Origin of the sequence: Kineosporia sp. A_224 (genome assembly GCF_002198655.1) — a bacterium.
In the GTDB taxonomy this organism is placed as follows: Bacteria; Actinomycetota; Actinomycetes; order Actinomycetales; family Kineosporiaceae; genus R-H-3.
The window spans coordinates 169,301-224,752 of the sequence record NZ_MWLN01000191.1 but is presented as its reverse complement, the minus strand read 5'-3'; the positions used below and the strand labels follow the sequence as shown (position 1 = coordinate 224,752).

Annotated in this window: 53 protein-coding genes, 1 tRNA gene and 1 pseudogene (2 of these 55 only partly in view); 22 read left to right on the top strand and 33 right to left on the bottom strand. The window is 73.0% G+C overall.

All coding sequences use genetic code 11. The annotated features are described in order from the left end of the window. Positions 1-251, top strand: partial view of a carbohydrate ABC transporter permease gene (locus EDJALFJO_RS21370; RefSeq protein ID WP_088288324.1) — the final stretch only. Its footprint begins 583 nt before the window's first position; only the last 251 of its 834 coding nucleotides appear in the window; the start codon falls outside the window, past its left edge; it ends in the stop codon at positions 249-251. Between the two features lie 58 nt (positions 252-309). Further along, on the top strand, positions 310-1,071 hold the full coding sequence (locus tag EDJALFJO_RS21365) for an SDR family oxidoreductase (RefSeq protein WP_088288409.1): 762 nt from the start codon (positions 310-312) through the stop codon (positions 1,069-1,071). An 87-nt stretch (positions 1,072-1,158) separates the two neighbouring features. On the opposite strand, the gene EDJALFJO_RS21360 is transcribed toward EDJALFJO_RS21365, so the two are convergent. The 6 genes from EDJALFJO_RS21360 to EDJALFJO_RS21335 all read right to left on the bottom strand — a co-directional run bounded on the left by EDJALFJO_RS21360 (position 1,159) and on the right by EDJALFJO_RS21335 (position 8,395). Further along, the gene (locus tag EDJALFJO_RS21360; protein ID WP_088288323.1) at positions 1,159-2,163 is read right to left on the bottom strand and encodes a sugar phosphate isomerase/epimerase; all 1,005 of its coding nucleotides are present in this window, start codon (positions 2,161-2,163) and stop codon (positions 1,159-1,161) included. Position 2,164: 1 nt separating this feature from the next. Beyond that, positions 2,165-3,385 (bottom strand): Gfo/Idh/MocA family protein, encoded by a 1,221-nt coding sequence (locus EDJALFJO_RS21355; RefSeq protein WP_088288322.1) that lies wholly within the window; start codon positions 3,383-3,385, stop codon positions 2,165-2,167. Next, positions 3,382-4,449: a substrate-binding domain-containing protein gene (locus EDJALFJO_RS21350; protein ID WP_088288321.1), complete on the bottom strand. Its 1,068-nt coding sequence runs from the start codon at positions 4,447-4,449 to the stop codon at positions 3,382-3,384. The genes EDJALFJO_RS21355 and EDJALFJO_RS21350 overlap by 4 nt, the downstream gene beginning before the upstream one ends. Positions 4,450-4,545: 96 nt before the next feature. After that, positions 4,546-5,520 (bottom strand): ABC transporter permease, encoded by a 975-nt coding sequence (locus EDJALFJO_RS21345; protein ID WP_233149963.1) that lies wholly within the window; start codon positions 5,518-5,520, stop codon positions 4,546-4,548. A 95-nt stretch (positions 5,521-5,615) separates the two neighbouring features. Beyond that, positions 5,616-7,127, bottom strand: coding sequence for a sugar ABC transporter ATP-binding protein (locus tag EDJALFJO_RS21340; RefSeq protein ID WP_088288408.1), 1,512 nt, complete (start codon positions 7,125-7,127; stop codon positions 5,616-5,618). Between the two features lie 35 nt (positions 7,128-7,162). Further along, positions 7,163-8,395: an ROK family transcriptional regulator gene (locus EDJALFJO_RS21335; RefSeq protein WP_088288319.1), complete on the bottom strand. Its 1,233-nt coding sequence runs from the start codon at positions 8,393-8,395 to the stop codon at positions 7,163-7,165. 186 nt (positions 8,396-8,581) lie between these two features. Here EDJALFJO_RS21335 and EDJALFJO_RS21330 point away from each other — a divergent pair, with 186 nt between their 5' ends. Then, positions 8,582-9,358 (top strand): ThuA domain-containing protein, encoded by a 777-nt coding sequence (locus EDJALFJO_RS21330; RefSeq protein ID WP_198950536.1) that lies wholly within the window; start codon positions 8,582-8,584, stop codon positions 9,356-9,358. Further along, positions 9,355-10,536, top strand: a complete 1,182-nt coding sequence (locus EDJALFJO_RS21325) for a Gfo/Idh/MocA family protein (protein ID WP_088288317.1) — start codon at positions 9,355-9,357, stop codon at positions 10,534-10,536. Before EDJALFJO_RS21330 ends, EDJALFJO_RS21325 begins: the two co-directional genes overlap by 4 nt. 218 nt (positions 10,537-10,754) lie before the next feature. Here EDJALFJO_RS21325 and EDJALFJO_RS21320 read toward each other — a convergent pair whose 3' ends face one another. The 3 genes from EDJALFJO_RS21320 to EDJALFJO_RS21310 are packed head-to-tail and all read right to left on the bottom strand — an operon-like array spanning position 10,755 to position 13,932. Then, positions 10,755-11,579, bottom strand: coding sequence for a carbohydrate ABC transporter permease (locus EDJALFJO_RS21320; protein WP_088288316.1), 825 nt, complete (start codon positions 11,577-11,579; stop codon positions 10,755-10,757). After that, positions 11,576-12,544 carry a carbohydrate ABC transporter permease gene (locus EDJALFJO_RS21315; RefSeq protein ID WP_088288315.1) on the bottom strand — a complete coding sequence of 323 codons (969 nt, stop codon included), beginning with the start codon at positions 12,542-12,544 and terminating at the stop codon, positions 11,576-11,578. The genes EDJALFJO_RS21320 and EDJALFJO_RS21315 overlap by 4 nt, the downstream gene beginning before the upstream one ends. A 5-nt stretch (positions 12,545-12,549) precedes the next feature. After that, positions 12,550-13,932 carry an ABC transporter substrate-binding protein gene (locus tag EDJALFJO_RS21310; RefSeq protein ID WP_088288314.1) on the bottom strand — a complete coding sequence of 461 codons (1,383 nt, stop codon included), beginning with the start codon at positions 13,930-13,932 and terminating at the stop codon, positions 12,550-12,552. A gap of 179 nt (positions 13,933-14,111) precedes the next feature. Here EDJALFJO_RS21310 and EDJALFJO_RS21305 point away from each other — a divergent pair, with 179 nt between their 5' ends. Together EDJALFJO_RS21305 and EDJALFJO_RS21300 are read left to right on the top strand one after the other, a co-directional pair. Then, the gene (locus EDJALFJO_RS21305) at positions 14,112-15,101 is read left to right on the top strand and encodes an alpha/beta hydrolase (protein WP_088288313.1); all 990 of its coding nucleotides are present in this window, start codon (positions 14,112-14,114) and stop codon (positions 15,099-15,101) included. Between the two features lie 72 nt (positions 15,102-15,173). Next, positions 15,174-16,202 (top strand): helix-turn-helix domain-containing protein, encoded by a 1,029-nt coding sequence (locus EDJALFJO_RS21300; protein ID WP_088288312.1) that lies wholly within the window; start codon positions 15,174-15,176, stop codon positions 16,200-16,202. Between the two features lie 32 nt (positions 16,203-16,234). Here EDJALFJO_RS21300 and EDJALFJO_RS21295 read toward each other — a convergent pair whose 3' ends face one another. Genes EDJALFJO_RS21295 through EDJALFJO_RS21270 form a run of 6 tightly spaced genes read right to left on the bottom strand, consistent with a single transcriptional unit; the run spans position 16,235 to position 22,974 of the window. Further along, positions 16,235-16,714: a DUF3237 family protein gene (locus EDJALFJO_RS21295; RefSeq protein ID WP_158220517.1), complete on the bottom strand. Its 480-nt coding sequence runs from the start codon at positions 16,712-16,714 to the stop codon at positions 16,235-16,237. A 16-nt stretch (positions 16,715-16,730) separates the two neighbouring features. Then, positions 16,731-17,780, bottom strand: a complete 1,050-nt coding sequence (locus tag EDJALFJO_RS21290; protein ID WP_088288310.1) for a helix-turn-helix domain-containing protein — start codon at positions 17,778-17,780, stop codon at positions 16,731-16,733. Positions 17,781-17,791: 11 nt separating this feature from the next. Then, on the bottom strand, positions 17,792-18,790 hold the full coding sequence (locus EDJALFJO_RS21285) for an ABC transporter permease (RefSeq protein ID WP_158220516.1): 999 nt from the start codon (positions 18,788-18,790) through the stop codon (positions 17,792-17,794). Next, positions 18,787-20,283, bottom strand: a complete 1,497-nt coding sequence (locus tag EDJALFJO_RS21280; RefSeq protein ID WP_158220515.1) for a sugar ABC transporter ATP-binding protein — start codon at positions 20,281-20,283, stop codon at positions 18,787-18,789. Before EDJALFJO_RS21280 ends, EDJALFJO_RS21285 begins: the two co-directional genes overlap by 4 nt. Before the next feature lie 49 nt (positions 20,284-20,332). Next, positions 20,333-21,532: a substrate-binding domain-containing protein gene (locus EDJALFJO_RS21275; RefSeq protein WP_233149962.1), complete on the bottom strand. Its 1,200-nt coding sequence runs from the start codon at positions 21,530-21,532 to the stop codon at positions 20,333-20,335. Positions 21,533-21,537: 5 nt separating this feature from the next. Next, positions 21,538-22,974 carry an amidase gene (locus EDJALFJO_RS21270; RefSeq protein ID WP_088288306.1) on the bottom strand — a complete coding sequence of 479 codons (1,437 nt, stop codon included), beginning with the start codon at positions 22,972-22,974 and terminating at the stop codon, positions 21,538-21,540. A 301-nt stretch (positions 22,975-23,275) separates the two neighbouring features. On the opposite strand from EDJALFJO_RS21270, the gene EDJALFJO_RS21265 reads away from it, so the two are divergent. Continuing rightward, entirely contained in the window at positions 23,276-23,464 is a 189-nt protein-coding gene (locus EDJALFJO_RS21265) for a hypothetical protein (RefSeq protein WP_088288305.1), read from the top strand. A gap of 97 nt (positions 23,465-23,561) precedes the next feature. Beyond that, positions 23,562-24,743 carry a SagB family peptide dehydrogenase gene (locus EDJALFJO_RS21260; RefSeq protein ID WP_088288304.1) on the top strand — a complete coding sequence of 394 codons (1,182 nt, stop codon included), beginning with the start codon at positions 23,562-23,564 and terminating at the stop codon, positions 24,741-24,743. Positions 24,744-24,764: 21 nt separating this feature from the next. On the opposite strand, the gene EDJALFJO_RS21255 is transcribed toward EDJALFJO_RS21260, so the two are convergent. Beyond that, complete coding sequence (locus tag EDJALFJO_RS21255; RefSeq protein WP_088288303.1) at positions 24,765-25,424, bottom strand: anti-sigma factor; 660 nt, start codon at positions 25,422-25,424, stop codon at positions 24,765-24,767. A gap of 1 nt (position 25,425) precedes the next feature. Continuing rightward, the gene (locus tag EDJALFJO_RS21250) at positions 25,426-25,974 is read right to left on the bottom strand and encodes an RNA polymerase sigma factor (RefSeq protein ID WP_088288302.1); all 549 of its coding nucleotides are present in this window, start codon (positions 25,972-25,974) and stop codon (positions 25,426-25,428) included. Positions 25,975-26,113: 139 nt separating this feature from the next. Here EDJALFJO_RS21250 and EDJALFJO_RS21245 point away from each other — a divergent pair, with 139 nt between their 5' ends. Further along, complete coding sequence (locus EDJALFJO_RS21245) at positions 26,114-26,581, top strand: hypothetical protein (RefSeq protein WP_088288301.1); 468 nt, start codon at positions 26,114-26,116, stop codon at positions 26,579-26,581. Between the two features lie 32 nt (positions 26,582-26,613). Here EDJALFJO_RS21245 and EDJALFJO_RS21240 read toward each other — a convergent pair whose 3' ends face one another. The 8 genes from EDJALFJO_RS21240 to EDJALFJO_RS21210 all read right to left on the bottom strand — a co-directional run bounded on the left by EDJALFJO_RS21240 (position 26,614) and on the right by EDJALFJO_RS21210 (position 33,193). Then, complete coding sequence (locus tag EDJALFJO_RS21240; protein WP_088288300.1) at positions 26,614-27,312, bottom strand: cyclopropane-fatty-acyl-phospholipid synthase family protein; 699 nt, start codon at positions 27,310-27,312, stop codon at positions 26,614-26,616. Between the two features lie 148 nt (positions 27,313-27,460). Then, positions 27,461-28,021 carry a hypothetical protein gene (locus EDJALFJO_RS21235; RefSeq protein ID WP_088288299.1) on the bottom strand — a complete coding sequence of 187 codons (561 nt, stop codon included), beginning with the start codon at positions 28,019-28,021 and terminating at the stop codon, positions 27,461-27,463. 62 nt (positions 28,022-28,083) lie between these two features. Beyond that, entirely contained in the window at positions 28,084-28,584 is a 501-nt protein-coding gene (locus tag EDJALFJO_RS21230) for a hemerythrin domain-containing protein (protein WP_088288298.1), read from the bottom strand. 154 nt (positions 28,585-28,738) lie between these two features. Beyond that, positions 28,739-30,898 (bottom strand): TerD family protein, encoded by a 2,160-nt coding sequence (locus EDJALFJO_RS21225; protein WP_088288297.1) that lies wholly within the window; start codon positions 30,896-30,898, stop codon positions 28,739-28,741. Between the two features lie 21 nt (positions 30,899-30,919). After that, positions 30,920-31,049 (bottom strand) — tRNA-OTHER (locus EDJALFJO_RS34490). An 83-nt stretch (positions 31,050-31,132) separates the two neighbouring features. After that, positions 31,133-31,837, bottom strand: a complete 705-nt coding sequence (locus tag EDJALFJO_RS21220; RefSeq protein ID WP_088288296.1) for a 4a-hydroxytetrahydrobiopterin dehydratase — start codon at positions 31,835-31,837, stop codon at positions 31,133-31,135. Positions 31,838-31,884: 47 nt separating this feature from the next. Continuing rightward, on the bottom strand, positions 31,885-32,490 hold the full coding sequence (locus tag EDJALFJO_RS21215) for a hypothetical protein (protein ID WP_198950516.1): 606 nt from the start codon (positions 32,488-32,490) through the stop codon (positions 31,885-31,887). An 88-nt stretch (positions 32,491-32,578) separates the two neighbouring features. Continuing rightward, the gene (locus EDJALFJO_RS21210; RefSeq protein ID WP_088288295.1) at positions 32,579-33,193 is read right to left on the bottom strand and encodes a TetR/AcrR family transcriptional regulator; all 615 of its coding nucleotides are present in this window, start codon (positions 33,191-33,193) and stop codon (positions 32,579-32,581) included. Between the two features lie 91 nt (positions 33,194-33,284). On the opposite strand from EDJALFJO_RS21210, the gene EDJALFJO_RS21205 reads away from it, so the two are divergent. Next, the gene (locus EDJALFJO_RS21205) at positions 33,285-34,736 is read left to right on the top strand and encodes an FAD-dependent monooxygenase (protein ID WP_158220514.1); all 1,452 of its coding nucleotides are present in this window, start codon (positions 33,285-33,287) and stop codon (positions 34,734-34,736) included. Positions 34,737-34,798: 62 nt separating this feature from the next. Beyond that, the gene (locus EDJALFJO_RS21200; RefSeq protein ID WP_088288293.1) at positions 34,799-35,413 is read left to right on the top strand and encodes a cupin domain-containing protein; all 615 of its coding nucleotides are present in this window, start codon (positions 34,799-34,801) and stop codon (positions 35,411-35,413) included. Between the two features lie 63 nt (positions 35,414-35,476). Here the strand turns inward: EDJALFJO_RS21200 and EDJALFJO_RS21195 are convergent, their stop codons facing one another. The 4 genes from EDJALFJO_RS21195 to EDJALFJO_RS21180 form a co-directional block, all read right to left on the bottom strand. Continuing rightward, positions 35,477-37,198, bottom strand: coding sequence for an aconitase X (locus tag EDJALFJO_RS21195; protein WP_198950515.1), 1,722 nt, complete (start codon positions 37,196-37,198; stop codon positions 35,477-35,479). A 138-nt stretch (positions 37,199-37,336) separates the two neighbouring features. Beyond that, a complete protein-coding gene (locus tag EDJALFJO_RS21190; RefSeq protein WP_088288292.1) occupies positions 37,337-39,865 on the bottom strand; it encodes an ABC transporter permease in 2,529 nt (842 codons plus the stop codon). A 1-nt stretch (position 39,866) separates the two neighbouring features. Continuing rightward, positions 39,867-40,685, bottom strand: a complete 819-nt coding sequence (locus EDJALFJO_RS21185; protein WP_088288291.1) for an ABC transporter ATP-binding protein — start codon at positions 40,683-40,685, stop codon at positions 39,867-39,869. 23 nt (positions 40,686-40,708) lie between these two features. Next, on the bottom strand, positions 40,709-41,968 hold the full coding sequence (locus EDJALFJO_RS21180; RefSeq protein WP_143448686.1) for a DUF6544 family protein: 1,260 nt from the start codon (positions 41,966-41,968) through the stop codon (positions 40,709-40,711). Between the two features lie 226 nt (positions 41,969-42,194). On the opposite strand from EDJALFJO_RS21180, the gene EDJALFJO_RS21175 reads away from it, so the two are divergent. The 4 genes from EDJALFJO_RS21175 (at position 42,195) to EDJALFJO_RS21160 (ending at position 46,237) form a co-directional block, all read left to right on the top strand. After that, positions 42,195-42,728, top strand: coding sequence for a hypothetical protein (locus EDJALFJO_RS21175; protein WP_198950514.1), 534 nt, complete (start codon positions 42,195-42,197; stop codon positions 42,726-42,728). Positions 42,729-42,950: 222 nt separating this feature from the next. Further along, a complete protein-coding gene (locus EDJALFJO_RS21170; RefSeq protein ID WP_158220512.1) occupies positions 42,951-44,444 on the top strand; it encodes an alpha/beta fold hydrolase in 1,494 nt (497 codons plus the stop codon). 66 nt (positions 44,445-44,510) lie between these two features. Continuing rightward, a complete protein-coding gene (locus EDJALFJO_RS21165; RefSeq protein WP_088288287.1) occupies positions 44,511-45,497 on the top strand; it encodes an ABC transporter ATP-binding protein in 987 nt (328 codons plus the stop codon). Next, positions 45,494-46,237 (top strand): hypothetical protein, encoded by a 744-nt coding sequence (locus tag EDJALFJO_RS21160; RefSeq protein WP_088288286.1) that lies wholly within the window; start codon positions 45,494-45,496, stop codon positions 46,235-46,237. Before EDJALFJO_RS21165 ends, EDJALFJO_RS21160 begins: the two co-directional genes overlap by 4 nt. 16 nt (positions 46,238-46,253) lie before the next feature. Here EDJALFJO_RS21160 and EDJALFJO_RS21155 read toward each other — a convergent pair whose 3' ends face one another. Then, the gene (locus tag EDJALFJO_RS21155; RefSeq protein ID WP_088288285.1) at positions 46,254-46,757 is read right to left on the bottom strand and encodes an SgcJ/EcaC family oxidoreductase; all 504 of its coding nucleotides are present in this window, start codon (positions 46,755-46,757) and stop codon (positions 46,254-46,256) included. Further along, positions 46,754-47,626 carry an oxidoreductase gene (locus EDJALFJO_RS21150; RefSeq protein ID WP_088288284.1) on the bottom strand — a complete coding sequence of 291 codons (873 nt, stop codon included), beginning with the start codon at positions 47,624-47,626 and terminating at the stop codon, positions 46,754-46,756. Before EDJALFJO_RS21150 ends, EDJALFJO_RS21155 begins: the two co-directional genes overlap by 4 nt. On the opposite strand from EDJALFJO_RS21150, the gene EDJALFJO_RS21145 reads away from it, so the two are divergent. After that, the gene (locus EDJALFJO_RS21145) at positions 47,625-48,335 is read left to right on the top strand and encodes a TetR family transcriptional regulator (protein WP_143448685.1); all 711 of its coding nucleotides are present in this window, start codon (positions 47,625-47,627) and stop codon (positions 48,333-48,335) included. The genes EDJALFJO_RS21150 and EDJALFJO_RS21145 overlap by 2 nt on opposite strands. Before the next feature lie 58 nt (positions 48,336-48,393). On the opposite strand, the gene EDJALFJO_RS36520 is transcribed toward EDJALFJO_RS21145, so the two are convergent. Beyond that, a complete protein-coding gene (locus tag EDJALFJO_RS36520; protein WP_088288282.1) occupies positions 48,394-49,350 on the bottom strand; it encodes a cold shock domain-containing protein in 957 nt (318 codons plus the stop codon). Between the two features lie 105 nt (positions 49,351-49,455). Here EDJALFJO_RS36520 and EDJALFJO_RS36005 point away from each other — a divergent pair. Continuing rightward, positions 49,456-49,713, top strand: a pseudogene (locus tag EDJALFJO_RS36005) (VOC family protein); the annotation flags it as partial. A gap of 27 nt (positions 49,714-49,740) precedes the next feature. On the opposite strand, the gene EDJALFJO_RS21130 reads toward EDJALFJO_RS36005, so the two are convergent. Beyond that, positions 49,741-50,418 (bottom strand): TetR/AcrR family transcriptional regulator, encoded by a 678-nt coding sequence (locus EDJALFJO_RS21130; protein WP_088288281.1) that lies wholly within the window; start codon positions 50,416-50,418, stop codon positions 49,741-49,743. 99 nt (positions 50,419-50,517) lie between these two features. Here EDJALFJO_RS21130 and EDJALFJO_RS21125 point away from each other — a divergent pair, with 99 nt between their 5' ends. The 5 genes in view from EDJALFJO_RS21125 to EDJALFJO_RS21105 are tightly spaced (at most 50 nt apart) and all read left to right on the top strand, a layout consistent with a single transcriptional unit that may run on beyond the window. Further along, positions 50,518-50,961 (top strand): DUF3237 domain-containing protein, encoded by a 444-nt coding sequence (locus tag EDJALFJO_RS21125; RefSeq protein ID WP_088288280.1) that lies wholly within the window; start codon positions 50,518-50,520, stop codon positions 50,959-50,961. Between the two features lie 50 nt (positions 50,962-51,011). After that, positions 51,012-52,592, top strand: coding sequence for an ABC transporter substrate-binding protein (locus tag EDJALFJO_RS21120; protein WP_088288279.1), 1,581 nt, complete (start codon positions 51,012-51,014; stop codon positions 52,590-52,592). A gap of 10 nt (positions 52,593-52,602) precedes the next feature. Further along, positions 52,603-54,036, top strand: a complete 1,434-nt coding sequence (locus EDJALFJO_RS21115; protein WP_088288278.1) for an amidase — start codon at positions 52,603-52,605, stop codon at positions 54,034-54,036. Next, the gene (locus tag EDJALFJO_RS21110) at positions 54,033-55,073 is read left to right on the top strand and encodes an ABC transporter permease (protein ID WP_088288277.1); all 1,041 of its coding nucleotides are present in this window, start codon (positions 54,033-54,035) and stop codon (positions 55,071-55,073) included. Before EDJALFJO_RS21115 ends, EDJALFJO_RS21110 begins: the two co-directional genes overlap by 4 nt. After that, on the top strand, positions 55,063-55,452 hold the 5' portion of the coding sequence (locus EDJALFJO_RS21105; RefSeq protein WP_088288276.1) for an ATP-binding cassette domain-containing protein. It continues 1,347 nt past the right edge of the window; 390 of the gene's 1,737 nt are visible here — the first part of the coding sequence; the start codon lies at positions 55,063-55,065; the stop codon falls past the right edge of the window. The genes EDJALFJO_RS21110 and EDJALFJO_RS21105 overlap by 11 nt, the downstream gene beginning before the upstream one ends.

Genomic DNA, 55,452 nt, shown 5'->3' with positions numbered 1-55,452 from the left:
ACGCGCTCGTCACGGCAGGGCTGTTCACGTTCCTCTTCACGTGGAGCGACTTCCTCTTCGCCCTGACGCTCACCACGACGGACGACGTCCGGCCCGTCACCCTGGGGCTCTACCAGTACATCGGGTCGTACGTGCAGGACTGGAGCGCGGTCATGGCGACCGCCGTCCTCGCGTCCCTGCCTGCCGTCGTCCTGCTCCTCGTCGCGCAGAAGTACGTCGCCGCCGGCGCGACGGCAGGGGCGCTCAAGTAGCCCGACGCTCCGGCGCGCGGTGCGCCGGGGTCACGTTCCCGACCGGAGGATGACGACGATGTCCCAGCCAGGTGCTCCTGCCCCCTACCCGAACGGCACGTACCCGGCCGAGGACCTCACCGGGAGGTCCGCGGTGATCAGCGGGGCGAGCTCGGGCATCGGGGAGGCCCTCGCGCACGCGCTGGCCGCCCGGGGTGCCCGGGTCGCCCTGCTCAGTCGCAGCGGGCGCGGCCCGCAGCTGCCCGGTGCGCTCTCCCTGGCCGTCGACGTCACGGACGCCGAGGCGGTGGACGCTGCCGTGGGCGCCGCCGTCGCCGAGTTCGGTGGTCTCGACATCGCGGTGGCGAACGCGGGGGTCGGCTCGTACGGCGGCTTCCTCGACGTCCCGCGTCGTCACGACGCGGAGATGGTCGCCACGAACGTGACAGGCACGATCAACCTCTACCGGGCAGCGGTCCCGTACCTGCTGGAGCGCGGCCGCGGCGACCTCGTCACCGTGACGAGCGAGGCGGGACGGCGAGGCTTCCCGGGCGAGGCGGTGTACTGCGCCACGAAGTTCGCCCAGGTGGGGCTGACCCGGGCGCTCGACGGGGAGCTGCGCGAGCACGGGATCCGCGCGACGAACATCTGCCCGGGCGGCGTCTGGACGAACTTCGCCATGGGGGACGGGCGGGGTCGTCAGCACGGCAGCGCCCAGGTCGAGGACATGATGCGCGCGGACGACGTCGCCGAGCTCATCGTCTTCGTGCTGACGCGCCCCCGGCACATGCGCATCCTCGAGACAGCGCTGCGGCCGATGTCGGAGCAGCAGTGGGGATGACCCCACGGGGGTAAGGGCTGACGACGGCCGGGGGTCGCCGCACGGCGACCCCCGGCCCCGGCCCTGCGAGGAGCCGCTGGGAGGCGGCTACTCGGAGGAGAACGCGGCGTCGAACGCGGTGGCCGGCGGGTCGAACGCGAGCCGGCGGACGAACTCCAGCGCCTCGGGCGCGCCGACGAGCCGGTCCATCCCGGCGTCCTCCCACTCGACCGAGATCGGGCCCGCGTAGCCGATCGTGTTGAGCATCCGGAAGCACGCCTCCCACGGCACGTCGCCGTGACCGGTGGACACGAAGTCCCAGCCGCGGCGCGGGTCCGCCCAGGCGAGGTGCGACCCCATGCGGCCGTTGCGCCCGTTCCCGACCTGGCGCTTCGCGTCCTTGCAGTCCACGTGGTAGATCCGGTCCCGGAAGTCCCACAGGAAGCCCACCGGGTCGAGGTCCTGCCAGACGAAGTGGCTCGGGTCCCAGTTGAGCCCGAACGCCGGGCGGTGCCCGATCGCCTCCAGCGTCCGCACCGTCGTCCAGTAGTCGTAGGCGATCTCCGACGGGTGAACCTCGTGGGCGAACCGGACCCCGACCGCGTCGAACACGTCCAGGACCGGGTTCCACCGGTCCGCGAAGTCGGCGTACCCCCGGTCGACGAACTCCTGGGTCGCGGGCGGGAACATCGCGACGGCCTTCCAGATGCTCGAGCCGGTGAAGCCCACGACGACGTCGACGCCGAGCGCCTTCGCCGCGTGGGCCGTGGCCTCCATCTCCCGGGCGGCGCGCCGGCGCACGCCCTCGGGGTCGCCGTCGCCCCAGATCCGGGCGGAGACGATGCCCCGGTGCCGTTCGTCGATCGGGTCGTCGCAGACGAGCTGGCCGGCGAGATGGTTGGAGATCGCCCACGTCTGCAGCCCGTGACGCTCGAGCACGTCCCGGCGGCTGCGGGCGTAGGCGTCGTCCTCGGTGGCCCGGACGACGTCCAGATGGTCGCCCCAGCAGGCGATCTCGAGTCCGTCGTAGCCCCAGCCGGAGGCGAGCCGGGCCACCTCCTCGAAGGGCAGGTCCGCCCACTGGCCGGTGAAGAGCGTGACAGGTCGAGCCATCTCACAACCTCCCGTTCGTCGCTGCGGTGTCCGGCGCGGGGTCGTTGCCGCACCCGGTCCACCGCCCCTCGTTCGCCGCGGACTCCTCGACCGCGGCGAGCACGCGCTGCACCTGGAGCCCGTCGGCGAACGACGGGCTCGGGTCACGCCCGGCGGCGATGTCGCCCAACAGGTCGACGACCTCGTGCGTGAACGTGTGCTCGTAGCCGATCAGGTGACCGGGCGGCCACCAGGCCGCCATGTACGGATGCGTCGGCTCGGTGACCTGGATCCGGGTGAACCCTGCCCCGTCGGCGGGTGCGGTCCCGTCGTACACCTGCAGCTCGTTCATGGCGTCGAAGTCGAAGGCCAGCGAACCCTTGCTGCCGTTGACCTCCAGCCGCAGGGCGTTCTTGCGGCCGGTGGCGAAACGCGTGGCCTCGAACGCGCCGAGCGCACCGCCGTCGAAGCGCGCGAGGAACAGTGCGGCGTCGTCGACCGTGACCGCGCCGGTGTCGTCGGACCCGGCGGACGCCGACAGCCCGGCGGAGGCGGTGGGCAGCGGCCGCCGGCGGACGAACGTCTCCGTCATCGCGTTGACACCCCGGATCCGTTGCCCGGTGACGAACTGGGCGGCGTCGACGATGTGCGCGCCGATGTCGCCGAGCGCGCCCGAGCCGGCCCGCTCCTTCTGGAGCCGCCACACGAGAGGGAACGCGGGGTCGACGATCCAGTCCTGCAGGTACTGCGCGCGCACGTGCCGGATCTCGCCGAGCCGACCGGCCGCGACCAGCTGCCGGGCGAGAGCCAGCGCCGGGACCCGGCGGTAGTTGAACCCCACCATGGACCGCACCCCGCGGGCGGCGGCCCTGGCCGCTGCCGCGGCCATCTGCTCGGCCTCGGCGACGGTGTTCGCGAGCGGCTTCTCGCAGAGCACGTGCTTGCCTGCCTCGAGCGCGGCCACGGCGATCTCGGCGTGACTGTCCCCCGGGGTGCAGACGTCGACGAGGTGGACGTCGTCCCGGTCGAGCACCTGGCGCCAGTCGGTGGTGACCTCCGCCCAGCCGAGCCGGGAGGCCGCCGTGGTGACGGCCTCCCGGTCGCGACCGCACAGCACGCGCCGGTCGACCTCGTACGGCAGGTCGAAGAACCGGCCCGCGGTGCGCCAGGCCTGGGAGTGCGCGGCCCCCATGAAGGCGTAGCCGACGAGCGCCACCCCGAGCCGGGAGGGTGGCGCACTCACGACGCGAAGCCGAGCGGGAGGTACTTGTCCACGTTCTCCTTCGTCACGGTGGCGCTCGCGAGCGTGATGGAGGCAGGGATCTCGTTCTCGACGAGGTCGCCCATCCCGTTGCCCTGGGCCACGAGACGGGCCAGGTTGATCGCGGACGAGGCCATCGTCGGCGGGTACGTCACGGTGCACTTCAGCACGCCGGAGTCGGCCTTGATGAGGTCCATGGCGTTGCGCGAGCCGGCACCACCGACCATGAAGAACTCCTTGCGGCCGGCCTGGTCGATCGCGGCGAGCACACCGATGCCCTGGTCGTCGTCGTGGTTCCACACGGCGTCCAGCTTCGGGGCCGCCTGCAGCAGGTCGGCGGTCACCTTCTGCCCGGACTCGACGGTGAACTCGGCCGACACCTGGCGCGACACCTTGAACCCGAACGTTGCCAGCGCGTCCGCGAAGCCCTTGGAACGCTCCTGGGTGAGCTGGAGGTTGGCGATGCCCTGGACCTCCCCGATCACCGGGGCGCTGACGCCCTTGGCCTTGAGCTGCTCGCCGATGTAGCGGCCGGCAGCCACCCCCATGCCGTAGTTGTCGCCGCCGATCCACGTCCGGGAGCCGCGCGGCGAGGCGAAGATCCGGTCCAGGTTGATGACCGGGATCCCGGCCTCCATCGCCGTGATGCCGATCTCGGTGAGGGCGTTGCCGTCGAACGGCAGGATCACCAGCGCGTCGACCTTCTTGTCGATGAGGGTCTGCACCTGGCTGATCTGCTGGTTGACGTCGTTGCTGCCCTCGACCGCCTCGAGCGTCACGTCGCTGAAGGTGGCGGCCTGGCTCTTCGCGTTGGTCGTGATCGCGGCGATCCAGCCGTGGTCGGCGGCCGGCGCCGAGAAGCCGATCGTCACGGGGGTTCCGGCCGCCGCGGCCGCGGCCGTGGTGGCGGCCGTCGCGGCGGTCGTCGCGCTCTCGGCAGGGCTGTTGCTCGTGCAGGCCGCGAGGGCGGCACCGGCACCGAGCGCTCCGGCACCGAACAGGAGGCGGCGTCGGTCGAGCATGGGCTGGGCGGGGTTCTCGGACATGGCGGGACACACCTTTCGCGTGGATGGGGACACGGGGAACAGGCAGTGCCGTGCAGAACGGACAGGACGGGACACGACGCGTGATGGCGTCGGGACTCAGGTGGGTGCTGGGCTCGACCGGGTCCCCGTGCGGCGCTGGATCAGCACGGCGGCGACGATGATCGCTCCCTTGGCGATGTTCTGGACGTCGGTCGAGAGGTTGTTGAGGATGAAGATGTTGGTGATCGTGGTGAACACGAGCACGCCGAGGAGGGCGCCGACGATGGTGCCGCGACCGCCGGTCAGCAGGGTGCCGCCGATGATGGCCGCCGCGATGGCGTCGAGCTCGTAGAGCGAGCCGTGGGTGCTGGAGCCGGTGGTGGTGCGCGCCATGATCATCACGGCGGCGATGCCGCAGCAGACGCCCGAGATGACGTACAGGCTCGCCGTGACGCGCCGCACGTCGATCCCGGCCAGCCGGGCGGCCTCGCTGTTGCCGCCCACCGCGACGAGCCGGCGCCCGAAGGTCGTGCGCTCGAGAAGGAACCAGCCGACGAGGCCGGTGGCGAGCAGCACCAGGACCAGGGCGGGGACGCCGAGCACGTCGGTCGTGGCGATCCGCTTGATCGCGTCCTGGGTCACGAGCTGGGTGCGGTTCTCGGCCATCCGCGCGGCCAGCCCCCGGGCCGCGACGAGCATCGCCAGGGTGGCGATGAACGGAACCAGACGGCCGTAGGAGATGAGAAGCCCGTTGACGAGACCGGCACCGGCACCGACCAGGACAGCGCAGAGGACCATCACCACCGGCCCGTACGACTGCGTCTGGAGGGTCGTCGCCCAGACGGAGGCCAACGCCACGATCGCACCGACGGACAGGTCGATCCCGCCGCCGATGATGACGAGGGTCGCGCCGACCGTGACGACGCCGATGACCGAGGAGCTCACCAGGATGTTGCGCAGGTTGCTCCCGGTGAGGAACGCGTCGCTCGTCACCGAGCCTGCGACGACGAGCAGGACGAGGACGACGACCAGGCCGGCGTCGGCGAACCTCAGGCCCCGGGCGAGGCCGCTGCGTGCGGGATGCGCCGCCACCACCTCGTGCACGGGACCGGGCGGGGGCTCGGCGGCCCCTGTGCCCTCTGCGACTGTGCCCTCTGCGACGGTCGGTCCCGTCACGCCTGCGTCGCTCACACCGGGCTCCCTTCCATGAGGAGGTTGAGGACCGCGTCCTCGTCGAGGTCGGCGGCGAGCGCCTCGTGCACGATGTGCCCGTCCCGCATGACGAGGACCCGGTCGGACAGGCCGAGCACCTCGGTGACGTCGCTCGACACGAGCAGGACGCCCATGCCGTCGCCGGCGAGCCGACGGATGAGCTCGTAGAGCTCGAGCCGGGCGCCGACGTCCACGCCGCGCGTGGGTTCGTCGAGAAGGAGCAACCGCGTGGACCCCAGCAGCCAGCGGGCGAGAACCACCTTCTGCTGGTTGCCGCCGGACAGGTTCCGCGCGGGCCGCGTCACCGCCGTCGGGCGGATCTCCAGCTCCTGCACGGACCGCGCCGCCTGCAGCCGCTCGGCGCGACGGTCGAACCACCCCGCACGGGCGAAGCGGGACAGCGACGCGAGCGTGATGTTGCGGGAGACGGGCTGGTCGAGCAGCAGGGCCTGCGCCTTCCGTTCCTCGGGGGCCAGTCCGAGGCCGGCCCGGACGGCTGCTGTCACGGCTCCGGGGCGCAGCGGGCGGCCGTCGACGAGCACCTGCCCTCCGGTGCGCCGTCGCGCGCCGTAGATGGTCTCGAGCAGCTCGGAGCGTCCGGAGCCGACGAGCCCGGCGATGCCGACGACCTCGCCGGCGGCGACGGTCAGGTCGACGTCGCGGAGCACGCCGTCCAGGGCGAGGCCGTGCACCTCCAGCAGCGCCGCGCCGGGCGTCGCCGCGGCGTCCGGCCGGTCGTCGCCGGCCGGCGTGCGCCGCTGCGGGAAGGCCCGCTCCATCGCGCGGCCCGTCATGAGGCCGACGATCTTCTGCGTCGGGGTGGTGCGGGCGGGCAGGTCCGTCGCGACGGTGCGGCCGTCCTTGAGGACCGTCACGACGTCCCCGATCCGGCGGATCTCCTCGAGCCGGTGGGAGATGTACACGACCGCGACGCCGGCCGCGGTGAGCTCGCCGATGACCCGGAACAGGTTGTCGACCTCGGCCTGCGCCAGGGCGGCCGTGGGCTCGTCCATGACGATCAGGCGTGCGTCGTGGACGAGTGCGCGCGCGATGCTGACGATCTGCCGGCTCGCGGGGGACAGGTCGACGACCTCGCTGTCGGGGTCGATGTCCTGGTGCCCCAGCCGGCGCAGGGCCTCGCCGGTCGCCCGCCGTTGCGGACGGCGGTCGAGCATGCCACCGCGGGACCGCTCCTGGCCCAGGTAGACGTTGTCGGCGATCGTCAGGCCGTCGACGAGGTCGAGCTCCTGGTAGATCGTGGCGATCCCCTGCCGCAGGGCGTCGCTCGGCCGGGCCAGGACGAGCTCCGAGCCGCGCCACAGGATCTCTCCCGCGTCGGGCCGCTGCGCGCCGGAGAGGATCTTGATGAGGGTCGACTTGCCGGCGCCGTTCTGCCCGAGCAGGCAGTGCACCTCGCCGGGGTGCACCGTCAGGTCGATCCCGTCGAGCGCCCGGACGCCCGGGAACTGCTTGACGATCCCTCGCATCTGCAGGAGGGGGACCTGTGCGACGTCGCCCGGCGTCACGGGACGGACCCGGGCGTTCGGCGCGGTCGCGGGTCCGCTTCGGCCAGGGTGCTGAACGCGGACTCGGAGACGAACCGGGCCGCGCCGACGACACCCGCCGTTCCGCCCAGCTCGGAGAGCACGATCGGCAGGTTCCCGGTGGCCAGCGGCAGGGACCTGCGGTAGACGACGCTGCGGATCTCGGCGAGCAGCCGGTGCCCGAGCCCGGCGACGCCCCCGCCGATGACGACCATGGCCGGGTTGAAGAAGCTGACCAGCGTGGCGAGGGCCGCACCCAGCCTGGCGCCGCCGTCCCGGATCAGGGCGACAGCGGCCGGGTCGCCGGCCGCCGCGGCCTCCCCGACGTCGCGGGCCGTCAGCCGGCCGGTGGCGCGCAGGCGTTCGGCGAGCACGTCCGAGCGCCCGGACCGGGCGGCCGCTTCGGCGTCCCGTGCGAGCGCCGCACCTCCGAAGTAGGCCTCGAGGCACCCGGTGTTGCCGCAGGTGCACGTGGGGCCCGACTCGTCGACCGCGATGTGGCCGATGTCCCCGGCGCAGCCGCCGACACCCCGGTAGACCTCTCCGTGGACGACGATGCCGCAGCCGATCCCCGTGCCCACCTTGACGAACAGGAAGTCCCGGACGCTGCGGGCCGTGCCGGCATGGAGCTCCCCGAGAGCCATGATGTTGACGTCGTTGTCGACGAGGACCGGTGCTCCGAGCCGCGCCGACAACGTGTCGCGGACGGGGAAGTGGTTCCAGCCCGGCATGATCGGCGGGAACACCGGTGCGCCCTCGCGCTGGCTCACGGGACCGGGCACGCCGACGCCGATGCCGTGCAGCTGCGGGGCGGACCCGTCCGCCCGGAGCTTCTCGACGAGGCTGACCGCGTGCTGCAGGACGGCGACGGGACCCTGCCGGATGTCGATCTCGTCCGCCGTGTGCGCCAGGATCCGCAGCTCGCCGTCGGTGATCGCGACGTCGACCGACGTCGCCCCGATGTCGATGCCCACGAACCGCAGGCCGGAGCCCAGGGACACCAGATGGGACCGGCGCCCGCCGCGCGATCTCGCCAGCCCCGGCATCTCGACCAGCCCGAGGTCGGTGAGCCGGTCCAGCTCCAGGGCCACCTTCGAGCGGGACAGGCCCACGCGGTCACCGAGCTCGGCGCGGGACAGGCGCCCGTTGTCGCGCAGCAGGCCCAGCAGGGCCGCCTGGTGCCGGTTCTCGGGGCGGGGCAGGAGTTCCATGTCGACCCCTCCGGGCTGGGAGCGATTCCAGCGTCACGCTAGTGACTTTGTACGTCCATGGGAAGACTTTGTTCTGCAAATGGAAGAAGAAGTGCCCCGCTTGTGGTTGTCCGTACCGTTGATGCGGGCGCAAGGAGCGGTCACGCTAGCATAGTCATCATTCGTCATACGTCTGGGAGGTGCGTCATCACTGGACCGATCCGCGTCGTCGTCTGGGGCGAGAACCGGCACGAGAAGCTCGACGAGCGCGTACGAAGCCACTACCCGGACGGCATGCACACGACGATCGGCGCCGGCATCGCCGAGAACCTCGCCGACCGGTGCGAGGTGACGACGGTGACCCTCGACGACCCCGAGCACGGCCTCACCGAGGACGTGCTCGCACGGACCGACGTCCTCGTCTGGTGGGGGCACGCCGCGCACGCGGAGGTCGCCGACGAGGTCGTCGAGCGGGTCCACCGGCACGTCCTGTCCGGCCTGGGCCTCGTCGTCCTGCACTCGGGGCACTGGTCGAAGCTGTTCGTGCGCCTCATGGGGACGACGTGCACGCTGCGCTGGCGCAGCGAGCACGACCGGGAGCTGATCTGGACGGTCGACCCCACGCACCCGATCGCCCGCGGGGTGCCGCACCCGATCGTCATCGACGAGGACGAGATGTACGGCGAGTTCTTCGACATCCCTGTCCCGGACGAGCTCGTCTTCATCAGCACGTTCAGCGGCGGGGAGGCGTTCCGGTCCGGCTGCACCTTCCGCCGGGGCCACGGCAAGATCTTCTACTTCCGGCCCGGGGACCAGGACTACCCGACCTACCACCACCGCGACGTCCGCCGGGTCATCGCGAACGCGGTCGAGTGGGCCGTGACGGACCGGCCTGGGCGCAGCCTCCCGACGCTGCAGCGCTACGACACGGACGACTTCTTCACCGGGCACGACTACACCGGCCCGATCGAGGACGAGGCGTGACCCACCGGCCGTTGGGGATCCCCGCCGACGAGCCGGTGCGGGTCGTGCTCGCCGGCGCCGGGAACATGGGACGCGCCTGGCTGCAGGTGATCTCGGCCGAGCCGGGCGTCGAGCTGGCCGGGGTGGCGGACGTCGACCTCGGCGTCGCGCGGGACGCCGTCGCGCAGGCTGTCGCCCGGAGCGGCTCCCCGGCCGTGCCGGTCGGCACCGACGTCGTCGCGCTCGCGCGGGAGACGGCCGCGCACGCGGTCGTCGACGTGACCGTCCCGTCCGCGCACCACCCGGTGACCACTGCGGTGCTCCTCGCCGGACTGCCCGTGCTCGGCGAGAAGCCGGCCGCGGCCACGCTCGCCGAGGCGCTCTCGCTCTGCGCCGCCGCCGAGGTGACGGGCGAGCTCTTCATGGTCAGCCAGTCGCGCCGCTGGAACCCCCGGCTGGCGGCCTTCCGTGAGACGGCCCGGTCGCTCGGGCCGGTGGGCACCCTGACGACGCAGTTCTTCAAGGCGGCCCACTTCGGCGGGTTCCGCGAGGAGATGGCCGACCCGCTCCTGGTCGACATGGCGATCCACGCGTTCGACAGCGCGCGGTTCCTCCTCGGGAGCGAGCCGACGAGCGTGTACTGCGAGGCCTACAACCCGCCCTGGAGCTGGTTCTCGGGCAACGCGGCGGCGAGCGCGACGTTCGCCATGGACGACGGTGCGCGGTACGTCTACGACGGCTCGTGGTGCGCACCCGGCGCCGAGACGTCGTGGAACGGCGCCTGGCGGGCCGTCGCGGAGCACGGCACGGTGTGCTGGGACGGCGAGGCGGCCCCCGTCGTCTTCACCGAGCCGGACCACGCCGGCCGCCGCTACGTCGAGGGACCCGGCGACCCGGCCGACGGCCGGCCGGCGCCCGTGGTCGACGGTCCTGACGGCATCGCCGGGGCGCTGCGGGCCTTCGTCGCGGCGTTGCGCTCGGGCCGGACGCCGGACGGCGAGGTGCACGGCAACGTCATGAGCCTGGCCATGGTCGAGGCCGCGGTGCGGTCGGCCGCCGGCGGCCGGCGCGTCGTCCTCGACGACGTCTTCGAGGAGGCGCACCGCGAGGCGCTCCGGGCCGAGACCCGCGGCGACATCCGGGTCGCGCTGGACGCGTGGCCCCGTGCCCGCCCCTCCCTGGCGGCCGCCGCGCAGTGACGCCGGCCGCCGTCCGGCCCTAGGGGAGCGCGGTCGGGCAGGGCGGGGCACTGCCATCCCAGGCCTCGTGCGGGGGGACGCCGGCGGCGGCGGACGAGGTGCGGTCGATGAGCATGCGTCGGGAGCCCTTCCGTGGGCGGAGCGTTGCCTCCATGATAGATCCTGGAGAATATAGGATTCGCGCCCGAGAGAACAGGGGCCGGCGGCCGGTCCGGCACTCAGGACTTGACGGCTCCCGCGAGCAGCGCGGAGACGAACTGGCGCTGGAAGACGAAGAACACGAGCAGTGTCGGGGTGAGGATCAGCAGGGAACCGGCGCACAGCAACGGGATGTCGGTGCCCCACTGCCCCTGGAAGGCGCCCAGGGCGCCGGCCATCGTGCGCTTGAGCGGGTCGTCGACGAGCACGATGGCCAGGAGGAACTGGTTCCAGGTCCAGAGGAACAGCAGGATCGCGAGCGAGGACAGGGCGGGCATCGCCAGCGGCACGTGGATGCGCCAGAAGAGCTGCCACACGTTGGCGCCGTCCACCTTCGCCGCCTCGGTGAGCTCTGCGGGCATGGTGATGAAGTGCGCCCGCATCCACACGATGGAGAACGGCATGAAGAGGCCGATGAGCGGCAGGATGATGGCCCACCGGGTGTTGAGCAGCCCCATGTCCCGGATCGTGTAGTACAGCGGAATGATGATGCCCTCGAAGGGCAGCGTCAGCCCGAGGAGGAAGAGCAGGAAGACGACGCGGCTGCCTCGCATCCTGATCTGCCCCAGGCCGAAACCGGCCATCGTGCCGAAGAGCAGCGAGGCGGGGACGACGCCGAGGACGATGAGCCCCGTCGACTCCAGCAGCCGGCCCATGTTCGCGGCCCGGAACGCGTCGCCGAAGTTGCTCCACTGCGGGTCGGCCGGCCACTGGACGCCCGGCGGGTAGGTCCCGGACGGGTGCAGCGCGGTGACGAAGAGGCTGACGAACGGCACGATCGTCACCGCCATGAGGGCGACGAGCAGCGCCCTGCCGACCAGTGCCTCGCGGCGTCCCACGATCATCGTGAGTCCTCCCGGTTGAACCACTGGATAGGGAGCACGGTGGCCAGGACGAGCGTCATGAGGACCATGGCCAGTGCGCAGGCGGTCCCGATGTCCCGCTCGGAGAAGGCCAGGTAGTAGACCTGCAGCCCGGGCACCAGGGTCGAGTTCCCCGGACCGCCCTGGGTCGAGATGTAGACGATGTCGAAGCTCGACAGGGCCGCGATCACCGTGATGGTGACGCAGACGGCGATCTCCTGCCGCAGGCTCGGCAGGGTGATCGACACGAACTCCCGGACGGCGCCCGCGCCGTCGAGCCGGGCGGCCTCGTAGAGCGTCTGGTCGATCTTGCTCATGCCGGCGAGCAGCAGCAGCGTGCACAGGCCGAGGAGGACCCACGCACCGATGAGCCCGACGGCGGGCAGCGCCGTGGTGAAGTCCCCGAGCCAGCCACGGGTCAGGGACCCCAGACCGACGGCGGACAGGAGTTGGTTGACCAGCCCGGTCGAGGACAGCAGCCAGCTCCACATGATGCCCGCGGCCACGAGCGGGATGACCTGCGGCAGGAAGAGGATCGTCCGGGCGATGCCGGCCAGGCGGCTCTGGGCGATCCGGCGGATCGTCGTCGCGACGAAGAGCCCCAGGGTGACGGGGACCGCGCTGAAGAAGACGATGAGCTGGAAGGCGTGCAGGATCGGCCCGAGCAGGTCGGGGTCGGTGAAGATCTTGGCGTAGTTGCCGAGGCCGACCCACGTGGAGGGCCCGGCGCCGTCCCAGTCGTAGAGCGAGTACTGGAGCGTGACGGCGATCGGGCGCAGCACGAAGACGCCGTACATCACCAGCGCCGGCGCGACGAAGAGCCAGCCGACGAGGGCCGGAGCGGGTCGCCGCGCCCGACGGACGCGGCGACCCTTCTCAGCCGGCGAGGACTCCGCGGCGACCCGGCCGGGAGGGCGGGTCGTGGTGCCTTCGACCGGACGTGGCATGGACGTCAGCTCCCGACCTGGCTCTCGTAGTCCTTCTGCACCGCGGCGAGCAGGTCCTCGGGGTTCTGCTGCCCGGCGGCCAGCTTCTGCACCTGCGGGGTCCAGCTCTTGGCGTAGATGGCCCCGGTCGCGTTGGCGATGAAGTCCATGGCGCCGTTGTCCTGCACCACCTTCGCGCCGGCCTCGAGGGTAGCGGCGGTCACCGAGCCCGGGGTCGTCGGCGGCATGAAGGCGTCCGGGAGGCCGAGCGGGTGCGAGCCGCCGACGGTGACGGCGATCTCGCGCGCCTTCTGGTCGGTCGCCACCCAGTTGAGGAAGAAGGCGGCGCAGTCGGCGTTCTTGGCCTTCTCCGCGACCCCGAAGGTCAGCGGGGCGGACATCGCTGCCTGCTTCCCACCGGCCTCCAGCGGCGGCATGAGGAAGAAGCCCGCCTTGCCGGCCATCTGCTTGTCGAGGTTCGCCGACTCCCAGTCGCCGTCGAAGATGAACAGGCCCTTGCCCCCGATGAAGCGGCTCATCATCGTCGCGTAGTCGACGGAGTTGACGTCCTTGGCGAAGTAGCCGGCCTTGACCCACTTCTCGAGGTGCTGGGCGGCCTGCAGGTTCGCGGGTGTGTCGATCGTGGCGCCGGGCTTGTTGAAGATCCAGTCGTTGACCGGGCCGGTGGGGCCGTAGACCGCCATGAGGTTCTGCAGCGGGAAGAGCAGGCCGCCCGTGGCGCCGCCGTTGAACTGCTGGATCGGCGTGATCCCGGCCTGCTTCGCCTTCTCCATGGCCGCGTCCAGCTCTGCGAGGGTCGCGGGCGGGGACGTCATGCCGATCTTCGCGGCGAGGTCCTTGTTGTAGAACACGCCCGTGAGGCTGAAGTTCAGGCCCATGCCGTAGAGCGAGCCCGTCCCGCGCCGGCCGGCGTCGTCCACCCGCAGCTGCTCGAGCTGCGAGCTCGGCCACGTGTCCCAGCCGAACGCGGTGGCGTAGCCGTCCATGTTCTTCAGCAGGCCGTCCTTGGCGAGCTCGGACATCTGCGGCAGCCGCATGAGGTCGGGCGGGTTGTCCGCGAGCACCCGCGGCGCGTTCTGGGTGATGACCGCGAACTGGTCCTCGCGGATGTTCCAGGTGACGTTCGGGTTCTGCTTCGTGAACTCGTCGGTCAGCGCCTTCGGCAGCGGGAAGCCCGTCTCGAAGTAGGCGGACATCGTCACCGGTGCGGTGCCGCAGGTGGGCGCCCCGTCGGCAGTGGCGGTCGCCGACGGCCCTGCTGCGGAGGACGACGCGGGGGCCTCGCTCCCCGGTGCGCTGCAGGCCGCGAGCGCGAGCCCTGCGACGCAGAGCGTGGCGAGCGTGAACGGACGTCGTCCGGAGCGAGCCCGGACATGGGGGACGGACATCCTGTTGCCTCCTTTGGCAATGGGCGCGACCCCACCGATCGTCCGGTTCGGTCATGGCGGGCACAACCGCCACCTGGCGCCCCGGGGGGACCCTTCTGCGTTGCGCTGGCGGCTACCCGCCCGGCAGGGTCGGCCCCACTCTGGTGGATGTCCGTTCGGCTCCGAGGCACGGTGAGGGTATGACGCTGTCGCACGGCGGGCGCCTGGTCCCCGCTCCACCGCTCGACCCGGAGGTGGCGGCGGCGCTCGCGGTCCAGCTCGACCGCCCGTCGCCGATCACGGACGCCGACATCCCGGTCAAGCGCGCCGAGGACGAGGCCGCCGCGGTCCAGGCCCGGGCCCGGATCGCCGCGCTGGGGCTGGTGACGGTCGACGTCGAGGTGCGCAGCTTCGACGGAGCGATGGTGCCGATGTCGCTGGTCCACCGGCCGGACCGCAGCCCGAGCAGCCCGCTCGTCTACTTCGTGCACGGGGGCGGCATGATGCTCGGCACCCGGTGGAGCGGTGCCGACGTCTTCGTCGACTGGATCGAGCGCTACAACGCGGTCGTGGCGACCGTGGAGTACCGCCGCGCTCCCGAGGTCCGGTTCCCGGTGCCGCAGGAGGACTGCTACGCGGGCCTGGTCCACCTCTCGGACCATGCGGAGGCGTTGCAGGTCAACGTGTCCAAGGGGATCCTCGCCGGGATCAGCGCCGGCGGCGGGCTCGCCGCCTCGGTGGCCCTCATGGCCCGGGACCGTGGCGGTCCCGCCGTCGCCGGCCAGCTCCTCATCGCGCCGATGCTCGACGACCGCGGCGACACCCGCTCCACACGTCAGTTCCCCACCGGCATGTGGAACGCCGTCGAGAACGAGCTCGCCTGGCGCTCGCTCCTCGGCGACCTCTACGGCACGCAGGCGGTGCCCGCCTACGCGGCACCCGCCCGTGCCTCGGACCTGAGCCGGCTCCCGCCGGCCTTCCTCGAGGCCGGCAGCGCCGAGGTGTTCCGGGACGAGGTGGTCACCTTCGCCAGCCGGATCTGGGCGGACGGCGGCCAGGCCGACCTCCACGTGTGGTCCGGCGGGTTCCACGGCTTCGGGACGTTCGAGCACACGGTGCTCGCGCAGGGCGCCGCAGGCTCCCTGCGCAACTGGCTGGACCGTATCCTGGGGTTCAGCGGTCGAGGGTGACCGGCCGGCTCCGTCCATGACCGCACGCCCCGCCCGTCCGCCCGCGGCGGGCGGCACGACGAAGGCGAGCCCATGAAGGAGCTGATCCAGCGGCTCAGCGCCCTCGACGAGGACGCGTCGGCAGCGGTGAAGATCATCCTGCACTTCGACACCCTGCTGGGGCGGGGAGCCGGGCCGGAGTCCTTCGTCCGGGGAGCCGCCGTCCTGTCCGGGTACCCCGCCGGCCTCGCCCACCCGCAGCACCACCTGTGGCTGCGGGTCGACGCCAACGGCAGGTCCGCCGAGCCGGTCGAGGAGCCCGACGCCGTCCGGAAGTGGCCGCACCGCGAGCTCGACGACGGGTCCGGCGCCGTCGTCTGGATCGAGCGCCCCGAGGAGAGCGTCCTCGACGGGGTGCTCCTCGAGCGGCTGGCGGCCGGCGTGCACCTGACCCTCGAGCGGGTCTCGCCGCTGTCCGTGGACGACGCGGCGGCCGTGGAGATCCTCCTCTCGAAGGCGTCCGACGACGCCCGCCGCAAGGCCGCGCGCCGGCTGCGCCTCCCCGAGGACTGCCGGGTGCACGTCGTCGCGTCCGCCGCCGACGCGCCGCCGCCGTTCTCCCGCCGGTCGGCCGTGCTGTCGACGCCGATCGGTGACGTGCGGGCGTCGATCGTCGAGGCCGTGCGGTTCTCCACGGCCTGCATCGCCGGGGTGGGGTCGGCCGTCCGGCTCCAGGACCTGCCCGACTCGTGGTCGCACGCCCTCGTCGCGCTCCGCCTGGCCACGCACATCGCGCCGATCGTCCGCTGGGACGAGCTCGGCTCCCTGGCGCTGCTGGCGTCGGTACCGGTGGAGGTCGCCGCGGCCCACCCGGACGTCGTCGCCGTCCGGGAGGCGGCCGCCGAGCCCTGGGGCCTGGACACGCTCGAGGCGGTCGTGCGGACCGAGAGCAGCAGGGCGGCGTCCGCCGTCCTCGGGCTGCACCACTCGACGGTCCAGTCGCGTCAGACCAGGCTCGAGGAGCTGCTCGGCTTCAAGATCGGCACGGCGGACGGGCGGACGCGGGCCATGGTGGCGCTGACGCTCCACCGGCTCGGCGCGGGGCCTGCGCGGCCGGTCTGACCCGGGGCACGTCCTGTCCGGTGACGGGCTCCTCAGCCACCGGCCGAACGCGGAGGGACAGCGAGCCCGGGCGTGCCGGCGGCCTGCCAGAACTCGAGCGCGACACCTCTGATCACCCCGTTCTCCACGACAGGGGCGAGCGTTCCGGTCAGGACGGCGTCGTTGAGCCAGGCGTAGCGCCCGTGCGGTGCCTCGATCCGCGGACGGGTCACGCCGGTCACCGACGTCCCCGAGACGGACAGGACTCCCTCGTTCGTCACGCTGAGCACCACGCCGTCGTCCGTCCGGATCAGGTACCGGGCGCTCACCAGCTCCCTGCCCTCCCGGACCCTGAGGTTCCAGTCGGCGCCCAGTGCGAGCACCTCGCCGACGACGAGCGGCCCCTCGACGGTGCCGCCGGTGATGGGGATGACGCGCAGGTACCCGGCGTCGACGGCGCCGACCTCGATGGGCTCGCTGATGGTGACCGTGAGCCGGGCGACGAGCTCGAGCTCGGGAGCGGGTCCGGGCACAGGACCTCCTCGTGACCTAGGCGGGCGATGACAGGACAGGGTCCGGGGATCCGTACGCCGGAGGGCGTTCGTCGACGAGCGGCACCGTGGCCGGCTGCCCCTGGTGCAGGTGCATGGCGCGGTACCGGCTCGGGGAGACCCCGAAGTGGCGGCGGAAGGCCCTGCTGAACACCGCGGGGTCGCTGAAGCCCCACCGGTCCGCGATGGACCCGACGGGCTGGCGGATCTGGCGCGGGTCGACGAGCTCGTCGCGGATCCGCTCGAGCCGCCGCTGCCGGATGACCGCCGTCACCGTGACGCCGTTGGCGGCGAAGACCCGGCGGACGTACCGGGTCGACAGGTAGTGGGCCGCCGCGAGCCGGCCGGAGGACAGGTCCGGGTCCGCGAGGTTGTCCTCGACCCACATGACGAGAGTGGTGAACAGCGACATCGCCGTTGCGGTGCCCGGCGGGCGCGCGTCGGCGATGACCGCGTGGGCGGCCGCGAGGAGCGCCTCGCACAGGTGCGCCCCCGAGCTCACCGTGGGTACCGTGTCCGGCCGGGCGAGGGCCTGGAGGATGCCACGCAGGACGTTGGCGCAGGGCACCTGCGACAGGTCCGTCGCCACGACGTCGGCGAACGCGTCGTGGCGCAGTGCGATCGACGTGGTCGGGATCCGGACGACGACGAACTCGTGGTGGCCGGCCGCGGTGATCCGGTACCGCTGCGCCGCCGTGTAGAAGACGAACTCCCCGGGGGCCAGGTGGACCGTGCGGTCGCCCTGGGAGACCGACAGTGCGCCCGCGACGAGATAGCCGAGGACGACGCCCTTCCACCGGCGCGCGGTGGGCATCGGCTCGACGTCGACCTGCTCGGCGGAGACGTACGCGACGTCGACCGTGCCGATCCGGAACTGGCGGTGGATCTGCGGGGTGGGGCCGTCGGTACGGATGACGACGGCGTCGGTGGTGTGCTGCGGCCGCGTCTCGCCGAGGGTCTCGGACTCCAGCCACCCGTGCAGCGTGATCTCGGGCGGGGTCATCGCGCGGTTCGCCTCCCGGGGGGTCGTCGTCGACGCACCACCCATGGTCGCGCACCTCACGGTCGTCCGGCCGCGCCGCCGCGCGAGCGTGCGAGCCGGGCGACCCCGACCGCGAGCAGGAGCGCGGCGCCGTTGAAGACCTGGTTCACCCAGGCCGGGGTGCCCACGAGCGTCAGGCCGCTCACCGTGATCGCGATGAAGAAGATGGCGACCACGACACCGGGGACCGACGGCCGGCCGAGGTCGATGACGATCGTGCTCAGGAGGACGGCCGTCAGGGCGGGGAACAGCATCGACATGCCGCTGTCCGAGGTGGCGCCCCCGTTCCTGGCGAGGAGGAGGACCCCGCCGATGCCGGCGGTGACCCCGGAGGCGACGAACGCGAGGAGCTGGACACGGCGGACGTCGACCCCGAGCAGGTGCGTGGCGCGCAGGTTCGAGCCGACGGCGAACAGACGCCTGCCGAAGACCGTCTGCGACAGCAGCCACCACGCGACGCCGGCCACGGCCGCGGACACCACGACGATGCGCGGGACGCCGAACCAGTCGTCGGAGCCGATGCTCGTCAGGCCGGCGGGCACCCCGGTGATCCGCAGCCCTGCCGTGTAGGCGAAGATCGCGCCGCCGAGCAGGGTCGCCACACCGAGCGTCGCGATGAACGGGTTGACGTCGCCGTAGGCGATGAGCACCCCGAGCACGACGCCCACGAGCGCACCGAACCCGATCCCCAGCAGCGCGGCGACGACCACGGGCAGGCCGAGGTCGACGACCGCCGCGGCCGCGACGACGGACGACGACGCGGCGACCGCGCCCACCGAGAAGTCGAAGATGCCGGCCGCCAGGGGAAAGATCAGTGCGACGGCGACGACGAGCGCGACGCCCTGGTTCGCGACGAGGGTCCGCAGGTTCAGCGCGCTGACGAACACCTCGCCCGACCTGGGCAGCGCCGCGAAGAGCACGAACTCGACGGCGACGAGGACGACGAGGGCGTAGCGCTCGGCGACGGACCGCCACGAGACGGTGCGGGCCGGGGACGGGGCGGCGACTGCGGTCACGGATCCACTCCTGGTGCGTGCATGGCGGCGATGATGACGTTGCGGTCGACGTCGGGGCCCGAGAGCTCCCGGGCCACGCGGCCGGCGAGCAGGACGATCACCCGGTCGCTCAGCGCCTCGAGCTCGTCGAGGTCGCTGGAGACGACGACGACGGCGGCACCGGCGCGGGCCGCGTCCCGGACCAGCGTGTGGATCTCGTCCCGGGCGACGGCGTCGACCCCCTGGCTCGGCTCGTCGAGCAGCAGGACGCGCGGCCCGGCCCGCAGCCAGCGCGCGACGACGACCTTCTGCTGGTTCCCGCCCGACAGGGCCCCGAGCGGGGCGTCCACGGACGGCGCCCGGACGCCGAACGTGCGCATCGCATCCGCGGCGTCGGCGCGCTCGGCCGGCGTCGCGAGGCGGCCACGGCGCCGGTACCGGGACAGGACCGCCGCGGACAGGTTCTCCCACAACGGCCGGTCGAGGTAGGCACCGTCCCGGGCCCGGTCCTCCGGGACGAGGGCGATCCCGGCGGCGACGGCGTCCCCGGTGGTGCGGATCTCGACCTCGTGGCCGTCGATCCGCGCGCTGACGCCGTCCCCGAGGTCACCGAAGAGCGCGCGCAGCAGCGAGGAACGTCCCGACCCCATGAGGCCGGCCACGCCGAGGACCTCACCGCGACGGACCCGGACGTCCACCCCGCGCAACGGCCCGGCGCTCACGCCACGGACGTCGAGGACGACAGGCGCGTCGTCCGCGGCCGCCGGCCGTGACCGGGCTGCCACGGTCGCCCGGGGATGCCCGGCGATCAGCTCGACGACCCTCTCCTCGGGGAACTGCCCGATGGGCCCGGAACCGACCACCACGCCGTCCCGCAGGATCGTCACGTCGTCGGCGATCTCGGCCACCTCGGAGAGCCGGTGGCTGACGAAGACCACGCTGTGACCGTTCTCCCGCAACGTGCGGATCGACGCGAACAGGTGCGCGACCTCGTCGACGGGCAGGCTCGCGGTCGGCTCGTCGAGGACGAGCGTCGTCGCGTCGTCGCCGATGCCGTCGAGCGCGCGGGCGATGGCGACGAGCGCGCGGTCCGTCGGCCGCAGGCTCGCGACGGGGCGCTGCGGGTCCAGGTCCAGGCCGTGCCGGCCGAGCTGCGCCGCGACGTGCCGGGCGAGGCCCGCGCCGTCGATCCGGCCCCACCTCGAGCGCGGGTACCGCCGGGCGAGCCCGAAGTTGTCCGCGATGCTCAGGCCGTCGACGAGCGCGAGGTCCTGATGGACGAAGCGCAGGGTCCCCGCCGCGACCTGCGGTGTCCAGTGCTCGCTCGCGAGCCGGTGCCCCGCGGCCTCGATCCGGCCGCCGGGGTCGGCCGGGACGACGCCCGCCAGCATCTTGAGCAGGGTCGACTTGCCCGACCCGTTCCCGCCGAGGAGCGCGTGGACGCGCCCCGGGGCCAGCTGCCAGTCGACGGAGTCGACGACCCTGGTGGCGTAGGTCTTGGACAGCCGGCTCACCCGGAGCACAGGCTCCGGGTGAGCCGGCACGGTGACGGTCATCCCGGCGTCAGCGCGCCGCGGTCCACAGCGCCGTGTACCCGGCGCGGTAGTCCACGGGGCCCTCGTACGGAGCCTTGTCGGCCGGCCAGGAGTCCTTGTTCGTCTCGTCGTAGAGCTGCCAGCCGATGGTCGACTGCACGGTGGGCTGCTTCTGGAAGGTGCGGTTGATGCTGTCGAGCAGGGACCAGGCGGTGCGACCGTTCGAGAAGCCGATGCAGGCGTTCACGCCGCCGCCGGCGCGCATGAAGGCGATCGTGTCGACGACGCACTCGCCGCCGAGCACGACCTTGTCCGTGACCTTGGAGGCCTCGAGGGACTGCTGGACGCCGAGGGAGAGCATGAAGTCGAGATCGACGACCACCGCGTTGGCGGACGCCGCCTGGAGGTAGCCGGAGTCGAACTTCTGGCGCAGGTTCGGGACGTCGGCCGGGGTGATGGCGACCGTGCCGACGACCTCGCACCCGGCGCACGTCGCGAGCCCTTCGGTGAAGCCCTTCGAGAGGTACTCCCCGATCGAGACGCCCTGGAACGCGACGTGCAGCACCTTCGCCCGGCCCTGCGTCCTGGCGATGACGTAGTCGGCCCGCAACCGGCCCACCTGGGTGAAGAAGTCCGCGGTGCCCTCGAAGTCGTCGCCGTACGAGGGCGACACGTCGAAGAGCGGGGCCGACCCGCCCTGGGTGGCGTCGGAGCAGTCGAACGCCGAGATCCCGGCGACGAGCACGCCCGCCTTCTTCGCCTCCGCCAGCGGCTGCGCGACGGGCGCGCAGTCGACGCCCGCGAGGACGATGACGTCGGAGCCGGCGGCGGTCCCCTGCCGGACGCACGTCGCCCACTGCGCGGGGTCGTTCTGCCCGTCGCACACCGAGGACGTCCACCCGAGGACCTTCGAGCCGGCCTCGATCTCGGAGGCGATCTTCGCCAGGCCGCTGACCTGCTGGAAGGCGGAGACGACCCACACCTTGTGACCGGGGGAGACCGCGGGCGCGGCGTCGGGCAGCGGCCCGCTCGTGCCGGCGTAGGCCGCCTCGACCGCGGTCGCCGCGGCCGCCGGGACGGCGCCGCCCGACGGGGACGCGGCGGAGCCGGTCGCGTCGTCCGGAGCCGCGGATCCCGCGCCGGAGCAGGCGGTCAGGGCGAGGACCGCGGCTGCGACGACAGCGGTCGCCGCACGTCGACGGGGCCTGCTGGACACCGTGGAGCTCATGTTCGTCACCGGCTTTCGCTAGAAGGGGCTGACCAGAGCGAGGGGTCGGGGAACCGGGTGGCCCACCCGAAGTGCTCCTCGACCGAGGCGGCGATGCGGAGGAGGTCGAACTCGCCGAACGGTGCCCCGACGAGCTGCGCGCCGACCGGCAGGCCGTCGGGGGATGCGTGGACCGGCAACGAGACCGCCGGCAGCCCGGCGACGTTGCAGAACGCCGTGAAGGCGACCATCTGGTTCTCGGTGAGGCGTGGGCCGGCGAAGTCCCGGTTCGCCTCCTCGAGGACGGTGCCGACGAGCGGCGGGGTGGTCGCCATCGTCGGGGTGAGGAGCAGGTCGAAGTCCCGGCCCCACTGGGTCACCAGCTGCGCGCTCTCGGCGTAGAGCCGGGCGACGGCCATCGCGTACTCGCCGGCGTGGAAGTCGGTCGCCCGCCGGCGACGGGCCAGGATGTACGGCTCGGCGAGCCCGGGGTCGTCGTACGGCGTCGCCCAGAGCCAGGCGTTGATGACGATGTCGAGGAAGCCCATGATCGCCTCGAGGCTGAACAGCGTCGGCCGGGCCGGCTCGATGCTGTGGCCCTGGCCCTCCAGGGCCAGCGCGAGGGCGTCGACCGCCTCCAGGCAGGCGGGGTCGACGGGCACCCCGCTCGGGCTGTCCCGCAGGACGCCGATCCGCAGGCGCGGCCCGTCGGCCCCGACGGCGTCCCGGAACGGCCGGCCCGGCCCCGGTGCGCTGTAGGGGGCCCGCGGGTCGCTGCCGGAGAGGACGTCGAGGACTGCCGCCGAGTCCACGACGTGCCGGGTGATGACGCCGTCGGTGATCGAGTGCTCCCACGTCGGCACGAAGGCCGGCACCCGGCCCCGGGAGGGCTTCAGACCGACGAGACCGGTGGCGGACGACGGCATCCGGATCGAGCCGCCGCCGTCGCCCGCATGCGCCACCGGGGTGATCCCGGCCGCGACGGCGACCGCCGCCCCGCCGGACGACCCGGCCGGTGAGAATGCCGGGTTCCACGGGTTGCGCGTCACGCCGAAGCGCCGGTTCTCGGTGACCGACATGGGGCCGGCCTCCGGGGCGTTGCTCCGGCCGAAGAGGACGAACCCTGCGCCGACCAGCCGCTCGACGACGAGGTCGTCGTGGTCGCGCGGGGCGTCCGAGACGCCGAGGGAGCCGAACGTGCACGGCTGGCCCGCGACGACGGTCAGCTCCTTGACCGGGATCGGCACTCCGGCGAAGGGGCCGACGTCCTCGCCACGAGCGATCGCGGCGTCCGTCTCCTGCGCGCGCTCGAGGGCCTGCTCGTCGTTGCGCCAGACGAGCGCCCGCAACGGGGCGGCGGTCCCGGCGCGGTCGATCGCCTCGCGGACGACCTCCTCGGCCGAGATCTCCCTGCGGCGGATGGCCGCGGCGATCGACACCGCCGACCTGTGCATGAGTGTCATGGCAACTCCCTTGTCGCAGAGGAACTTTCACAGTTCGCTCCGGACGGTGGTTGACCACTGCGGCACTCTTCTTGACTCTGGCGGGCCGGACTCCGGGTCCGTTCGGACCTCGCGCGGGGAGGGGGCGTCGCCGTCGCGAGCACCCCCGTGCCGGCGCTGACGGGCCGGCGGTGCTCCTCCACGTGGACGGGCGTCGTCGGCGGACGGGTGCTGCACTGGACGAACGCTCCCGGGCCCAGGCCCCCGGCCCCGGCAGCTCCGGGCGGGTCCCGCCCGCCGCCCCGACGACAGGAGAGCCCGCATGACCCCGCCCGTCACGCCCAGGGTCCGCGCGGCCCGGATGACCGCGCCCCGGCCCGTCACCTCTGCAGGGCGTCCGGCGGAGCCCTTCCGGCCGGACGACACCGGCCCGCGGACGACGTCCCACCACGACGCGCCGCTCGAGGTCGACGGTCGGCCGACGTTCGCCCTCCAGGGCGCGACCGGCTGAGTCACGGGTCCGGCTCGGGCGCGCCGCCGGAGCCGTGGCGGTGGGCGGACGCCCCGCTCCCGGTTGAGCACGGCCGGACGGTGTCGCACCCTGGAGTATGTCTGCCAGGAGGCTCCGCCAGGACGTCGACCACGCGACGAGCGTGCTGCTCCTCATCGCGGTCGTCGCCGCGTGCGTCACCGGTTTCATCGCCCATGTCTGGGACCTCAACGCGTTCACGTGGCACACGTGGAGCGGGTACGCGATGGCCGCCTTCGCGGTCGCGCACGTCGCGCTGAACTTCGACCGTCTCGTCACCTACTGGCGGTTCAGGGCGCGGCAGGGCGTGCGCGGGCTGCAGGCGCGGCTACGAGACGCACCGGACGGCGCAGTGCCGGCTCCGGTACCGCGGTCCCGCGCGCCGTCCGCGACCGGCGGGAGGCCGGCCGCGCCGGGCGGCCGACGGCGTCCGGGGAGCGTGACGCGACGCGTCATGCTGACCTCCGCGGCGACGACCGCCGGCGCGCTCGGCGGGTGGGCGGTCGCGCGGCGGATCGGGATCGAGAACGACCCGGTGGGCAACGACGCCGGGATGGTCTACCACCGGCTCAGTCGGCCGGGTGTGGCCGACGCGGTGGACGCGGTCGTCACCTGGGGACGGCGCCCCGCACCGCCGAAGGAGTACCCGGGGGCGCCCGTCCTCGACCTCCCGGCCGTCGGCGGCGGCGCGGCCCCCGACGGCCGGCTGCTGTCCGCCGTCCTCGAGCGGCGTTCCGTCCGTGACTACTCCGACCGCCCCCTGACGCTCGACGAGCTGAGCCACGTGCTGTTCATGACGGCCGGGAGCCGGCGGCAGGGCGGGCGGGCCTTCCCGTCGTCCGGGGCGCTCTACCCGATCGAGGTCTACGCCGTCGTCAACGCGGTCGACGGCCTCGAACGCGGCCTCTACCACTACGACCCGGCGCGGAACGCGCTCCGGGTCCTCCGGCAGGCGGACCTGCGCGACCGGATCGCCGACCACGGCCTCGGCCAGTCGTTCCTCGCGGACGCCGGCGTCGTGCTGTGCCTGACGGTCATCCCGGAGCGGATGCGCTTCCGGTACCGGCATCGCAGCTATCGCTACGGCCTCCTCGAGGCCGGCCACCTCGGGCAGAACACCTACCTCGCCGCGACGTCCATGGGCCTGGGCGCCTGCGCCGTCGGGGCGTTCTTCGACGACGCCCTCAACGACATGCTCGGCGTGGACGGACGTCACGAAGCGGCGGTCTACCTGCTCGCGGTGGGTGCGGTGGCGCCGTGACCCGGGGCGCAGCCTGACGGCTCAGGCCGTGCAGCGGCAGTCCAGGACGGTGCCGGGGGCGGGCCCGTCGACCCGGTCGACCGTGACGATGCCGCCGTTCCCGACGGGCTCGGTCGTCGCCAGCACGACCTGGGCCCAGCCGTCGGGGCTCACGGTGAACTCCTGCCGGGCGAGGACGCCACCACCCGGCGAGGAGACCGTGACGGCGTAGCGGCCGCCCGACGTCGGGAGGTCGCCGGCCTCGACGTCGACGATCGTGCCCTCGGCACGGGGCAGGAACCGGACCGTGGCCCAGGCGTCGGGAGCCAGGACGGTGCCCGCGAGCTGGACGGAGACCGTGGCGTCGCGGTGGGTCGCGATCCAGAGGCCGGCCGGGAGCACCCCGACGAGGAACGCGGCGGCGGCCGCGACGACGGCGAGCCGGATCTCACGACGCCCGCGATGCTGCCGGACCCCGGTCACGGCGGCGATCTCCGCCTCGTCGGGGAGGGCCGCGGCCGCGACGAGGTCGCCGGGCGCCCCGGCGTCGGCGCGGTCGAGGGTGTCGAGCATGGTGCGGACGATGGCGAGCTCGCGGCGGGTCGCGGCGCACTCGTCGCAGCCGAGGAGGTGCTCCTCGACGCGGACCGCCTCGCGGGGCGGCAGGCCGCCGAGGAGCAGCGCGGCCACGGACTCCTGCATCTCACACGTCACCGGTGACCACCCCCAGCTCGCGGAACGCGGTGCGCAGGTTCTTCATCGCGTAGAAGCACCGGCTCTTGACCGTTCCTTCCGGGATCCTCAGGTGGGCAGCGGCCTCGGCGACCGTGAGCTGGCGGAAGTACACCAGGTCGAGCACGTCGCGGTGCTCCCGGGGGAGCCGTTCGAGCGCCGTCCGGATCAGCGTCGACCGCAGGAACGACTCGACCTCGTCGTGCGCGTCCGCGGCGATGTCCGGCACGATCTCGGCGACGACCCGGGGCCGCGCGGAGGCCCGCCGTCCGGCGTCGGTCGTGGCGTTGCGGGCGATCTCGAAGATCCAGGACCGGAACGACCCGCGGGAGGCGTCGAACCGGGGTGCCGAGCGCCAGACGCTCGTCATGACGTCCTGGACGATCTCGCGGGACAGCTCGGCGTCGCCGGTGCGCCGGAAGACGAACCCGAAGATCCCCGGTCCGTACCCGGCGTACAGCGCACGCACCGCGTCCGGGCTTCCGGAACGCAGCTCCGCGAGCATCGTGTCGTCGTCCATGGCGCCGGGTGAAACGCGGCCAGGAGGCGAACCGTTCGATCGTGTGGCGTGGATCACATCCGTGAACCGGGGTGAGGACGGCGGCGTAACCGCCCGTCGCAGGCGCCGGACGGCGGCGCCGACCACCCAGGAGGTCCCCGTGAAGCGCTCCACCACTCTCGTCGCCGGCGGTCTGACGGCCGGCGCGGTGCTCGCCCTGCTCGCCCCGGTCGTCGCCGGCTCGGCCGGCGCCGACGCGGGTGTGCGCCTGCGTCTCGTCGAGCAGGGCACCGCCGTGCACGTGCTCGACCTCCCCGCGTCCGCCGCGGACGGCCAGGCCGGTGACCTCGCGACGTTCGAGTCGGACCTGCTGAAGGCCGGCAAGAAGGTCGGCACGCTCGAGGGGTCCTGCCTCCAGATCCGCGCGAACGGCACCCTCGACGACTGCTCCGTCACCGTGACGGTCGGCCGGAACTCGTACCGGATGGCGGGCCCCTTCGACCCGGCCACGGGTGGCACGCTGACGATCGTCGGCGGGACCGGCGCCTGGGTCGGCGCCGGCGGCACCGACACGATCGTCAACCGGCCGGACGGCACGGCCGTCCACACCGTCTCGATCAAGCTCTGACCAGCGGGGCGGCCCGGCGACGCCGGGCCGTCTCAGTGGCGGCGGGTGGCCCGCACGACGACGTCGTGGAGCGTCACCTCGGGCCCGTCGTGACCGTCCGGGACCCGTCGGGACTCCTGGGCGGTCACGACGTCCCACGCGGTCGGGTCGAGCCGCTCGGTGATGGTGGCCGCGGTCGCCGAGGCGGCGGCGGGAGGCGCGTCACCGCCGTGGCCGTGGCCGTGCCCGTGGCCGTGGCCGTGCCCCTGGCCGTGCCCGTGGCCGTGACCGTGCGAGGGCCCGTCGCCGTCGGCCGGCTGGTGGAGGTGGCCGACGATGAGCAGGGTGCCGCCGGGCGCGACCCAGGACGCCGCGCGGTCGTAGAACTCGAGTTGCGGCATCGCGGGGTGTGCGTAGTGCGTGGTGACCAGGTCGAACCGGGTACCCGGGTCCCAGGCGGAGAGATCCGCCAGGACCCACTCCACCTGCCCGGCGACGCCGCGTTCGGCGGCACGTTCCGCCGCGCGGTCGAGCGCGGCCGTGGCGATGTCGGCGCCGGTGACCCGCCAGCCGCGCTCGGCGAGCCAGATCGCCTCGGCCCCGGCCCCGCAGCCCGCGTCGAGGGCTGTCCCGGGCGGCAGCTCGGCGATCTCCCGGACCAGGTGCGGGTTGGGTGCGCCGGATCCCATGGACCCGGCCCGGTCGCCCTGCCAGATCTCGTCCCAGTACTGCCTGTCGAACGCGTGCGTCATCCTCAGAGAGTCGTCACTCCCATGCAGGATGGCAAGTGGCCTTGCTGGAACGGCAAGTACGGGTGCGGACGACGCGACCGCCGCGGGCCGGGAACGCCCGTGCGGCGGCCGCTCGATGCAGGCCGCCGCACGTCGGTGGTGCGATCGCTCAGACCCTGGACCGGAGCTTGCGTGCGAAGCCCGCGACGACCTCGGTCGGCCGCTGCTGCTCACCCTGCTGGGCTCCCAGCACGACGACGCCGAGAGCCAGTGCGGGGGTCGCCCACTGCAGGGTCCGTAGGCGCTTCTGGGCGGCCGCCACGTCGTCCGGGGTGCCGGCGTCCGGGGTGGTGGCCCCCGCAGCCTCGGCGTCGCGGCCGGCCGCGGCGATCTTGGTGCCCAGGATGCCGCTGTAGGCAGTGGTCGCCAGGGCTGCGCCGGTGAGTGCGGTCTTGACGGCGGTGTTGGCGGTGACGCCCTTCTGGCCGCGGACCCGGTGGCGGTTGGCCAGGAGCAGCCCGAGGCCCCCGACGAGGTGCGTGCCGATCGCGGCCGCGTTGACCGGCGCCCAGCGGGCCCAGCCGTCGGCGGCGATCTCGGCGCGCTCGCGGCGGTCCTTGATGTCGGACGCGGCGCCGTTGAGGCCGACGGCGCCCATGAGGGCGCCCCCGAGCCAGACCGCTGCGCCGACGTCGTGCAGGGAACGGACCAGGGTGTTGCGTGCGGTCACGGTGCTGAGCCTTCCTTCGGGTGGATCACGGGTGAGGGGTGCCTGCGAGGTGTGGGGTCTGCTCAGGCGAGCAGTGCGTCAGCGGCCTTCTTCAGGGCGCTCGGCCGGCTCGGGTGGCGCGGCGCGGTCTTCTTGCTCTCCAGCAGCTGCTCGCCGATGGTGGTGAGCTGCTTGCGGCCGAGCGCGCTGCGGACCTTGGGGAACCAGTCGTTCTCTTCCTCGTCGATGTGGTGCGTGACGTTCTCGATGAGGACGGTTGCCTTCGCCCGGAAGTGCTCCGCGTCGGGTGCGAGGGCCATGAGCTCCATGACGAGGAGGTCGGCGACGTGGTGCTCCTCGTAGGACTCGAGGACGTCCTGCTCGAGCTCGGGGACGAGGGCGCGCACCTGGGGGTACATCACCTCGTTCTCGATGTACGTGTGCACGGTGAGCTCCTGGATGATCTCGTCCACGATCGTGCCGCGCGTGGTGTGCGCGGTCGGGCCGGAGTCCTGGAACCGCTTGAAGAGCGAACGGATCCGCTTGTGGTCGTCCTTGAGGATGACGATGGCGTCGGTCGACATGATGCTCCGTAGCTGAGGGGTGGGAACGCGATCGCCGCCGGTGGGGGACGACGCTCGGGGGACGGCGCCCCGCATCCCCGGTGCCCGCGCTGCGGCCGGTTATCCGCGCGGGCGCGGACGGGTTGTGTCGCACCGCGCCCGGGACGCTGGAGGGCTACGCGGGGATCAGCTCGCCGAGCCTGGGCAGCGTGAAGGTCTCCGACCCGGTCGGCAGGTTCTCGGGCGCCTGGATGCCGAGGTAGGTGACCGGTTCGTCCGGCACCTCGCCGTTCCAGGTCAGCACCTCGGTCGTCGGCCGCCACCGGTCGACGAGGTAGGCCAGCGTCAGGTAGCGCCGCTCGACGAGGGCACGGACCTGCTCCGCCGTGGTGACGGTGCTGTCCTCGACCCGGTTGAAGGACGGGCGCCCCTTCGGGTACAGGTGCAGCCACACGGCCTGCCAGCCGTTCTCGCCGTTGACGAACGCCATCGGCAGCGCGATCCGACCCGTGCCGCGCAGCTGCGAGGTCATCCGGACGGTGCGGGCGTCGAAAGGCGGCCCGCCCTGGTCCCGCGTCCGGGTCTGGTAGCCGAACAACGACTCGGCGACGTCCTCGAACGACTCACCGGCGTAGATGTTGACCTGAGGGACGACGACGCGCGCCACGAGGTCGAGCGGCACGTCGATGAACTCGGTCGCGCCGTCGGGGGCCGAGGTGATGTCGCCGGAGTGCACGACGCCGTCCTGCCGGTAGTTCGTCCAGGACACCTGCCCGGCGGCGTGGAACTGCTCGTCGAGGAGAAGCACCGACAGGTCGTAGTCGGTGCGGCGACCCGTCTGGCGCCAGTACATGAAGAAGCGCAGGACGTCACCGCGCACGGCGGCCCGCGAACCCCGGGGGAGCACTCCGAAGCCGGCCCCTGAGGCCTTGCCGGACAACGGGAGCGCGACGTCGAGCACGTCCGGGTCCACGAGCAGCGGCCGTGGCGACGGCGCGAGTCTGGCGGTGATCTCGGTGTCGATCCGAGCGGACAGGTCGGCCACCAGGTCGGCCGGCAGCGCCGGTCGCCGGTCCGGTTCCACCCACGCCCGCCGCGACCGGCCCACGTACACCCGGGCGGGTGCGGGCAGCAGCCGGTTGTCGATGTGCTCGCGCAGACCGAGCAGCACCCTGCCGGACGCCGAGCCGAGCGCACAGGTGACGGCGTCGACCACCTCTGCGCGCTCTGCCCGCGAGGCCAGTCGCAGCAACCGGTCGGCGGACCTCAGGAGCAGGCCCGGTGCCGCCGACAGCACCGAGGCCGCCTGCCCGACGGCACCGCCGCGGACGGCCGTCTCCGCGCGACCGGCGAGACCGGGGACCCGGCGTTCGCCGCGTGCGACGGCGAACACCTGCTGGGCGTGCGGCCACCGGCCGTACTCGTGCGGGTGCAGCCGTTCCCCGAGGCGCTTCCAGCGCTCCGCGTGCCGGGCGACGTCCGCGAGCTTGCCCGGGGATGCTCCGACGACCTCGTCGAGCGCGGCCAGCAGTATCCGCCGCTCCGCGCGCCGGAAGCCGCGGAACCGGGTAGGGGTCGCGAGCGAGACGTCGCCGCCGGAGACCTGGCAGGCGACGCGGAGCACGTCGGTCGTCGTGTCCGTGGCGACCAGGGGCCGGTCGAGGACCAGCCGGATCCCGTTGAGCACGGCACGGTTCTCCCGCACCGGGACCTGGTCCGGCTGCGGGCCGTCCAGGCAGGCGACGGCCAGCTCGCCGAGCAGGGCGAGGTCCGACTCGCCGAGCGGCGTCGTGCTCCCGCCCAGGGCGAGGTAGAGCCGCGAGACCTCCACCTCGAGGGGGTCTCCGAGATGCAGCAGGGTCACCCGGTCGCCCGCCGTCGTGACGAGCGCGTCGTGCGCGGCCAGGAGCTCGTCGTACGTGTGCTGGTAGGCGCCGTACGCCGGCAGATCGAGCAGGTCGATCCCCCCGCCGGCGAGCGCGGTGCGCAGCTGCGCGTCGGTCGCGCTGCCACCGCCGGCCAGGACCGCCGCCCGCAGCCGCTCCAGCCAGAACTCGACCGTGTCCGGCACGTCGTGGGGGAAGCCGATGAAGTACGCGTTGTGCCGGACGTGGTCGCCCACGAGTTCGCGCACGGCGGACACGACCGTCACCGCGAGGTCCATCGCCGGCCCGGGCTCCAGCCCGCCGAGGTGGTCCAGGAGCTCCCGGGACGCCGAGAACCCGACGTCGAGCAGCGCTGCGTCCAGCTGCCGGGCCACGGGAGCGCCGTCCCCGGTCGGGCCCTTGCTCGCCGGCACGCGCAGGGTCCTCTGGATGATCTGCTTGTCCAGCACGTGTCCTCCGGTGCGACTGTGTGGGCCGCCGGGGACTCGAACCCCGAACCCTTCGATCCAGAAAGGGAGAAGGAAGCGCACCCATGCCCGCACGAGGCGGAGAGCGGACGCGCTGACCAGTCGAATGCTCTGCCAGTTGAGCTAGCGACCCGGCGGCAGCATCGCATGCAGCCCTGCGGCGCGGCCACCGGATTGAGCGATCGTGACTCGAGCACGACCTCGAGCGTGAGCGCTTCAGCCCTTCGCGGCCGCCTGGGCGACGCACAGGACGCCCCTGTTGCCGTCCTGGTCGGCGACCACGGTCAGCGACGGTGCGTCGCTGTCGTCGACGACGGACCCGCCCGCGGCGATCACGGCGGCGATGCGTCGCTCGGCGACCTCGGGCGCCACGTACACCTCGACGTGGAACCGCTGACGCGGGGACCCGTGCTCGTCGCCGTCGCCGAACCACAGGTTCGGCACCCGCCCGGTGGCGTCCCGGATCTCGTCGCCGGGGGAGCCGTGGCCCTGGGAGCCGGGGTTCCCGGTCAGCAGGGCCGCCCACACCGGGGCGATGGTCGCGGAGCGCGCTGTGTCGAGGCCGAGCTCGACGACGCTCACCGCGGCCGGGTCGGCGTCGAGCCCGTCGTCGGCGGCGATCTCGCTTATCCGCCGGGCGAGGTCGATGTCCTGCTGGGTCACCCACTCGACGAGATGCTTCGTGCCCTCGTCGTCGCGGTAGACGGCGTCGGCGGTCACCAGCTTCAGGTCGACGTACCCGGTACCGAGCGACACGCTCGGGTGGTGCCCGGTCGCGTCGCCGGCCTCACCTACCGCGGTGACGAACCGCGCGCCGGCGGCGAAGTCGGCGACCAGGTAGCGGGCGTGCAGTCCCTGCGCCAGCTTGCGCCAGTCGGTCAGCCGGGCCGCGGCGATCTCGTCACGCGTCAGCATGTCCATGGCCGGGGACCCTACGTCGGACCCGGCCCGACCGCGCTGCGACCGCGTCAGCGCTGCGCGCGCACCTCGATCGACATCACGCAGTTCTTCAGCCCCTTGGGCCGGACGTAGGTGAAGCCGAGCCGTTCGTACAGGCTTCGGGTGCCGTTGTAGAGGAAGGACGACGACAGCTGCTTCGTCTGGTGCGTCAGGTCGTGCGGGTAGGCCTCGACCACGCCGCCACCGGCCTGCGCGACGAGGTCGAGGGCGCCGCGGATCGCGATCTCGGTGACGCCCCGGCGGCGGTACCTGCGGTCGACGAAGACGCAGGTGATCCGGTAGTCGGGGTCGCGGTCCTTCTCGGCGTCGTACTGCTTGCGATGGTGGATGGTGGGCAGCTCGACCGGGGTGCCGTACTCCGCCCACGCCACGGCCTCGTCGCCGTCCATGACGAGCGCCGCGTGGGCCGCGCCGGCCTCGACGTACCCCTTCTTCAGCGCCCGGTTGGCCTCGGCACCCTGCCCGCGCTCGGGGCCGTCGGGATGGAACCAGATGCACCAGCAGCCGCCGAAGATCCCGTTGTGCCGCTGCACGAGGGCGTCGAAGGCCGGCCAGGTCTCGGCGGTCAGCGGCCTGACCTCCAACGTCGCGTCGGTCATCGTCCCGGTCTCCATGGACGCACCGTAGAACGGATGCCGGACGATGCGCGTCCGGATCGGCGGCTCGTCGTCCGCTCCTCCTGGACCTGCTCGGCCCTGACCCTCAGCGGCACAGGGCCTGCTCGGCGGTGTCGGCGAGGGAGGCCGCGGCCTCGTCCACGTCCATGCCACGCCCGGTGTGCAGGAGGTCGAAGGCCTCGAAGCTGCACAGCACCCACAGGATGTCGGCCGCGTGCTCGACGCTCAGTCCCGGTCGCAGGGCGCCCTGGTCGTCGAGTCGCCGGGCGAGATGGGTCATCCCGCCGCTCCGGTCCCGTTCCTTGGCGGCGACGGCCCCGCCCATGGAGTCCGGGTCCAGCCGCGCCATGGAGAAGAGCACCCGGTAGACGGGCAGCTCGCCGGCGAACATCCGGCAGGCCGCGCGGATGCCGTCGCGCAGGTGCGCGCGGGCGTCCGGCGCCCGGACCGCGGCGGTCAGGTCGCCGAGGCCGTTCCGCTGCCACAGCTCGTCGGTGAAGGCGTCGAAGAGGCCCGCCCGCGAGCCGAAGACGGTGTAGATCGTCGAGCGGGCCACGCCGGCGATCTCGGCCACCTTGTCCAGGGCCAGCGGCTCGGCGGGTGCGGTGCGCAGCCGCTGCTCGACGGCCTCGAGGATCCGCGTCCGCGTCTGCAGCGCGGCTTCTGCGCGCAGCCTCTGGTCGTACTTCCGCGTGCCCATGAGATCCAGCGTCCCATATTGGTTGACAACTCGTCCGGCGAACTACAGTGTGTCTTATCAATACATAGTGTCTGACCAAATGGAGGATCCGGTGGTCGAGCATCGCGTCGTGATCGTCGGCGCCGGGCCTGCCGGCCTGGCCGCGGCGATCACCCTCGCGCGGGTCGGGATCGACGTCCTGGTCCTGGAACGCCGGGTCGGGACGTCGCCGCTGCCCCGCGCCACGGTGCTGAGCCTGCGCTCGATGGAGCTGCTGCGGAGCTGGGGTCTTGCGGACCGCGTCCTCGCCGGCGCCGACGACGTCGAGATGACGATGCGGGAGACCCCGACGTTGGCGCGCGTCGCCGAAGGGGCCACGATCGACGTCGGCTACCCGAGCGCGCAGCAGAGCGCGGTGCTGAGCCCCACCAGGGCAGCCTGCGTGGCGCAGGACCACCTCGAGGCTGTACTGCTCGAGGAGCTGGCCTCCCTGCGTACGGCCAGGCTCGAGCGAGGGGTCGAGGTGGTCGGGGTGGAGCCCGCCGCGTCCGGTGTGCGGCTCACGATCCGGGACCACACGGCACAGCGACGCACTCTCCGCACGGCCTACCTGATCGGCGCCGACGGCGCTCGCAGCACGGTCCGGACGGCCCTGGGCATCCCCGTCCGAAGCTCGGGCGCGACCGTCGCCGGTGCGCGCATCGAGTTCCGGGCGCCGCTGTGGGACCTGCTCGGCGAGCACCGGCACCTGCTGTACGCGGTCACGGCACCGTCTGCGGAGGGCGTCCTGCTGCCTGCCGGTCTGGGGGACCGGTGGATCTTCGCGGTCACCGCGCAGCCGGGTCGCGATCTCCCGGGCAACCCGACCGTGGCGGACCTGCGTCGCCGGCTGCAGCGTGCCATCGACGTGCCGGGACTCGATCCGCGCATCACCCGGCACGACCGGTTCAGCTCGCGGGGCGAGCTCGCCGAGCGCTTCTCCCACGGGCGGGTCCATCTCGCGGGCGACGCCGCCCACCGGGTCACCCCGCGCGGCGGGACCGGGCTGAACATCGCGCTGGCCGACGGGTACGACCTGGGGTGGAAGCTCGGCTGGGTCCTGCGCGGGCTGGCCGGGCGGTCCCTGATGAGCAGCTACGAGCCCGAGCGGCGACCAGCGGTCCGGCACAACCTGGAACGCTCCGTGGACCCGTCCGGCGCCCGGCGGACAGCGCCGCTGGAGGTCCCCGTCGACCTCTCCGGGCGGATCAAGCACCTGTGGGTGGCGCCGGGGGTCTCCACGCTCGATCTGCTCGACGACGGGTTCAGCCTGCTGACCGCGGACCCGCCGGCCTGGCGTCGCACCCTCGGCCGCCCTGCCGTGGCCGCCCCGGTCTCCGTCACCGGGGTCTCCGTCCTGAACGCCCGCTCGCTGGGGCTGGGACCGCGCGGAGCGGTGCTCCTGCGTCCGGACGGCGTACCCGTCGCCGCGTGGTCCACGTCGCCGTCCGCCGGTCTCGTGCAGCAGGCGGCGGCAGCCTTCCTGGACCACGGGGCGTCAGGCGGCGCCGGCAGCGCAGCGTGACGCCGGCCGCTCCACCCGATCAGCACGACGACGCGACACGACGACCACTGAGGAGCACAGCCATGAGATACCCCGTCATCGAGAACCCTGTCACCGGCGAGCGCGGCATCGTCAGGCGAGCGCCCGGACCGGCCGGTCCCGGTCTGGTCGCCGACCTGTACGCGCGCCCGGGTGCAGCCGTCGTCGGTGAGCACGTCCACCCGGCGAGCACGGAGGCCTTCACCGTCGTCCGGGGAACCCTGGGGCTCCGCGTGGACGGGACCGAGCGCCTCGCCACGGCGGGCACCCGCGTCGTCGTCCCCCCGGGTACCCCGCACGACTGGTGGAACGCCGGTGACGACACGGCCTGGGTCGTGGTGGAGGTCGACCCGGGCCGGCGGTTCGAGGCCATGATCCGCAACCTCTTCGGGCTCGCGACCGACGGCCGCACCGACGCCACCGGACGACCCGGCCTTCTGCAGGCCGCGCTGCTCGCCCGCGAGTTCGACGACGTCATCCGGTTCACCTCGCCGCCGCGGGCGGTCCAGCGGACCCTGTTCGCCGCGTTGGCGCCGTTGGCCAGGCTGCGTGGGCTGCGGGGTTCGTACCCGGAGTACGAGCGCGATGCCGGTGAGTACGTCGACACCCTCGAGCCGTTGCCCCCGGACATCAGTGCCCTGCTCGGGATGTCCACGTGATCCGGCTCGGGCAGGAGGCTCTCGACGACATCGTCGCCGCGGTCGGGTGTCGACGTCTGCTGCTCAGCCCTGGAGCCACGGCGACGACGGCGTCGCGATCCGGCCGGTCGCGGCGGTCTCGACGCAGTCGCGCAGGTTGCGCAGGTAGAGCCCGCGCCCGACGGCGGCCGGGCCGTAGTGGGCGTACTTGCCGGAGCTGGTGACGATCGCGGCGTCGCTGTCGGGGACGACGGGTGCCGCGAGGAAGCACCAGCAGGTGTCGTTGAGGAAGGTGCCGCCGAACCTCTCGACCCGTGCCACGTGGCCGGCCGCCGACGCCTGCTCGAAGACGTCCCGTCCGCACGTGACGACGAGCCGGACGCCGTCGGCGGCGCGGCGTCCGTCGCACAGGTCCGCGAGGGTGCCGCACTCGGTCAGGGAGAAGTGGGGGTTGCCGAGGGAGACCAGGTCGACGTGCTCCGCGGTCGCGGAGTTGAGCTCCGCCCAGGTGCGGGTCAGGTCCGCCCGGTCCACGGTGACGACACGGACGTCGGCGCCCGCCGTTGCCTCCTCGAGGCCGGCCGCCTCGGGCGTGACGCCGACGATGTGGAACATCGGTGCGGCGGACGTCGTGGCGAACGCGGCGCCGAAGGCCTTGAGGTCGTCGTCGGTGGGAGCGGCGTCCTGCAGCCCGGTGAGGACGGGGATCTCGTGGGGGGCGACGGAGCCGACGAGGTAGCCGAGGGTGGGCCACAGCGCGTCGTCCAGCAGCGCGCCCGGGACGTCGACGTCGACGCGGACCGTCGCCCGTCGCGCGAGCGGCAGGTGCGTGCTCGTCGCCGGTGCCCGGCCGGTCAGGGCGACGAGGAGGTCGAGGTAGTCGGGGTACTTCATCGTGCGGGCGCCGAGGACCGAGTTGGCGTAGACGACCGCGTTGGACTCGGCCCACACGATCTGCTGCGCGAACCGCGGCCGGGTGGCGAGCAGGTACGGCGCGCAGGTGTACGAGGGTTGGACGCCGAGGGTCACCAGGGCGTCCGCCATGAGGTCCGAGGGCTCGCCGACGTCCGGGCTGACACCGAGGTCGCGCCAACGCCGCCGGTCGACGAGCAGGGCGTTCATGGTCGTGGGGACGCGGACGGTGCTGCCGGTCGCGGCCAGCCGCTGGGCGAGGGCCAGGCTGGCCGGGCCCTGGTAGAAGCAGCCGTCGATGTGGCCCATCTCGACGTCGAGGAGGTCGGTCGCTCCCTCGAGCCGGGCGGCCTCCAGAACGATCCGCATCGCCGTCCGCGCGCCCTCGCCGTACTCACCGGCGAGGATCCGCTCGTCGTCCGCGGTGAGCGGGATCGCGGGCTGCTGCACGTCGTCCGGTGCGGACGGCGGGACGGAGCCGACCGCGTGGACGACGCCGTCCGTCACGGCCGCGGACGCCGTCCCGCGCAGTGCGGCGAAGTCGTCGCCCGCCAGACGCAGCACGGGGATGCTGGGCCCGAACAGCTCGCGCGCGATGACGACGCCGAGGGTGAGGATCGACTCGTGGTGGGAGAACACGAGGGCCGCCGGGGCCGATCCGTGGACGAGCATCTCGACGATGACACCGCTGCCCGAGCACGACCCGCGACCGCTCGGGATCACCAGGACCCTGCCCGAGACGCAGGCGCCGTGCAGCGGGTGGTGGATGTCGGTGACCATGCCGGTGAACGGGTCGACGCCGCCCATGAAGCTCAGGGGGACGTCCGAGAAGAGGACGTCCCCCGAGCCCGTACCGGGGACGAGGCACTCACCGACGAGCGCGGCAGCCGGCACTGCTCCTCCAAGGACGACGGGCGGGCGACGGGTCGCCGCACCGGCATCGGGACGACGTCGCGGCGGCTCAGGGGCCACCCTGCCGTCCGAGGGCGTCCGAGGAAAGACCCGCGGCCGACGTCCCGGTGGGTGAGCCGCTCAGGCCTCGGTGGAGATGGCACGCAGGATGTCGAGGCGGACCGCCCGGGCCGAGGGGAGGGCTGCGGCGAGGACGCCCACGACGACTGATGCGACGAGCACGGTGACGATCGTCGTCCAGGGGATCGCGAGCTGGTCCAGGCCCTGGGAGCGCAGACCTCGTTGCATGGCGATCCCGAGCCCCAGCCCGAGCAGGCAGCCCAGGACGGCCCCGAACAGGGCCGTGGCGATCGCCTCCACGGTGATGACTCCGGACAGCTGCCGCCGTCGCAGTCCGACGGCGCGCAGCAGCCCGATCTCCCGGGTGCGTTCGACGATGGACAGCGCGAGGGTGTTGATGATGCCGAGGACGGCGACGATGACGCTGAACAGGAGCAGCACGTAGAGCAGGTTGAGCAGCGTGTCGACGGATGCGGCGGTGGAATCGCTGTACTCCTGGCCGTCCTCGACGGACACGATCAAGAACGGCTTGGCCAGCGTGACGAGCTGGCTCCGCAGCAGACCCAGGTCGGCGCCGGGCGCCGCGCGGACGTAGACGCCCCGGTCCGAACGGGCGCTGACCGGGACGGCCTGGTCGTACAGGGACCGGTCGACGACGAACTCGGTGCCGAGCGCCTGGCTGTCCTGGAAGACGCCGCCGATGGTGAGCCGGTGGGCGGTCAGGGTGCCTACCGCCGCGGTGACGACACTGCCGACGGTCCACCCGTGGGCTGTGGCGGTGGTCTGGTTGACCAGCACGGTGTCGCCGGCCAGCGCCGTCAGGGGACCGGACCTCATGGTGATCACGATGTTGTCTGCGAGACCGGCCGCGCTCGTCACCACCGCACTCGCTGCGACGTCGTCGACAGTGACGCCGACGACGCTGGTCCGGGTGACCGACTGCACCTGGGGCAGGCCGGCTGCCGCCGGTCCGATGCTCGCCGGGATGCCGGCCGAGCTTGCTCCGCGCAGGACGAAGTCGGACGTCAGTTCCCGGGCGAGGACGTCGGCGACGCTGGCCTTGACGCTCTGGGCGATCACCGAGACGCCGGTGACCAGCGCGAGGCCGATCATGAGGGCGCTCGCGGTCGCGGCCGTACGGCGGGGGACGCGCAGGGCGCTCTGCCGTGCGAGCCGGCCGATGACCCCGGTCAGCGCGACGAAGGGCCAGGTGACCGCGGTGACCACCGGCCGCGCGGCCAGTGGGGCGGCGACGAGCATCCCGACGACGGCGAGGACCGCGGCCACCGCGGCACCCGGCCAGGAGGGGCTGTCGCGGGTCACGCTCACCGTCAGCAGGACTGCACCCACGGCGAGGAAGGCGAGCCCGACGACTCCGCGCCGGCGCAGGCTGCGGGCAGGGGGTGTCGCGTCGTCGCGCATCGCGGCGACCGGCGAGATCCGGGACGCGCGCCGGGCCGGGAGGACGGCCGACCCCACGGTGACGATCGTGCCCACGGCCACGCTCCAGAGCACGGTGGCCGGGTGCACCGGGAGCGCGGCGACGATGTCGGTCCCCAGGGCGACCCGGACGAGGGACTTGGCGCCGGCGGCGATCGCCAGGCCGAGGCCCAGCCCCAGGGCCGAGCCGACGACCCCGATCACGACGGCCTCGGTCAGGACGCTGCGCACGACCTGCCCGCGGGAGGCCCCGACCGCGCGGACCAGGGCGAGCTCGCGGGTGCGCTGAGCGACGAGCATCGAGAAGGTGTTGACGATGATGAAGGATCCGACGAACAGGGCGACGCCGGCGAAGGCGAGCAGGAAGGTGGTCAGGTAGCCCAGGCCGGCCGCGACCGAGGACTTGTTCTCGGCGGTCATCGCCGCTCCGGTGACGGCTTCGTCCGTGGCGGGCAGGACCGCGGCGACGCTCTGCCGCAGGGCCTGTTGCGTGACTCCTGGTTCCGCGGTGATCGAGAAGGTGGAGACGGTCCCGTCGGGGGCGAACGCGGTCCGTGCCGTGGCCTCGTCGACGAGGACCGCGGTCGCGCCGAACAGGGCTCCGAACGTCACCTCTCCGGTGATCGTCACGGGGTGGGCCTGTCCGGCGATGACTGCGGTGGTGGAGTCGCCCACGTGAAGGTCGGCCTTGGCCAGGGTCACCGACTCGACCGCGACCTCACCGGGGCCGGTGGGTCCGCGGCCGTGGACCAGGGTGAACGACGGGTCGTCGGTACGGAACGCGAACCCGAGCGCCGGAGCGCCCCCGGTGCCGACGGCGATGCCGTCCTTGCCGGCCAGGATCGCGGTGCCCTGGAAGTCGGGGACGACCCGGGCGACGCCTGGCACGGACGCGAGGGTGGCTTGCAGCGCCAGAGGCACCGTTCCCCGCGGGGCGCCGGTCACGATCGCCGAGGTCTCGCCCGAGCCGCGGACGACGACGTCCACGCCTTTGGACGCCGACGCGAACAGGCCGTCCAGGGTGGTGTCGATGCTGTCGCGCAGGATGAATGTCCCGGCGACGAACGAGACTCCGAGCATCACGGAGAACGCGGTCAGCAGGAACCGGACGAGGTGGCCGCGGACACTGGCCAGGGTGAACCGGAACATGTCAGCTCCGCCCGCCCAGCTCGAAACCCCGCATGCGTTCCAGGACGCGGTCCGCGGTGGGGTCGTCGAGCTCGTCGACGATCCGGCCGTCGGCCAGGAACAGCACCCGGTCGGCGAAGGCGGCCGCGGACGGGTCGTGCGTGACCATGACGATGGTCTGGCCGAACTCGTCGACGGAGCGGCGCAGGAACCCGAGGATCTCGGCGCTGGCGCGGGAGTCCAGGTTCCCGGTGGGCTCGTCCGCGAAGATGATCGCGGGTCGGCTCACCAGGGCTCGTGCGCAGGCGACGCGCTGCTGCTGGCCGCCGGACAGCTCGCTGGGCCGGTGGGAGAGCCGGTCGCGGATCCCGAGGGTGTCCACCACGGTGTCGAACCATGGCCGGTCGAGCGTGGCTCCGGCGATGTCGATCGGGAGGGTGATGTTCTCCTGCGCTGTCAGCGTCGGCACCAGGTTGTACGCCTGGAAGACGAACCCGAGCCGGTCTCGCCGCAGCGTGGTCAGCCCGCTGTCCTTCAGGCCGCTGATGTCGACCCCGTCGATGATGACGCGACCGGAGGTCGGGGAGTCCAGGGCTGCCATGCAGTGCATGAGCGTGGACTTCCCCGAGCCCGAGGGGCCCATGATCGCGGTCAGCCGGCCGCGGGCGAACTCGACGGACACGTCGTCGAGCGCGGTCACGGTCGCGTCTCCCGTGCCGTAGATCTTCGAGAGCCCGATCGCCGCAGCGATCACTGACGGCGCTGGAGGGGTGACCCGGTCAGTTGCAAGAGCGGGCGCAGGAGCGGGCGTGCCGATCGGCGAGTCGATGAGACGGGCCATGAGAGCCACTCCAGGTGGTGTCGTCAGTTCAGGGTTGCGACGTTGTAGTCGATCCGGTCGACGTGGAAGTCGAGGTAGCTGAACTCGGCGTCGGGTCCGGGGGAGTGCCAGTGGGCCTGGCCGTCGACGGCGACGTGTCGCCCACCGAGGTCCCGGTAGCCGCCGAGAGGGGTCGACCAGCGCTGCGGCACGAACGTCCTGCCGTCCGTCGAGGCCGTCGACCGGTCGTCGGAGACGAAGTCGACGAGCTCATGGTCGTCGTTGAAGACCAGGTCCGCGGTGACGGCGTTGTCCGCAACGGTGAAGACAGCGCGCGCGTGGCGTTCGTCGTGGGCCAGCCAGGCCACCGCCGGGCCGATGAGTGCCGCGGGCGCGAGCACGCAGAGGTCGTTGAACACGGTGACGGTCTCGGCGCGGTCCAGGTCAGGACCGCGGGCGTCCACCAGAGGGGCCAGCGAGCACAGCCGTACCTGCATGCTGGCGTGCCCGCGGGAGTAGACGTGCAGGACGTCGACGGGCAGCCCGGACCGGGTGGCGTCGATGAAGAACTGACGTGTCGGTGCCGAGCCGTAGGTGTTGACCTGCTCGCCGGTGAACGGCATCCAGGCATGAGCGGGATCGGACCGGATCCGCCCGCGGATGGTGGCGCGGAAGCTGGTGACCCGGGGCTGTCCGACGACACCAGCACGGCGCAGGTAACCGGCCACGCAGCCCGGAAGCTGCTCGAGGTCGGCGTCCGTGACCACCGCGCCAGAAGCGTTGCCCGCCTGAGCATCCCCTTCCTGAGCGGCGCCGGCCAGGGCCGATGCCGCTTCACGGTGGAAGCGGGCGCGCAGGCTCGGGCGGCCGTGCGAGGCGTAGCCGTACCCGGCGGCCGCTGCAAGCAACAGGTTGGCCAGGGTCCCCGCCTTCGCGTCGTTCCAGGAGGTGACGATCACGAGCTGGGAGACCAGCACCGCCGGCGCCGCCACCCACCACCAGCCGCGGGCGCGGAGCGCGACCAGCCCCGCGGTGACGAGCATCAGGACGGCCGCGACGAACCAGCCGACCCCGGCGACGCCGCCGATCGGCTCCTGCAGCGCCGGTACCTGCGCCCAGCCCAGGCCTTTCACCGCACCGAGAAGGTGGATCAGGCCGTGCAGCACGGTGACCACGACCAAAGCCCGGCGAAGCATGGTGCGCATGGCTACATCCCGCCCTTGTCGGTGGCTCACGGTCCGAGCAGAGCCGGACTGTCCATCACCGGGGACCGGGGCAATGCCTCCACCGTACACACGCCGCACGGACACCACCCAGGACCGGCATACCGGACGTTGGGCACCGGGCACGCAGCCCTGCTGCGCGTACGGTGTGGGACGTGGGGAGGCCCTACTCATGTGGCCACGCAAGCTGTTCGGACTGTCAACGGTCGTTCTCGGCGCGGCAGCACTCGCGATGGCTCGTCGAGGCGCGATGCACTGGGGGGCAACGACTGACGAGGTCGCCCGTGCTCTCCCCGGGGACGCACTGGTGGCCCGTGCCGACCTGCAGTCGACACGTGCCCTCACCATCCACGCCGGCTCCGCCTCGGTCTGGCCGTGGGTGGCTCAGCTCGGTCAGGGGCGTGGCGGCTTCTACAGCTACGACCGCGTGGAGAACCTGCTCGGCTGCGACATCCACAGCTCGGACGTGGTGCTCCCCGGTCATCAGGACATCAGCGTCGGTGACCAGATCAGGCTCGCTCCGCAGATGCCGCTGACCGTTGCGGTCGCCGATCCGGGGGCGGGCCTGGTCCTGACCGGCGGGATCCTGATGGGCGCCATGCCCTCACCGTGGACCTTCAGCTGGGCCTTCGTCCTGGCCGACGCCGGCCACGGCTCGACCCGGCTCCTGGTCCGGGAACGGTACGGGTACACGGCCCGCTGGGCCGCGCTCGTGGTCGAGCCGACCTCGCTGGTCAGCCTGGTCATGACCCGGAAGATGCTGCGAGGCATCAAGGAACGCGCAGAACGGCTGCAGTCCGCCGTCAACGCCCCTGACCCGTCGACCGTCACCGCCGGCTGACCACGACCCTGCCTGCAGCGGACGCACGCCAAGACGCGCCGCGTGGCTCCTGCAGCGACCCAGGCATGACCACGCACTTCTAAGGGCTCCAGCATGAGCAGCATCCGCCGACGCGCCACCATTCCGGCGCCAGAAGCCGCCGGCTCTCACCCCGCCGGCTCTCACACCGCCGGCAACCATGACGCCGGCCCGCGCGGACCGGACCTCGGTGGCGTCGCGCCTGTGTGGCGCAGCCGACGGGCCGGGACAGCGGCTGCGTTCGCCGTCGTCGGTGCAGACGCACTGGTCACCGGCTGGTTGACCCCGCGAGGTGCCGCCACGACGCCGCAGGCGTTGGCAGCGATCGCGGTCAGCCTGCTGGTCGGCGCCGCAGCGGGGCTGCTGAGCCGGTCGCGGTGGGCCATCCTGCTCGCCCCCGTCGGCTTCGCGGCGCTGTTCGAGCTCACGCGGATCGGCACGACCGGGCCCCTGGTGGACGGGATCCACCTCGGAGGCACCTACGGGCTCATCGCCTTCGCCACCGGTCGCGGTCTCGACCTTCTGCTCGTCCTGATCCCGATGTGCCTCGGTGCCGTGATCGGCGCCGGGCTCGCCCGGAAACTGGACGCCACCGACCGGGACAAGCACAGGTGGGGCAAGACCGGCCTGTGGGGCCGGCGGACCGTCACCGTCGTGGTCGCGATCGCCGTGGCCGCCCTCGGCGCCGGGATCGCCCGCCCTGCCACCACCGACCGGATCGTCGGTGCGGACGGCACGCCGCTCGCAGGCAGCGTCGCAGAGCTGCGGCAGGTCGACATCAACGGACACCAGCTCGGGATGATGATCCGCGGTGACAGCACCGCGAACCCGGTGCTGCTGTACCTGTCGGGTGGTCCGGGCGGCAGCGACCTCGGCGGTCTGCGCCGCAACGGCGAAGCCCTGGAGAAGGCCTTCACGGTCGCCAGCTACGACCAGCGCGGCACCGGGAAGTCCTTCGACAGCCTCGACCCGATCTCGACCCTCACCTTGGCCGGCGCCGTCGACGACGCGGTCGCCGTCACCGACTACCTCCGTGGGCGGTTCCACCAGGACAAGATCTACCTGGTCGGCAACTCCTGGGGGACCGTGCTCGGAGTGCTCGCCGCGCAGCAGCACCCGGAGCTGTTCGCCGCGTTCGTCGGCTCCGGCCAGATGGTCGACCTGAAAGCCACGGACCGGCTGTACTTCCAGGACACCCTCGCCTGGGCCACTCGCACCGGCAACACCGCACTCGTGCAGCAGCTGACCCGCAACGGGCCTCCGCCCTACGCGGACGCCTTGAAGTACGAGGCCGTCCTGGGCAACGAGCAGGAGGTCTACCCCTACGACGACAGCAGCCTGGCCGAAGGCGCGAACGGCTTCTCGGAGAACCTGTTCCATCCCGAGTACAGCCTCATCGAGCAGGTGCACCTGCTCGCCGGGTTCCTCACCGTGTTCTCGGTCCTGTACCCGCAGCTGCAGGGCGTCGACCTGCGCACCCAGGTCCCCTCGCTGGACGTCCCCGTGTACCTCGTCCAGGGCGGGCACGAGACCCGGGCCAGGGCCGAGCCCGCCGCGCAGTGGTTCCGCCTGCTCCAGGCGCCCACCAAGCAGCTGATCACCTTCCCGGACTCCGGCCACCGTGCGCTCTTCCAGCAACCTGACCTGTTCTACGAGGTGATGACCGGGACGGTGCTGCCGCAGACGCGGGGCGGGTGACGCGAACGGGGTGTCCGCCGTCTACCGGACCTCTTCGATCCTGCTGCCCCTGAAGGGAACGAGACCATGTACCCGCTCCAGATCGACCATCTCACCAAGCGCTACGGCCACGACGTGGTCCTGGACGACCTGACCTTCACCGTCCCGCCGGGACGAGTCACCTGCTTCCTGGGCCCCAACGGGGCAGGGAAGTCGACGACGATGAAGATCCTGCTCGACCTGGCCAAGGCCGACCATGGCCACGCCACGATCGGCCGGACCCGCTACCGGGACACCGACGACCCCGCACGAACCGTCGGCGTCGCCCTCGAACCGAACGCGTTCCACCCCGGGCGCAGCGGCCGCAACCACTTGCGCGTCCTCACGGACGGCGCCGGGATCCGGCCGGTCCGCATCGACCAGACGTTGGAGATGGTCGGGCTGACCCACGCCGCGGACCGGCACGTCGGCGGCTACTCCCTGGGCATGCGTCAACGGCTCGGGCTGGCCGCGGCGCTCCTCGGCGACCCGCCGGTGCTGGTCCTCGACGAGCCCGGCAACGGCCTCGACCCGCAGGGGATCCGCTGGCTACGTGACCTTCTCCGTGAACGCGCCGCGGCCGGCGGCACCGTCTTCGTGTCCACCCATCTGCTGTCCGAGGTCGAGCACCTCGCCGACGAGGTCGTCGTCCTCGACCATGGCCGGCTCGTCGCCACCGGCGCCCTGGCCACCCTGCAGCACGCGGGCACCTCGGTCCGCACCCCCGACCCCGAACGGCTCACCCAGCTGCTGACAGCGGCCGGCGCCACCGTCCGGCCCGGCAGCGACACAGACCTCGTCGTCCGCGGCCTCGGCATCGTCGAGATCGGCGACCGTGCATGCTCCGCCGGGATCGCCCTGCACGAGCTGAGCCCCCAGGCCGGCTCGCTCGAGGAGTTGTTCCTCGACTGGACCGCCACCAGCACCACAGCCACCAAGGCCCCCATCACCGACTCCACCGCCGGAAACCGCACGACCGAGGGCGCAGGCATCGTCGATGTCGAGGGCGCCGAGAGGCAGGTGCTCCCGCTATGACGACGCTTCGGCTCCTTCGCGGCGAGATCCGCAAGCTCACGACGACCAGGCTGCCGTGGGGCTTCCTCGGCGTGCTGATCGCCATCGCCGGGCTGAACGCGGCCATCGTCGCGTTCGGCACCGACACCGACGGGAGCAAGGCGTTCGTCGCCACCGCCGCGGACCAGCAGTCGCTGCTCGCGTTCGGCTTCAACGCCCTGCTCGGCACCGCCCTGTTCGGCGCCATCGCCGCCGCCCGCGAGTACGGCCACGGCACCGTCGTCCCCATGTTCCTCACGAGTCCCCGCCGCGCGCGCGCCGTCCTGGCCCAGCTCACCGCGGTCCTGCTCGCGGGGGCGGCCCTGGGGATGATCGGTCAGACCTTGATGATCGCCGCAGTCGCGGTGGCCCTGGAGACCACCCAGTACGCGTTCCTCGTCTCCGCGGGGCACGTCGTCCAGCTCCTGCTCGCCTCGGCGGCCGCCGGCGCGATCGGAGCGGTCCTGGGCGCAGGACTCGGAACGGTCATCCGCAACACCGGCGGCGCGGTGACGGCGGCGGTGCTCGTCGTGTTCCTCGCCCCGCCCCTCGTGGTGCAGCTGGCCGGCGCTGCCGTCTCCTGGATCCCCACGGCGCTCCTGGCCGTGCTCTCGGGAGTCAGCTCCGACGTCAGCATCTGGGCCGCTCTGCTCGCGGTTGCCGCATGGGCCCTCGTCCCTGCCGTCGCCGGCCTGGTCTCGGTCCAGCGGCGCGACGTCTGACGTGCCGCGGTGGAGGTCAGGGGCGACCCCCGACGTGCAGCGCGCGAGCGGTGCGGGTCATGGCCCGGGAGGCGCGCGAGGGCAGGGAGCCCGGGGCCGGGACGCCGATCGGACGCACCCGGCCGTTGTGCAGCGCGGCGACCTTCCAGCCGTCGTCCGTCCGCACCGCGACGATCGTCTGCCGGGACAGGCGCCGTCGGGGGAGGCGCGAGCGCCAGGGCATGAGGACGGAGCCGGTCGCGTGGAGGACGGCCACGTCAGGTCCCAGGTGCCGGATCGACTCGATGTGCCCGACGAGTGCGGAGCCGGTGAGGACGCCGCGGAAGAGCCTGTCGTGGTTGTCGACCATCGGCGCCCGGCCCCTGGCGTGCGTGCCGTCGTAGGAGACGTAGTCGCTGTCCTCGGTGAAGCAGGCGCCGTAGGCCGCGGCGTCGCCTGCGGTCCAGGCGGCGCACATGCGCTCGAAGAGACCGGTCATGTCGGTCAGGTCGGTGTCGGTGCCGTGGCGGGCCACGCTCATCGTCGTGCCTCGGTCCTGGCTGAGACCCTCGGGTCGTGCTCTCGCGTCGGCTCGCCCGCCGCGAGCCCGAGCTGCCGGCGCATCATGGCGTCGAAGGCCCGGTCGGGAAGCCTGCTGAGCGCGACCGCGGTTCCGGCTCCCCGGCCGACGCGGTAGCGCGCTCGTGGCCGGGGCGCCGTCGCTGCCCTGACGATGGCCGCCGCGACGTCCTCGACGTCGCTCGTGATGGGCCTGTCCTGGTTGGCGCGGTGGTAGCGCGCGACGGCGCGGGCCATCGGTGCGTAGGCGCCGTGGCCGGAGGTCTGCTCGAGCAGCGTCATCGCCGCTTCGTGCCACGGGGTGCGGACAGGGCCGGGCTGGACGACGGTCACGGCGATCCCGAACGGGCGGACCTCTGCACGGAGGCTGTCCGAGAGGGCCTCGAGGGCGAACTTCGACGCGTGGTACCAGCCACCCATCGGCGAGCTGAACTCGCCGGCGAGGCTGGAGACGTTGACGATCCGCCCGTGGCCGGCGCGGCGCATCGGGCCGAGCACGCGCTGCGTGAGGCCGGCGAGGCCGAAGACGTTCACCTCGAACTGGCGTCGGGCCTGCTCGACGGGGGTCTCCTCGACGGAGCCGAACTCGCCGTACCCGGCGTCGTTGACGAGCAGCTCGATCGGACCGACCGCGGTCTCGGCGTCCCGGACGGCGCGCTCGATGCTCTCCGGGTCGGTGAGGTCCAGGTGCACCGGGTGCACGCCGTCCAGCCGCTCGATGAGCTCTACGCGTCGCGCGGCCCCGACGACCCGGTAGCCCCGGGCAGCGAGCATCTGCGCCGTGCGCGCGCCGAGACCGGAGGAGGCGCCGGTCACCAGCGCGGTCCCCATGACCCTACTGTGCATGATGTTCACAATTAATGACTGTACTGTGAACGCCATGCACGGTCAAGGCGCCGACGAGCGGGCACTGCGGGCGGTCTGGGACGAGGTACCCCCGCTGCGCCGCGGTCCGCGGGCGCGGTTCGAGATCGTCGACGTCGCCGCTGCCGCTGTCGCCCTCGCGGACCGCGGCGGGCTCTCGGCTGTCGCGCTGGCGGCGCTGGCGCACGAGCTCGGACTCACGACGACGGCGCTGTACCGGTACGTCGACTCCAAGGAGACCCTCGTCCAGCTCATGGTCGACGCAGCGGTCGGGCCTGCGCCCCGGGTGGTCGCAGACGACTGGCGCGACGGGGTGCTGGCGTGGGTGCAGGGGCTGTGGGGCAGGTACCGGGCGCACCCGTGGCTCGCCACGGCGCCGGTCTCCGGGATGCCGCTCTACCCGCAGCGCCTCGGCTGGATGGAGGTGCTCCTGCGCGAGCTGGACCGCGGGCAGGTCGACGACCCGATGCGGGTCGCCCTGCTGCTCGACGGCCTGACCCGCTCCTTCGCCCTCCTGGCCCGCCAGGACGGCGAAGGGGAGCCGCCGCCGGCGTGGGTGCTGGAGGCCGTCACCCGCAGGTACCCCCGGCTGGCGCAGGAGATCTCGCGGGACTGGACGGACATCGCCGACGAGCTGGCCCCCGCGGTGCGGACCGTCCTCGCCGGCGCCGTCTGACCCGTCGGCCGGGCCGGTGCGGACGCCGGCTGATCCGTACGACGTCCTGCTGTGCCGCTCAGAGGCGCTCGACGCGGTCCGCCTGCGGGCCGCGGTCGCTCTGGCGCACGGAGTAGCGGACCCGCTCGCCCTGCTGCAGGGGCGCGGCGCCCGACACGACCGAGACGTGCACGAACAGGTCGGCTCCACCGGCGTCCGGGGTGATGAAGCCGAACCCGCGATCGGCGTCGAACCGCGCGACGACACCTTCCCCGCCGCGGGTCGGTCCGCCACCGGCCGGCCCGTCGGCCGGCCTGCGCCGGCCTGCCGGTTCGTGCGTTGCGGGTGGGGGCCCGGACGGGCCGGCGCTGCCCTGGACCAGGTGCACGTCCCGGGCCTGCGGGCCCCGGTCTCCCTGGACGACCTCGTAGGCGACACGGTCGCCCTCGGAGAGCCAGGTCAGACCGTCGCCCAGGGCCCGGGCGTGGACGAAGACGTCGTCACCACCGGAGTCGGGGGTGACGAACCCGAAGCCCTTGCCCTCGTCGTACCAGGAGACGGTGCCGTCGGCGCCGTCGCCGGCGGCGGGCCGGCCGACGTCGGAGCCCAGCGGCAGCAGGTGCTCGGCCTGGGGGCCGCGTTCGCCCTCGCCGACGAGGAAGGCCACCCGCTGCCCCTCGGTGACGACACCGCCGGTGACGATGGCGGAGCTGTGCACGAAGATCTGCGCCTCGCCGCTGTCGGGCGCGACGAAGCCGTATCCCTTGCTCGGCTCGTACCAGACGACCGTGCCCAGGAGGCCGACCGCGGAGTCCGGGGCGGCCTCGCCGGTCACGCGGACGCGGAGCGCCTGCGGGCCGCGGTCGCCCTCACCGGCCTCGAACTCGACGGCCTGGCCCTCGCGGAGGATCTTCGGGCCACCGGCCGCGACGACGATCTCGGAGGCGTGGACGAACAGGTCCTCGCCGCCGTCGTCGGGGGCCAGGAAGCCGAAGCCCCGGTCGGGGTCGAACCAGCGGACGACTGCATGCGGCACTGAGGGCTCCACGTGGAGGATTCGGGTGCGGCCTCGGCCTCGCGTCGTCACGACGACAGACTCCGGCCCGGCACGTCAGATGCTACCGGGCGGGCGCGCGGCGCCGCCCGCTGCGGGTTCCTGGGAGAGCTGGCCTGCGACGGCACCCGGGCGGTGGGCGTCTTCTGGAGCGAGGCGCTGGGCTGGCCGCTCGTGTGGGACCAGGACGAGGAGACCGCCGTCCAGTCACCGCACGGCGGGACGAAGGTGGCGTGGGGCGGGCCGCCGGTGGCGCCCAAGGTCGTGCGGAACCGGCAGCGCTTCGAGCTCGCCGTGGTGGACGGCGACCCGGACGGCAACGAGTTCTGCCCGTCCGCAGGATGACTGCGACGCCCGAGACGCGGGCCGGTGTCAGACGCCGGCCCGGCTCGCGCGCGTCTCGAGGTCGGTGATGACGAGCTCGACCTGGCGGCGGAAGACCTCGGTGTGGTCGATCGCCGACAGGTACGCCGCGGCCCGGGCGGCATACGGGTACGCCGTCGGGTCCGTCGGGTGGTACACCTGCACCCACCCCTCCACGCCCTCGGCCGACATGGAGACCAGGCGCGTCGCGTGCTGGCTGCACACGGCGAGCACGAGGTGGGCGTAGACCGCGTAGCTCGTGCCGGCATCCTCGCCGCGCAGCCCTGCCCGGTGGAGGGCCTCCAGGACGGCGTCGACCGCGCGCAGCTCGTGGATGCCGCGTGTCGTGCGGTGCATGGCGGTCGAGGCCGCGGCCGGGTGCTCGCTCGCGGTCCGCCATGCGCGCCAGGCCAGGTCGCGCAGCGACTCGCGCCAGTCCTCGTGCGCCTCGTAACCGTGGAGGCTGAGCCGGTCGAGCTCCTCGGCCAGGGCGACGACGATCTCGTCCCGGCTGGTGAAGTGCCGGTAGACGGCAGTCGTCGAGGCGTCGAGCGCCGACCCCAGCCGGGCGAACGTCAACGCGTCCGGCCCCTCCTCGTCGAGCAGGCCGAGGGCCGCCTCGACGATGACCTGCCTCGACAGCGAGCCTCTGGCGAGCCGGCGTCGTGAGACCGAGGACCCGGCCATCGCACCTCCTGTAGCTCGCCCCGACGATACCCGGAGGGCTCGTCCGGATTTAGTGAACACTATTGACTACAACGCTAACTAGTCCCATAGTCCTGGTGCATGACGACGACGCCGCCGACCCTCCGCCACGCGTTCACCATCGTCGCGGAGGTCGCTCCGCCCGAGGTGCTCGAGCACCGCGGCGACGCGACGCTGGAGTACATCCCCATCACCGGGGGCCGCGTGACCGGGGAGCTGTCCGGGACGGTCCTCCCCGGTGGCGGGGACTGGTGCCTCGTCCGCGCCGACGGCGTCTTCCGCGTCGAGGCCCGGTACCTGATCCGCACCGACGCGGGTGACCTCGTCGACGTCCACAACGTCGGCTACCTGCGTCACGTCGCCGGCGACACCGGTGACTGGACGGCGATGCGCTACTTCCAGTCCACGCCCGTCTTCCGCACCGCGTCGCCGGACCTGCAGCACCTCACGAGCACCGTGTTCGTCGGCCGGGCCCACGCGGGCCCCGGTGCGACGACCGTCGAGGTCTTCGAAGTCCTCGCCTGACCCTCGCCCGACCCCTTCCGTCCACCGGCAACGAGTCCGCAGGAGTCCCCATGCGCTGGAGCAGTACCCGCGTCACGTCGTCCACCGCCGCGATCGGCGGCGTCCTCCTCGTCGCCGGCTGCGCGACGACCGGCTCGACGCCGTCGGCGACGACGGCCGGCAGTGCCGGTCCCGCGACGACGACCGTGCGCACGACGATCGACGTCCCCGCCGGTTTCGACCCGGCGAAGGCGGCGTCACTGCCGGACTTCCTGCTCGCGCGGATGAGCTTCGACACCCTCGTGCGCAAGGACACCGACGGCATCGTCGGCGGCCTGGCGACGACGTGGACGACGACGCCGTCCAGTGCGACGTTCACCCTGCGCACGGACGCCACGTGCTCCGACGGCACGAAGGTGACGCCGGCGGTGGTCAAGAAGTCCCTGGACCGCCTGGCCGCACCGGCCACGGCGGCCTCGACCGCAGTATCGGTGTTCGGCCCGGGCAACGTCCCGAAGGTCACCGCCGACGACACCGCCGACAGCGTCACGGTCACCGTCGAGCGACCGTGGGACCTGGCCGGTGGCCTGACGATCGCGTCCTCCGGCATCGTCTGCCCCGCGGGTCTCGCCGACGAGAAGGGGCTCGCCGCCGGCACGGTGAAGGGCGCCGGGTCCGGGCCGTACACGCTCACCGCGCAGCAGTCCGGCGCGACGTACTCGTACGCGCTGCGCGCGGACTACACCGCCTGGCCGAAGCGCGCCACGACGCCGGCCGGCGAGGTGCCGAAGACCGTGGAGTACGTCGTCTCCCTGGACCCGACGGCGACGGCCAACCTCGTGAAGAACGGCCAGCTCGACATCGCCAAGATCAACGCCGAGTCCGTCCCGCGGATCGAGGGCGACGGCTCGGCGAAGGCCGCGGTGTTCCCGTTCTCCGACTTCTACCTCGTCTTCAACGAGCGGCCGGGCAGCCCGTTCACGGACCCGGCGCTGCGCAAGGCCGTCGCGCAGGCGATCGACCGGGCCGCCTTCGAGAAGGTCACCTCGAAGGGCACCGGCGAGACCCTGACCTACCTGGCGTCCAAGAACACACCGTGCTGGGACGGCGACACCTCCTTCGTCGTCCCGACCGACCCGGCCGCCGCGAAGAAGGTGCTCGCAGGCAAGAGGATCCGCCTGCTCGGCCCGCAGATCGTCGGCACGAACGGCGCGGGCAACGTCTACCTGCAGGAGGTGCTGCGGGCTGCGGGCGCCGAGGTCGAGCTGCAGAACACCGACGTCGGCACGTGGATCTCGAAGGTCTTCGGCGCCCAGGACAGCTGGGACGTCACGGTGTTCGCCGACCTCAACTTCATCGGCTCGCTCGCCAGCCCGCTGCCCTTCTTCGGCGGCCCGGCCGTCGAGGCCGGCGGCGGCAACATCGGCGCGGTGAAGAACCCGGCGGCCGACGCCGCCTTCGCGCAGGGCCTCGCGGCGACCGAGGAGCAGGGCCGCTGCGCCGGTCTGCGTGCCGCCCACCAGGCGCTCGTCAAGGCCGCCGACACCGTGCCGCTCGTCAACGATTCCTTCGTCTACGCCGTCCGCCCCGGCTTCAGCGTCGCGATGCTCGGCGGCGCGCTCGACGACCCCACCTTCCGCATCACGAACTGAGGAGCCCGCCGTGCTGGACCCTTACACACCCGTGACGACGGTCGCCGACCTCATCCGGACCGGTCAGGTCAGCCCGGTCGAGGTCGCCGACCTCTACCTCGACCGGATCGCCCGCCTCGACGGCGCGGTCCACGCCATCGTCTGGCTCGACGAGGACGCCGTGCGGTCGGCGGCCGCCCGAGCGGCGGACGCGGTCGTCCGTCGCGAGCCGCTCGGCCCGCTCCACGGCGTCCCGATCCCCATCAAGGACCTGCACTCGTGCGCGGGGCAGCCGAACACGATGTCCTCCCTCGCCATCGAGGAGCGCATCGAGACCGAGAGCGACCCGGACGTCGCCGCCCTCCTCGACGCGGGCGCGATCCCGTTGGGGCGCAGCAACTCTCCGGAGTTCGGTGCCCTCACCGTGTCGGAGAACCTGCGGCACGGCGTCACCCGCAACCCGTGGCGCCTGGACCTCACGTCGGGCGGGTCGAGCGGCGGCGCGTCCGCTGCCGTCGCGGCGGGCCTCGCCCCGGCCGCGCACGCCTCGGACGGCGGCGGCTCGATCCGCGTGCCCGCGTCGGTGACCGGGCTGGTCGGGCTCAAGCCGAGCCGCGGTCGCGTGCCGACGCTCGTCCGGGGATGGGAGCACTCGACGACCGAGGGGGCGATCACCCGCACGGTCGCCGACGCTGCCCTGCTCCTCGACGTCATGAGCGGGTTCGACCCCCTGAGCTGGTACAACGCACCGGCCCCCGAGCGGCCCTTCAGTGCCGAGCTCGGCGTCGACCCCGGGCGGCTGCGGGTCGGTCTGCTGCTCGACGCGCCGACCGGGATGCCGGTCGACGACGCGTGCCGGGAGGCGGCGCTCACCCTCGCCCGTGCGCTCGAGTCGCTCGGGCACGACGTCGTCCCCGTGGCGCCGTACCTCTTCGACGCCGACACGTTCCTGGCGTTCGCCGAGGTCGTCATCAGCGCCTCGACGTGGGCACTGCCGCTCGACCACCCGGACAGGGTCGACGGCTACATCGCCCGCCGCCGCCGCGTCGCCGAGACCGTCCATGCGGGCCAGTACGCCGAGGTCGCCGCGCGGCTGCAGCTCGAGACCCGCCGGGTCGTCGCCCAGTGGGGCCGCGACTACGACGTGCTCCTCACCCCGACGACCGCGACCGTCGCCCCGCCGGTCGGCCTCGTCCGCGACGAGGCCAACGCTGTTCCCGAGACGCCCCGGCTCACCGAGCTGCGGATGGTGTCCTTCACCGCCTTCTGCAACGTCAGCGGGCTGCCGGCGGTCACGCTCCCGGCGCACCGCACCGCGGACGGCATCCCGGTCGGCGCGCAGCTCGTCGGCGGACCGTTCGGTGAGGCGAAGCTCCTCCGGCTGGCGTCGCAGGTCGAGCCGATGCTGCCCCTCGTCGGCGCGCACCCGGCGGACGAGGGCCTCCTCGTCCCGGCAGGGCGATGACGACGGCGACGGCAGGCGCGGCGCCCGCCCCGGCCGCCCCCGGGAACGGGCACGCCCGCGCCGGTCGGGGATCGGTGCTCGACCTGCCGTGGGTGCGTTTCGCGGTGCGTCGCGCGGGGGGCCTGGTGCTCGCCCTCGCGCTGCTCGTCACGGTGACCTTCCTCATCGTGCCACTGCTGCCGGGCGACCCGGCGCGCGCCATCGCCGGCAGCGCGGCCACCCCGCAGGCCGTCGCGACGATCCGGGCCGACCTCGGCCTGGACCGGCCGCTCCCGCAACGCTTCGTCGAGTACGTCGGCGGCCTCGCCCGGGGCGACCTCGGCACGTCGTTCCGCTACCGGGTGCCCGTGGCGGACGTCGTCGCGACCCGGCTGCCCTACACCGTGCAGCTCGCCGTCCCCGCGATCGTGCTCGTGCTCGCCCTCGCGGTCCCGCTGGGGATGGCCGTCGGCGTCCTCACCCGCGGCGGCCGCCGCCGGCGGCTCGACGTCGCGTTCGGCGTCGTCGCCGGCGCCGTGGCCGCCGTCCCGCCCTACGTCCTCGGCACGCTGCTCGTCGTCACGCTGGCCATCGGGCTGAAGCTGTTCCCGCCGGGCGGGGCGCAGACCCCGGCCTCGCTCGTGCTGCCGATCCTCGCGCTGTCCCTCGGGCCCGCCTGCGCGGTCGCGCGGGTCGTGCGGGCCGAGACGTCGTCGGTGCTCGAGCAGGAGTTCCTGCGCACCGCGAGGGCGCGCCGGCTGCCGGCCGGCCGGCTCTACCTGCGGCACGCCCTGCCCAACCTGCTGACGAGCGTCCTCACCCTGACCGGCCTCGTCCTCACGTCGCTGCTCGGCGGCACCGTCGTCATCGAGAACGTCTTCAGCTACCCGGGGCTGGGCACGGAGATCGTCCAGGCCATCGTCAGCAAGGACTACCCCGTGATCCAGGGGATCATCCTCTGCGTCGGCGTCCTCGCACTGCTCGTCAACCTCCTCGTCGACGTCGTCCTCGGCCTCGTCGACCCGCGGACGCTCACCGGAGGCCACCATGGCGGTTGACACCGCGCTGCTCGCCGAGGCCGCGCTCCGCGGGCCGGCCCAGCGCCGGGCCTGGCGGCGCTCGCCGTCGCTGCTCGCCGGGGGCGCGGTGCTGCTTCTCCTCGTCGTCGTGGGCGTCGTCGCGCCGCTCGTGCTGTCCGGGCGTGCGGAGACGCTGACCGGCGACGCCAACCTCGCCCCCGGTGCCGGGAACTGGCTCGGCACCGACCCGTTCGGCCGCGACATCCTCGCCCGGGCGCTCGTCGCGACCCGGCTCACGCTCCTCATGGCCGCGGGGGCCACGGCGCTGTCGTTCGTCGCCGGTGTGGCCCTGGGGGCGGGAGCGCTCCTCGCGCCGCCTCGGGTGCGGCAGGTGCTCCTGCGGGTCTTCGACGCCGCG

Bases quoted from the DNA above. Each gene is read 5' to 3' on its own strand.
- EDJALFJO_RS21165 (WP_088288287.1), top strand. From the start codon at position 44,511: ATGTACCCGCTCCAGATCGACCATCTCACCAAGCGCTACGGCCACGAC.
- EDJALFJO_RS21125 (WP_088288280.1), top strand. From the start codon at position 50,518: ATGACGACGACGCCGCCGACCCTCCGCCACGCGTTCACCATCGTCGCG.
- EDJALFJO_RS21200 (WP_088288293.1), top strand. From the start codon at position 34,799: ATGAGATACCCCGTCATCGAGAACCCTGTCACCGGCGAGCGCGGCATC.
- EDJALFJO_RS21350 (WP_088288321.1), bottom strand. From the start codon at position 4,449: ATGTCCGAGAACCCCGCCCAGCCCATGCTCGACCGACGCCGCCTCCTG.
- EDJALFJO_RS21335 (WP_088288319.1), bottom strand. From the start codon at position 8,395: ATGGAACTCCTGCCCCGCCCCGAGAACCGGCACCAGGCGGCCCTGCTG.
- EDJALFJO_RS21270 (WP_088288306.1), bottom strand. From the start codon at position 22,974: ATGACACTCATGCACAGGTCGGCGGTGTCGATCGCCGCGGCCATCCGC.
- EDJALFJO_RS21215 (WP_198950516.1), bottom strand. From the start codon at position 32,490: ATGGAGACCGGGACGATGACCGACGCGACGTTGGAGGTCAGGCCGCTG.
- EDJALFJO_RS21290 (WP_088288310.1), bottom strand. From the start codon at position 17,780: ATGGGTGGTGCGTCGACGACGACCCCCCGGGAGGCGAACCGCGCGATG.
- EDJALFJO_RS21250 (WP_088288302.1), bottom strand. From the start codon at position 25,974: ATGGACGACGACACGATGCTCGCGGAGCTGCGTTCCGGAAGCCCGGAC.
- EDJALFJO_RS21265 (WP_088288305.1), top strand. From the start codon at position 23,276: ATGACCCCGCCCGTCACGCCCAGGGTCCGCGCGGCCCGGATGACCGCG.
- EDJALFJO_RS21120 (WP_088288279.1), top strand. From the start codon at position 51,012: ATGCGCTGGAGCAGTACCCGCGTCACGTCGTCCACCGCCGCGATCGGC.
- EDJALFJO_RS21220 (WP_088288296.1), bottom strand. From the start codon at position 31,837: ATGGACATGCTGACGCGTGACGAGATCGCCGCGGCCCGGCTGACCGAC.
- EDJALFJO_RS21185 (WP_088288291.1), bottom strand. From the start codon at position 40,685: ATGGCCCGTCTCATCGACTCGCCGATCGGCACGCCCGCTCCTGCGCCC.
- EDJALFJO_RS21230 (WP_088288298.1), bottom strand. From the start codon at position 28,584: ATGTCGACCGACGCCATCGTCATCCTCAAGGACGACCACAAGCGGATC.
- EDJALFJO_RS21310 (WP_088288314.1), bottom strand. From the start codon at position 13,932: ATGTCCGTCCCCCATGTCCGGGCTCGCTCCGGACGACGTCCGTTCACG.
- EDJALFJO_RS21130 (WP_088288281.1), bottom strand. From the start codon at position 50,418: ATGGCCGGGTCCTCGGTCTCACGACGCCGGCTCGCCAGAGGCTCGCTG.
- EDJALFJO_RS21365 (WP_088288409.1), top strand. From the start codon at position 310: ATGTCCCAGCCAGGTGCTCCTGCCCCCTACCCGAACGGCACGTACCCG.
- EDJALFJO_RS21340 (WP_088288408.1), bottom strand. From the start codon at position 7,127: ATGCGAGGGATCGTCAAGCAGTTCCCGGGCGTCCGGGCGCTCGACGGG.
- EDJALFJO_RS21160 (WP_088288286.1), top strand. From the start codon at position 45,494: ATGACGACGCTTCGGCTCCTTCGCGGCGAGATCCGCAAGCTCACGACG.
- EDJALFJO_RS21275 (WP_233149962.1), bottom strand. From the start codon at position 21,532: ATGAGCTCCACGGTGTCCAGCAGGCCCCGTCGACGTGCGGCGACCGCT.
- EDJALFJO_RS21255 (WP_088288303.1), bottom strand. From the start codon at position 25,424: ATGCAGGAGTCCGTGGCCGCGCTGCTCCTCGGCGGCCTGCCGCCCCGC.
- EDJALFJO_RS21240 (WP_088288300.1), bottom strand. From the start codon at position 27,312: ATGACGCACGCGTTCGACAGGCAGTACTGGGACGAGATCTGGCAGGGC.
- EDJALFJO_RS21150 (WP_088288284.1), bottom strand. From the start codon at position 47,626: ATGGGGACCGCGCTGGTGACCGGCGCCTCCTCCGGTCTCGGCGCGCGC.
- EDJALFJO_RS21110 (WP_088288277.1), top strand. From the start codon at position 54,033: ATGACGACGGCGACGGCAGGCGCGGCGCCCGCCCCGGCCGCCCCCGGG.
- EDJALFJO_RS21320 (WP_088288316.1), bottom strand. From the start codon at position 11,579: ATGATCGTGGGACGCCGCGAGGCACTGGTCGGCAGGGCGCTGCTCGTC.
- EDJALFJO_RS21360 (WP_088288323.1), bottom strand. From the start codon at position 2,163: ATGGCTCGACCTGTCACGCTCTTCACCGGCCAGTGGGCGGACCTGCCC.
- EDJALFJO_RS21145 (WP_143448685.1), top strand. From the start codon at position 47,625: ATGACCCTACTGTGCATGATGTTCACAATTAATGACTGTACTGTGAAC.
- EDJALFJO_RS21305 (WP_088288313.1), top strand. From the start codon at position 14,112: ATGACGCTGTCGCACGGCGGGCGCCTGGTCCCCGCTCCACCGCTCGAC.
- EDJALFJO_RS21260 (WP_088288304.1), top strand. From the start codon at position 23,562: ATGTCTGCCAGGAGGCTCCGCCAGGACGTCGACCACGCGACGAGCGTG.
- EDJALFJO_RS21300 (WP_088288312.1), top strand. From the start codon at position 15,174: ATGAAGGAGCTGATCCAGCGGCTCAGCGCCCTCGACGAGGACGCGTCG.
- EDJALFJO_RS21190 (WP_088288292.1), bottom strand. From the start codon at position 39,865: ATGTTCCGGTTCACCCTGGCCAGTGTCCGCGGCCACCTCGTCCGGTTC.
- EDJALFJO_RS21155 (WP_088288285.1), bottom strand. From the start codon at position 46,757: ATGAGCGTGGCCCGCCACGGCACCGACACCGACCTGACCGACATGACC.
- EDJALFJO_RS21315 (WP_088288315.1), bottom strand. From the start codon at position 12,544: ATGCCACGTCCGGTCGAAGGCACCACGACCCGCCCTCCCGGCCGGGTC.
- EDJALFJO_RS21210 (WP_088288295.1), bottom strand. From the start codon at position 33,193: ATGGGCACGCGGAAGTACGACCAGAGGCTGCGCGCAGAAGCCGCGCTG.